We start from the raw sequence: 44,396 nt of genomic DNA, 5'->3' as shown, positions 1-44,396 counted from the left end.
TCTTTGCGTCGAGGCTTTTCAAACCCGCCGCCACCAACGCCCACCGAACCGTCATTCCGGCAGGAAACGGATCTCTCCGTACCAGGCCCGGGCCTCGGAGCGGGTGTCGTCGCAGTCGGTCATGATGGCGACGGCGTCGATGCGCGTGATGTCCCGGTCGTGCAGATCACGAAAGTCCTCGACCACGTTGCGACGCTGAGTCACCCAGCGGCCCGCGTCCTCGTCGCCCGAGCGCACCGCGAGCATGCGGTTCTGCGCGGCATACGCATTGCGCCAGTCAGCCCCTTCGGGTTTCGCGCTGGCCCACACGTAATTCAGGGCACGGGTACGCCAGCGTGTCAGGCCACCGTCCGAGATCACATAGACCCGGGCGGGATAATCGTCCCCGGCGCGGGTGGTCTCGTCGATGTCCCCGTAGGTCGTCTCGATGCGCCAGGACCACTCCATGACCGGCGTGGCCGACAGATCGATCGGTTCCTCGAAGAACAGGCCGGAAGCGCTGCTGCGGCATTCCGCCTGCACGGCGGATCGACCATCCTTCTCCACCAGCGTGTACCGCGTCTCGCGGACGAAGGCGCGGTTCTCCCAGTCGGCGATGTCTTCGGGCGCAAACACCGGCCCCTCGCCGGCCTGTGCACCGGCCGTCATCAGCAGCAGGGCCGAAACGGCAATCCGGGGTCCGGTCATGTGCCACACACCCACGCCCATCGTCATACCGCCCAACGCAACGAACTGCGATTTTGACATGCGACCGCCAAAGCGGGCACAGGGTTCACCGTCGTCACGAAAGCCGGAACGCTTGTATGGAAAGGCGGCCCCTGCCTAAGCTGACTGGTACACATCTCGGGTCGATCCTCCGCCGGCGCGAGGGCGTCGAGATGCCGCTGTGACGGGGCACGCGGACCGGAAGACGGCGCAGGCGTAGCCGACACTACGCTGCTCAGGACCGGACGTAGGAGGCCCGACCCCGGGCCGAAGGCGGCGGCCGTTCGGGCTGGGCGGTTCGCGGCGGGGTCGCCGCTCCTACGCTGTGGACGCCCCGTCACAGCGCGCGGATCGGCGGCCGCAGTAGAAGGGTGGTGAGATACCCGGGCCAGGGTTCGCCGCGGCAACGAACCACTGACCACTGACCACTGACCAACACCAATGATCCCCGATCCCTTCGAACAGCCGCTTCCGGATCCGGAGCCGGAGACCGAGGCAGGCGGCACCTTCACCCTGGCGCTGACCCTGCGCTGGTCCAGTCCCGGCGTGGAACACAGCGACTGCCAGGTCCTGCAAGGAATCAACCTGCAGCGGGACAAGCTCCCCCCGGAACTGGAAGCCGGTCTGCGCGATCAACCCCACGGCACCCGGGTCACACACCGCTGGGAGCACGCCGAACCCCTGCCCCGGTACCGGGAGGACGACGTCCTGGACATCCCCGACAGCGCCTTCAATCGCCACCTGCGCCGCCGGATCATCGAGCCCCGTGCCGGGCGCTTCTACCCGCGGGGTTTCATCGCCGGGGTGCGCGGACTGCTGCGCGAAAACCGCACGCCGTTCAGGGTCGGCTCGGTCGGTGAGGACACGCTGACGGTCGATCTCAACCACCCCATGGCGGGCAGAGACATCGAACTCCAGGCCCGCGCGCTGGACATCAGGCACAGCCGCCGCAGCGGCACGGCAACCCACGACCTGGTGGAGCTGGCCGCCCACAACGGCCCGGGGATGCAGGCACGCTGGCGTGGGCAGCCCACGGACTTCTGGTCCGACGCCCCCTTTCGCCGGGAGGATCCCGCCCCGGACACCCGCTTTTATGAGAAGCCGCGCTTCGTCCAGCACCTTGACCGCGCCGCTCTCGCCGGGATCCGCCGGCTTTACGGGGCCCTGGTTCCGCCCGAGTCGACCGTACTGGACCTCATGTCCAGCTGGGTGTCGCACCTGGACGAGGTCGCCGCGCCGACCCGAGTGGCCGGCCTCGGCCTCAATGCCGAGGAACTGGACGCCAACCCGGTGCTCACCGAACGCCTGATCCACGATCTCAATGCGGAACCGCGCCTGCCCTGGGACGACGTGAGCTTCGATGCGGTGGTGTGCACCGTGTCCGTGGAGTACCTGGTGCATCCGGTGGAGGTGTTCTCCGAGGCACGCCGGGTGCTGCGTCCCGGCGGCCGGTTCGTCGTGACCTTCTCCGATCGGTGGTTTCCGCCCAAGGCCATCGCCCTGTGGGAGGAACTGCACCCCTTCGAACGGATGGGTCTGGTGGTGGAGTACTTCCTCGCCGCGGGCGGATTCGGAGGCATCACCACCTGGTCACTGCAGGGTCTGCCCCGCCCCCCGGACGACAAGTATGCCGACCGCCTGACCCTGTCCGATCCCGTCTTCGCCGTGTGGGGTCACAGGGAGAATTAAAGGCATCCGGTCGACGCAACACGCCTTCGCGGCTTCGCCTCGACCCGCAATTCACGTAAGCTGTAAGAAAACGCCGCGCAGTCATCGCCGAAACTGCCACGGACGACGTTTTGCACCGATGCCCGCCCGGGGTTTCAGTGGCAGACACTCCGAGTTCGGACAAAGCACCAGAGGGGAAAGTGCGCGATGACGACGAGGCATGATGGCGCCAACCGTACCGGCAACCGCCGGCTGCTCCAGTGGGTCGATGACATGGCCCGCCTGTGCAGGCCGGAACGCATCTACTGGTGCGACGGCAGCCAGGAGGAGTACGACCGGCTGTGCGAGGAGATGGTACAGAGTGGCACCTTCATCCGCCTGAACCCTGACAAACGCCCCAACAGCTACCTCGCCCGATCCCATCCCAGCGACGTCGCCCGGGTCGAGGACCGCACCTTCATCTGCTCCCGGCGCGAGGAGGACGCCGGCCCCACCAACAACTGGACGGACCCGGAAAAGATGCGCGCGCGGCTCACCGAGCTGTTCGACGGCTGCATGGCCGGGCGCACCATGTATGTGATCCCCTTCAGCATGGGCCCCATCGGCTCGCCCATCGCCCACATCGGAGTGGAGATCAGCGACTCGCCCTACGTGGCCGTCAACCAGCGCATCATGACCCGCATGGGTCAGGCGGCGCTGGACGCCCTGGGCGATGACGGGCACTTCGTGCCCTGCATGCACAGCGTCGGCGCGCCGCTCGCGCCGGGCGAACAGGACGTGCCCTGGCCCTGCGCCGCCGATATCGAGGACAAGTACATCTGCCACTTCCCGGAGACCCGGGAGATCTGGTCCTACGGCAGCGGCTACGGCGGCAACGCCCTGCTGGGCAAGAAATGCTTCGCTCTGCGCATCGCCTCGGTCATGGGCCGCGACGAGGGCTGGCTCGCCGAGCACATGCTGATCCTGGGCGCCGAGTCCCCGGAGGGCCGCAAGCACTACATCGCCGCCGCCTTCCCCAGTGCCTGCGGCAAGACCAACTTCGCCATGCTCATCCCGCCGCCCGCCTTCAAGGGCTGGAAGATCACCACCGTGGGCGACGACATCGCCTGGATCAAGCCCAACCCCGAGGACGGCCGGTTCTACGGCATCAACCCGGAGAACGGTTTCTTCGGCGTCGCGCCGGGCACCAACGCCCGCTCCAACCCCAACGCCATGGCCTCCCTGGATGCCAACGTCATCTTCACCAACACGGCGCTTACCGACGATGGCGACGTGTGGTGGGAGGGTCTCACCGAGGAGCCCCCGGAACATCTGATCGACTGGCAGGGCCGCGACTGGACACCGGGCTGCGGCCGCCCCGCCGCACACCCCAACTCACGTTTCACCGCCCCCATCAGCCAGTGCCCGTCCGTCGACCCACAGTGGGAGGACCCCAAGGGCGTGCCCATCGACGCCTTCCTGTTTGGTGGCCGCGTGAGCAAGAACTTCCCACTGGTGTTCCAGAGCTACAACTGGGAGCACGGGGTGTATCTGGCCGCCACCATGGGCTCCGAGGCCACCGCTGCCGCCATCGGGCAGGACGGCATGCGGCGCGACCCCATGGCCATGCTGCCCTTTTGCGGCTACAACATGGCCGATTACTGGCGGCACTGGCTGCGCATAGGCCGCGCCCACGTGGCCACCCCGCCCCTGATCTTCCGGGTCAACTGGTTTCGCAAGGACAAGCACGGGCGCTTCGTCTGGCCCGGCTTCGGCGAGAACATGCGCGTGCTGAAATGGATCGTGGAACGCTGCGAGGGCCAGGGCGCCGCGGTGGAAAGCCCGCTGGGCTGGCTGCCCAAATGGGAGGACATCTCCTGGGACGGCATCGATTTCGACCGCGACGACTTCTTCACCATCATGAACATCGACAAGGAGCGCGCCCGCCTGGAGACCGTCGACCAGGAGGAGCTGTTCACCCGCTTCGGCGATCACCTGCCCCGGGAGATGGAACTGGAGCGGGAGCTGCAGCTCTCGCGCCTGTATCACTCTCCGAGCGTCTGGGAACTTTCAAGGGCCGGCGCCCGTCCGGGCTGAGGGGCTGCCGCCTGCTGACGCCTCCCCGCATGCCCGCCCGGGCATGCGGGGATTCGCCCGGTCACGGCGCCGTCCCTGCCAAAGTTCATCCCGCATATCTCATCACCGTTCAGTCCCGGTTCATGACCCGCGCGTATGCTGAAACCATCGAGGCGCAAAGCGCGTATATGTATGCGAGGTCAAGGCCATGCGCACAGATGAAATCACCACCACGGCACCGGCCCGGACAGCTCTGCCCCTGCATCTCCCGTTCCGCCGCAATCCGTCCCTGGAGGTGCACCGGGTCGATGCGGGCCTGCTGCTGGTCGACCCCGCCACCGGGACCACCCGCCGCCTGGACCCCCTGGAAGCCGGCATCTGGTACCTGCTCAAGGACCCCACCACCGTGGAGGAGTCCGTCCTGACCCTGCAACGGACCTGCCCCGATCGCGACCCGGCCCGGATCCGCCACCAGGTGGAACAACTCTTCCGCGACCTGCTGTCGGTGCGCATGATCCTGGGTGAGTAGCGGCAGGCTGTTCACGTGCGTGCATCACGTTGGATCGGCTTGAAAAGCAAACCGCGAAGGGTCGCGAAGGTATGCGCGAAGGACGCGAAGTGACGTTGATCGGATAAGGCGCAGCCGACGATGCCCTGCTGACAAGTGAGAACGCGTACCATCGCGGTTAGCTTGTCCGCCAAACCTCCCTGTCACACACTCCCGCCACCTTACAGTCCCCTCCCGCGTAAGGAGGGGGCCGCCCATGTGTGATACCTTTCACAATCAGGGGAAATAACAATGCCCGGGCTAAGCATGGGACCACGACCAGAACAGGACGCACGCAGGGAGATCGACCGGTTGCTCACCGCCTCCGGTTGGGCGGTGCAGGGAGTGTCGAGATCCAGGCCGAGCGCTTCACGACAGACCTACCGCGCCTGGGCAACCCCCTGCCCTTCGCCGACCCGACCACCGGCGTGGAGACGCGCTTTACCAACGGCCCTCCCTGAGACATCTGAAGCTTCCTTCACCTCCGGAATTCTCCTTGCGCAGCCGGGACTGATTCCATGCTGATCTATACCGCCAACAAGGACCAGTTCGTTCGGGACGTTCTCCACAACGAAATTGATGATCGCATACTGGGGAAGATGCAGGCTTGCGGCTTAGGCGGCGTATCTCCAGCTGAACTCGCGTCATGGCGAAACTCTATGCAGTTTATGAAGAACATTCTCGATGTCCGGGACGTGCCGGACGATGCGGGAGTGGCCATCGAGTACGTCATCCCGCAAACAGGAAAGCGAATCGACTTCATACTGACCGGGCAGAACATCGAGGGTCAGGACACGGCTCTCATCGTGGAACTCAAGCAGTGGGAGACCGTTGAGGAAACCCACAAGGACGGAATCGTAAGGACCTTCCTCGGAGGCAGCCGGAGGGAGGTGCCGCACCCCTCCTATCAGGCCTGGAGCTACGCGGCACTCCTGAATGACTTCAACGAGGCGGTTGAAGTCCATCGTATCAACCTGAAAGCCTGCGCATACCTTCATAACTGCGTCTCGGATGCAGTGAATTCGCACTTCTACCGAGACCACCTCGAGCGCGCCCCGGCCTTCGTGAAGAAGGACACGGAGAGGTTGCGAAGCTTCATCTGTCAGCATGTTCGAAGAGGCGACCACAACCGCATCATCTACACCATCGAGAACGGGCGGATCCGTCCTTCGAAGTCCCTCGCAGATCATCTGGCCTCCCTGCTCAAGGGGAATCGAGAGTTCCTGATGATCGACGACCAAAAGCTGGTATATGAGAGCGCGCTGGAAGTCGCCGCACTCGGCCAGACGGGACGAAAGCAGGTTCTCATCGTCGAAGGGGGGCCGGGAACCGGGAAATCCGTCGTGGCAATCAATTTGCTCGTGGAACTGATCCAAAGGGGGCTAATTGCCCATTACGTCACCCGAAACGCCGCGCCGCGGGCTGTCTATGAGACCAAACTCACAGGACATTTTCGGCGTAGCCACATCGGCAATCTCTTCAAAGGCTCCGGTGCCTACCACGACGCACCAGCCAATTCCCTTGACGTACTGATCGTCGACGAGGCACACCGACTCAATGAGCGTTCCGGGATGTTTCAGAACCTGGGCATAAACCAGGTCATGGAGATTATCCGAGCCTCAAGGACAAGCATCTTCTTCCTCGACGAGGACCAGCGGGTTACCTGGAAAGACATCGGCTCACGACAGGAGATCGAGCACTGGGCCCGCTCCGAGGACACCACCGTACATCGGGCGGTGCTCCGTTCGCAGTTCCGCTGCAATGGCTCAGACGGTTATCTCGCATGGCTGGATCAGGCGCTGCAGATCCGTGACACGGCCAACCCGGATCTCGACGACCTGGACTACGCGGTGGAGGTCGCCGACTCTCCCACCGAGCTGCACAACCGAATTCGCTCTCTGAACGAATCAACCAATCGAGCGCGCCTTGTGGCCGGATACTGCTGGGACTGGATCAGCAAGAAAGATCCGAAGAAGCTGGATATCGAATTCCCCGAGCACGGTTTCGCGATGCGCTGGAATCTGGACAAGGATGGCCCTCTCTGGATCATGCAACCCGAGTCCGTCAATGAGATCGGTTGCATCCACACCTGCCAGGGACTGGAACTCGACCACGTGGGTGTCATCATCGGACCAGACCTGATCGCAAGGAACGGCCGCCTGATTGCGCAGCCAGAGGGGCGATCCCGCATGGATTCCTCCATCAAGGGATATAAGACCGATCGGAAGAAGAATGCCGTCGAGGCGGACGCTAAGGCAGCAGCGATCATCAAGAACACTTACCGCACACTCATGAGCCGGGGCACGAAGGGCTGTCTGATCTGGAGCTGCGACGCGGAGACGAACGAATACTTCAAGGCCCTGTTGAAACGACCTCACCAGCCGCCGATCAACTTGCCGCAGGAAGCGGCCGACATTCCCTTCCGGATCATTCCTGAGGATGAAGTACAGCCGTTCGTCAACGCTGTACCGCTTTTCGACTTCCATGCCGCCGCCGGTAACTTCAGCGAACACCAGAGCGTTTCAGGCTATCAGTGGGTTGAGTTGCCCAGCTATATCTCTCCGTCCCCAGGGATGTTCGTGCTGCAGGTAATAGGGGAATCCATGAACCGGCGCGTGCCGAACGGCTCCTGGTGCCTTTTCGAAGCGCCGCACGGAGGCACCCGACAGGGCAAGGTCGTCCTGGTACAGCATCACGATATCCAGGACCCCGACACCGGAGCGACCTTCACCATAAAGCGTTATGACAGCAGCAAGCGTTCTGATCCCGACACCGAATGGCAGCATGACCAGATCATCCTGCATCCCGACTCATACGACGCGGGCTATCAACCGATTGTGCTCGAAGACGATTCCATTAATGAGCTCCGGGTCGTTGGAGTTCTCAAGGCGGTATTGCAATAGGTACAGGCGTAACGGGGAAGTAGGTAGTTGAATGTGACCAGCCTGCTAGTTAAGTCCTCCGCCCCCCTTTTCTCCCTTTTTCTAAAGCGGGAGGATCTGGATGAGTTCGTGGCATGTTACAAACCAAGCAATCGCCACGACCGCACGGAGGAAAACCACCCTCACCCTCACCCTCTCCCTGAGGGAGAGGGGACTGGCGGCGAAGGGCGTTGGCGGGCCTACGATTACGACGAGCTGATCAAGCGCGACAAGGCCAGCTTGGACATCTTCTGGCTTCGGGACGAATCCCTTTCCGACTCCGACGACCTCCCCGCCCCGGAGGTCATCGCCCAGGAGATCGTGGAGGACCTTGAAGCGGCGCTGGAGCAGTTTCGGGAGATTGCGGGGGATCTGGGTGCGGACAGCGAAACAGCCAACGTGTAGGTCGGGCTTCAGCCCGATCGGGACATCCATCATCTTCTGCCCCAGGACGCAGACACTGTGACGAGCCAGCTCTTACCCCAAAGAACCAAACCTCCCAGAAATCCCAGTCCAGAATAATTCGCAATATGTGGCGATATAATGCACAATATAGGCATTATCTCGTCACAAATGGCGATCATGAGACTCGACGAAAAGCTCACAGACGACGCTGTGCTGGCGGAACTGGGCGATCGACTGGCCCGGCTGCGCATCGGGCGCGGGCTGACCCAGGCGCAACTGGCCAACGAGGCCGGGGTGGGCAAACGCACGGTGGAGCGGGCGGAGGCGGGGCACTCCGTGCAGTTGGTGACCCTGGTGCGGTTGTTCCGGGTGCTGGGCCTGATGAGCGCCCTGGATCAGCTCATGCCCGAGCCGGGGCCGACGCCCATGGAACGGCTCAAGGAAAAGACCACGGGCCGCGGCCGCCAGCGCGCATCCGGCCGCCGCACGCCCTCCGCCCCCAAGGCACGCACCGGCGGCAAGGCGTGGACATGGGGTGACGAATCGTGACGTCGGTGGCTGAAGTGAAACTCTGGGGCAGCACCATCGGCGCCGTCGCCCTGGACGACGGCGACGACGTCGCCAGCTTCGAGTACGACCCCGCCTTTGCCCGAAGCGGTATCGAGATTGCTCCGCTGACGATGCCACTCGGCCCCGGCGTTTACCGCTTTCCCGCCCTGGCGCGGGAAACCTTCCACGGTCTGCCCGGCCTGCTGGCGGATTCACTGCCCGACAAGTTCGGCAATGCCCTGATCGACGCCTGGCTGGCCACCCAGGGCAGAACCCCCGATTCCTTCAATTCCGTGGAGCGTCTCTGCTACACCGGCAGGCGCGGCATGGGCGCGCTGGAGTTCGAGCCGGTGACAGGCCCGAAGGCGCGGGCGGCGCAGAAGATCCAGGTGGATCAACTGGTGGCGCTGGCCTCGGACATCCTCACCCACCGCAGCGAACTGGCCACCCGTCTCAGCGACGAAATGCACAACGGCGACGCCCTGCAGCAGATCCTGCAGGTGGGCACCTCTGCCGGCGGAGCGCGCGCCAAGGCGGTGATCGCCTGGAACCCGGAAACCAACGAGGTGCGCTCCGGGCAGGTGGACGCGGGCGAGGGGTTCGGCTACTGGCTGCTCAAGTTCGACGGCGTGAGCGGTAACAAGGACAAGGAGCTTGAAGACCCCAAGGGCTACGGCGTGATCGAGTACGCCTACTCCCTCATGGCGCGCGATGCCGGGATCACCATGAACGAATGCCGCCTGCTGGAGGAGAACGGCCGCCGGCATTTCATGACGAAGCGCTTCGACCGGCTGGATGGGGGCGAGAAGCTGCATATGCAGTCCCTCGGGGCACTGGCGCATTTCGACTACAACATGGCCGGTGCCTACAGCTACGAACAGGCCTTCCAGGTCATCCGGCAATTGCGCCTGCCCATGCGCGACGTGGAGCAGCAGTTTCGCCGCATGGTGTTCAACATCGTGGCCCGCAATCAGGACGACCACGTGAAGAACATCGCCTTCCTGATGGACCGGACCGGGCGCTGGTCCCTCTCGCCGGCCTTTGACATGACCTACAGCTACCAGCCCGGCGGGCGCTGGACCTCCACCCACCAGATGACCCTGAACGGCAAGCGCGACGGTTTCGTGCCGGCGGACTTCGTCGCCTGCGCAGACGTGGCCGGCCTGAAACGGGGCCGCGCCGAAGCGATCCTCGACGAAGTACAACGCGTGGTGGCACGCTGGCCGGACTATGCTGACGAGGCGGGGCTCGATCCGGACCACCGCGACCGGATCCGCAGCGCACTGCGTCTGCCGGCGGACAGGTAGGCCACTGAATAGAAGGGAACCCACAACTGCGAGACCCACGCAGGGCCCGGCGGCCAGCGTTCCACCCCCCACCTGGCCCGCTTCTCCCACCACCCATCGATTGCGTCTGCTGCCCTTCTCATAACGAGTGCGTCGATGCGGCAAAGGCAGGAGCAATATGGTATATGCAATCGATGATCGGGTTATCTGTCCAGCAGAAACCCGGTTTCGGTTTCACGGGAGAACACGGTGGACGGTCCCTCACATTGGGGTTCCGGCACCGGAGGAAAAACAAGCAAGAACGAGGAGATGGATATGTTCGGAAAATGGTGTGTGGCAATAATGGTTTCAGGGCTGATGATGGCGGCCTTGGGCATGCAGGGGGTGACCGCCGGCGAAGTGGCACGGGCTCAGTTCACCACGGGTGTCACGGATCGCGAACCGGTCGACGCCGTCACAGGGGTGGACGCGGATACCCGGTCCGTCTTCTTCTTTACGGAACTGCGCGACCTCCAGGGGCGGCATGTGGTGCATCGCTGGGAGTATGACGGCGAACCCATGGCCGTGGTCGGCTTCGATGTGGGCGGCCCGCGCTGGCGGGTCTGGTCCAGCAAGCAGATGCAGCCGGACTGGCAGGGGCTCTGGCGCGTGCAGGTGGTCACGGACGACGGTGAAGTGCTGGCCGATGAGGTCCTGGCCTTTGGTGACGTGGACGCGCCGGCTGTTGACGATGCGGAGGAGATCATCGTGCCGGAGACCCATTTCATGCGGTCGGGGTCGTAGACGCACCGACCGGATGCGGCTGCGCCTTATCTGGCCTACGAGTTGTCGGCCTAAAGGCCGGCCTACATGCTGGTATTCAGATTGGGTTCGTGTGTCCGCTGTCGGCCTGAAGGCCGACCTACATTCCGGGGGACCCCGGAGCCTGTCCGAGTAATCTGCGCGTAGCACGGGACTTCTCAGCAGCAATCAAGACGCAATATGTCGTGACCCGCTTTGCCGCCATTGATTTCGAGACGGCCTGCCACGATGCCGACAGTGCGTGCGCTGTCGGCATCGTTGTGGTGGAGAACGGCGAGATCGTCTCCCGCCTCTACGAGATCATCCGCCCGCCGACACGCCGATTCGCCTTCACCCATATCCACGGCCTGACATGGCATGACGTAAAGGATGCCCGCCCGTTTGATGCCGTCTGGGACACCCTGTTACCAGCTCTGGAGGGCATCGATTTCCTGGCCGCCCATAACTCACCCTTCGACCGGAACGTGCTGCACGCCTGCTGCGGCACCTACGGACTCCCGCCGCCGGAGACGGGATTCGTGTGCACCGTGCAGCTTGCGCGTGCGCAATGGGACATCCGCCCTACGCGGCTGCCGGATGTATGCCGCTATCTGGGCATCACCCTGCGCCATCACGAGGCCGACTCGGATGCCGAGGCGTGTGCGCGAATCGTGATCGCGGCGCAGGAAGAAGGATGGCGGTTCCGTTGACCGATTGTTGAAGGCGGGTCACGGACCCTGATCGGGATCGACGGCGCCCGTGCACTCGGCGGCACGGCGCAGAAGCAATTGCCGTTCGCGATCATTGCCCGTGAGCGCCGCAGCGGCCTCGAACGCCTCGCGCGCCTCGTCGAACCGCCCGAGCCGTTGCAACAGGTCGCCGCGCACGCCGGGCAGGAGATGATAGCGCTGCAGGCGCGGCTCGCTGCACAGGGCGTCCACCATCTCCAGGCCCGCTGCCGGACCGAAGGCCATGCCGACGGCAACGGCCCGGTTGAGTTCCACCACGGGAGAGGGCGCCGCCTGTGCCAAGGCGTCGTAGAGCGCGGCGATGCGCTGCCAGTCCGTGTCCTCGGTGCTGGGCGCCTGGGCATGGCAGGCGGCGATGGCAGCCTGCAGCGTATACGGACCCAACGGTCCACCGAACGACAGGGCACGTTCCAGCGCAGCCAGGCCGCGACGGATCAGCAGGTAATCCCAGCGGCCGCGATCCTGCTCGCCTAGCAGCACCGGTTCTCCGGATTCCGTGGTGCGGGCCTTCAGGCGCGAAGCCTGCAGTTCCATGAGCGCCACAAGGCCGTGCACTTCCGCTTCCTCCGGCACCAGTTCCGCCAGAATGCGCCCGAGACGCAGCGCCTCGTCGCACAGGGAAGGACGCACCCAGTCGTCGCCCCGCGTCGCGGCATAGCCTTCGTTGAACACCAGGTAGATAACCTCCAGCACCGACGCCAACCGGTCTTCCAGGTCGGGGCCGCGCGGCACCTCGAAGGGCACCCGGGCCGCACCCAACGTGCGCTTGGCGCGCACGATGCGCTGCGCCACCGTGGGTTCCGCGGCGAGATAGGCTCGCGCGATCTCGTCGGTGGTCAGTCCGCAGAGCAGCCGGAGGGTCAGCGCCACGCGTGCGTCGGTGGACAACACGGGATGGCAGGCGGTGAAAATCAGCCGCAGGAGATCGTCGCCGATCGGGTCGTCCGGATCCGGCAAGCCCTGATCGCCGCCGTCAGATGCACGGGCCAGGTCGATCTCGTGACCCAGCTGCACGTGCTTCTCCGCCGCCTTGCGCCTGTGGCGCAGGTGGTCGATGGCGCGGTAACGTGCAGCCGCCGTCAGCCAGGCCCGCGGATTATCCGGGATGCCGGTCTTCGGCCAGGACTCCAGTGCCGCCACCATGGCGTCCTGGGCCAGCTCCTCGGCCACGCCCAGGTCTCCCGTCACGCGGGCCAGGTAGGCCACCAGGCGCGGGGATTCCATACGCCAGACCGCTTCGACCGTCTTCTGAACCTGCGTCCCCGTCATGACCGTGCCTGCAGCACCTGGATCAGGTGAAGCACGGGCCCAGTTCGCGCACCTCGACGGTGGCCCAACGCGCGGCCGGGCATTCGGCGGCAATGGCAATGGCCTGCGCCTTGTCGTCGCACTGCAGCAGGAAGTAGCCGCCGATCATCTCCTTGCTCTCGACGAACGGGCCGTCCACGACGCTCTTTTTCCCGTCGCGCACCCGCACGCGCACCGCGTCGGCATCGGTGCGCAGGGACTGGCTTACCTGCAGCAGACCACGCGACTTGAGCTGCCCGCTGTACTCGAGCATCTCCGCGTACAGGGCCCGCCCCTCTTCCTCGGTGCGCTCGCGGCGCTGGCCGACGGGTTCAACGATCAACAACATGTAGGGCATGCCTCGCCTCCCGGTTCAGTTTGAATGGTCGTCCTTCGCTGGCAGGTTGATCATCCAGCTCACCCCGTAACGATCGCTCACCATGCCGAAGCGCGGCGAGAAGAAGGTCTCGCCCAGGGGCATCAGCTCCTCGCCTCCGTCCAGCAGGGCGGCAAACATCCGGTCCGCTGTCTCGGCGTCGGGCACGGCCAGCGAGAGGGAAAACCCCCGGAAGCCCGGATCCGTTTCGGCGCAGCCGTCCGAGAGCATCAGCACCGCATCCCCGATGGCCAGTTCCGCGTGCATGATCTTATCCTCCCAGCCCGGGGGGATCGCGTCCGGCGGCATCGGATCGGGGCTCTCCCGGTAGCGCATCAGCATCGAGACCCTGGCGTCCAGCGCCTTGCGGTAGTAGCCCATGGCCTCCTCGCAACGGCCGTGGAAGAACAGGTAGGGCTGTATCTGCATGATCGTTTCCTCTGTCTGCTTGCGCGCGGCCGGCCCGGCGCACGATTCAGGTTCGGGTGCGCCCTGGCGGGGATTTCCCCCTTTCGGCCAGCCGTTCCTCCCGTTCGCGCAGTTCCGGCGTCAACGCCTCGCCGAAATCCTCCGCCTCGAAGACCGGTCGTATCTCCAACTCGCCTTCGGCGCCCGTGGGGTTCGGACAGCGCTTCGCCCACTCGATGGCCTCCTCCAGCGAACGCACCTGCCAGAGCCAGTAGCCCGCCACAAGTTCCCGCGTCTCGGTGAAGGGCCCGTCGATCACCCTGCGTCCCCTGCCGTTGAATCGCACCCGGGCACCGCGCGAGGTGGGGTGCAGGCCCTCGCCGGCCAGCAGCACCCCGGCCTTTGCCAGCGCCTCGTTGAAGCGGGTCATCTCTTCCAGCAGAGCTTCGTCGGGCATCACACCCGCCTCGGCATCCGGGCCGGCCTTCACCAGAATCATGCATCGCATGGTCAAGCCTCCTCTCGGGCCTGAACGGGGTCAGCGATGTCCCCATCCTGTAGCGTAGACGTTTGGGCACACTCAAGATCGACAGGCATCGCTCACCGGCCGGGGATTCGTTTCGCTCGGGCGCAACCCGCGCAGGGGGCCTCCGGCCCCCGTCAACGCGGTCGCATGCGACATTGACCCAGGTCATGGCACAGCTTCGGCGGCTGTAGTGCATTAGGACTGTGGGACCCGCGTGGTCCCTTCTGGGTCTGCTTTCCGTCCGGGCATTCGCCCCGACCCCCGGCGGACCGGAGGTGATGCAAGATGGATATCCTGCTCCTGGTGCTTCTGGCGGGTGCGTTCATTGCCACAGCCGCCTCGCTCGTCACCGGTCTGGGTGCGATGGCGTATGGCCGACGTCTCGATGAGAGACACAGCCATCACCTGATGGCTGCGCGGGTGACGATGCAGGGCGTAGCGGTCCTGCTGGTCTTGCTGATCGTACTCACCCGATTGGGTTAATGTCGTTCACCTGCCGCGCTGCCCAACCAGGGCAAGCCGCGCATGGCCGCCCGGTGGTTTGAACACCTGATCCGGGGTGATGCGGTGTCTTGCAATTCTGCAGGACAGCGCGGTGAGCCCCAATGCGCTTTCGTGCGCGCAGAATTCCTAGTGTCGTGTCCCGTAAATATCTTGCCATTCAGAGCCCCGCAAAAGCGCCAAGGCAAGGCGCACACCGCAGGCAATGGCAGGCCCTTGGCAAGGTGTGCACCCATCTGCCGGGAGCAGATGGGGACGGCCGCAGGCCGGCCCGAAGGGCGGACTCCAGGGATGGAGTCCGCAACGCGGCATTGGCGCTTTTGCGGGGCTCCCTTCGGGCGCGGCTGTGCGGGCGTGTGGCGGTGTTACGCTTGCTTGAAAGGGGGTGGGCCATTCCTGCGCAAGCTTGCCTTGCCACACGCCCGCACAGCCACGCTGAATGGCAAGATATTTGCGGGACACGACACTAGAGTAACTACCTCTCCCCGTCGTAATTGGCCTGGGCGCGAAAGCGCTGATCCAGGCGCCCCACCTCGGCATCGATGTCGTCGTCCGCCTCCGCGCCTGAACCGTCGAGGCGGAGCCGGGCCGTGGGGAGGCGGATCTCGAACTCGACGCCGCTCACGTCCAGGGCACGGAACGTCAGCTGGTTGGTGTTGCGCCGGGGCTGGTAGTCAATCTGCCAGCACGGCCGACCGGCATGGGCAGGGTCAAACCGGGTCTGCCTGCCCTTCTTGTCGAAATCTTCGAGACGGCGTGTCTCCCGGCTGCCGGTGAGCGTCACCTCCACGCTGCGCACGGGGGACTTGAACGTCCACTCCCGGACCTCCGGCGATCCGCCGTCGCCGCTCCGGCAACGCGGCTGCCCATCATGGACCTCAATATCGATCAGTTCGGTGTTGACGTCGCCGTCTTCCAGTTCCACCCGCACGGTGTAGCGCGTTTCCGGCGTGAGGATATTGCGTACCTCGATCCGCCCTTCGTAACCCTTGACGATCTCATTGACGAAATACAGGCCCAGACCCCGCCCGTGGTGTTCACGTGTGCGGCGCGTGGAGAAGCCCAGCTGAAAGAGATTCTGGAAGTCCTCTTCCCGAATGTGCGGGCCCCGGTTGTAGACGCGGATATAGACCTCCCCCTGCTCCTCGCGAAGCGTCAGGGCGACGGGTGCGAAAGGCGACTTGTAACCGCGCCTTGAAGAAAAGAACTGGGCGTTTTTCAGCAGGTTTTCCAGCAGCAGGACCAGGTGATTCTCTTTTCCCAGGAGCTCCCCTGCCGGGGCCAGCCACACGTACCAGCGGCTCTCGTCGAGCAGGTAGTCCGTTCCCGGCTCGGGCGGCTGCAACGCCTCCTGTCGAACCAGGGCCAGTGCGCGCCAGGCGGCATGTTGCGGCGAATACGCCGGTTCGTAGGGCAGCGGCGCCGCGTCCTCCATCTGAAGCAGACGCTGGCAGTAATGCTCTTCACACTCACACAGGAGGTTGCCGATGTGCAGCGCGAGATTGTCGGCCGTGGAAAGGTCCAGCAGATCCCAAAGGTAGCGCATGGCATCCAGCGCCTCGCGGTACTCCCTGGAGTCCGGGGTTTCCGCCAGTGCGCGCTGCAGGGCCGTCTGAACCTTGTCGAAGCTGATCACGCCGTTGTGGCGCACCTCGGCCGCGATGCTCTTGAAGTGCAGGAACTTCTCGTCGTACTCGATGTATTCCAGAAGCTTGTCGCTGATGAACAGCTTGAGCTTGTCCGCATGCCCGGAGTACGTATGTGCCTTGAGCTGCAGGCGTTTCTTGTCCTGCCAGAGCGTATCCACCTGGCCGCGCAGGTTGGTCAGATCGGTCTTCTGGCGGACATGCTGCCGGCTGTAACGGCGCAGGTCGAAGATCAACAGCGCCACGAACAGGCCGAGCACCGCGTATTTCACCTCCGCGCGCCACCAGTCCTCCGGCACCCCGTAGAACGCACCCAGCTCGGGTTCGATCAAGAACAGCAGATAGGCGATCACCAGCAGAGCGCCCACCGTGCTGAGCCACGGGAAACTGACCGGTCGCACGCGGCCGTTGGGTGCCTTGTCGATGTCGTCCTTCATGCGTCTCCTCCCGTGACGGGCCTCCAGCAGTAGGCTCCCTCGTCTCCGAAGGTCACGATGCCCTCGCCTGCCCTGCAAAGGGCGGCAAAACGTCCGTCGCCCCCCATGGCCTGATCGAAGGACAGGCGCAGGGTGCGGATGTGCTGGCGGTAGTTGGCATAGGAGAACCGCTCGGGATCAGCATCCAGCTTCTCGGCGATCTGCCAGGTGGTCAGAGGGCGCGGTGACGCCTCCACCAGGAAACGCAGGATCTTGCGGGGTGTCGGTGCGAGCGGGCGCTTCGCATTGGACGGATTCATGAGCTTGACGCCCTGCCAGTAGACCTCCCAGGTGGCGGTATCCAGCGTCAGGTCGCCGCTGCGCAGTACCTCTGTCGACTGCTCCGCCCCGGGGCGACCGAGGCTTCGGCTGCGCAGGGCGGCCCGGATGCGCCAGCACAACACGGACTCGATGTTGTGCTGGTGTTTGGCAATGAAGTCCTGAGCACCCGTCGCCTCGAAGGCCTCCTGCTCGATGCCGGTCCCGCTGTGTTCGGAGAGGTAGATGACGGGGAGATCCGGCCACTTGCGCTGCAACGCCCGGGAGACGGAAAAGCCGGCGGCATGATTGCCGTTCATGTTGGCATCCAGCAGCGCGAGATCGGGGCGCTGCCCGGCGTCGGCGAGGCGAATGTGCTGACAGGCGGCCTCCGCGAACTTGAAGACCTGCACCACGGTCTGCCGGCCGTCAAAGTCCGTGGCCTCCAGCACGGGCCTGAACTTGTCGATCCAGTGCGACTGGTCCTCCACCCAGAAGATCGTGGCCATGGCGCTTCCCTTTTCCACTCACAGATTTTTCACCAGCCCCGGCGATGCTCTTTACCGACACGGCACGGGGCCTGAACCCCATCATGCCGAATCCAACAGAAGAACGGGGGGGACCCTCATGTCCACTGAAATTCTCCATATCTGGTCGGCTTCACCGGCCCTGTCACTGGCCATCTGGCTGGTGATCGCCATCATCCTACTTTACCTGGGCCGACCCCATGCCCATCAACTGCTGCGCGGCACCGGGCGCGCGATATACGGCAGCGCCCGCTTGGCCGCGGCGAGCATCCGCCAGCTGGAGAAGCGCGTCATGGCCCGAAACCGTGACGTGCTGCTCGCCATGGGGCGGGAAGCAAGCGAAAAGGCCATCGAGCGCGATTTCACGCGCGTCAACACCATCATCGAGCGCGACCTCGGGCATTATCCCGCCCTGCACCGCAAGCTGGCCGACACCGTACAGAAGGTGGAGGCGGATTACCGCGCCGCCACCGAGGACGCGCCTCTGCCCCCCGCATGGGCCGAGGTGATCGAGACCCTGTCCGCGCTGCCGGGGCGCAGCGATCCCGCGGTTGCGAAAATCCTCGATGACATCCGCGAAGCCGTTGATCAATCCCACGATGAGACGCTGGCGGCTTACCGCAAGAGTGCTCATGAGCGGCACCGGATCCTCAACGGCATGCAGCCCCACTGGCGCAGCCTGAACGGCACGATGGAGAAGGTGCATCGCACCATCACCGGGCTGGAGGATCGCGCCAGGGCCATCGACGCCCACATGGCCAACTATGAAAGCATGCGCAAGGCCGAGGACCGGGCCGTGCACGCCCTGACCGCCTCCTCGCTCACGCAGTTTTTCATCGCCACGGTGGTGCTGATCATTGCGGCCTTTGGCGGCCTGATCAACTTTCACCTGATCGCCCTGCCCATGTCTGAAATGGTGGGCGGCGCCAGCTACATCGGTTCCGTGCGCGCCTCTGACGTGGCGGCACTGGTGATCGTCCTGCTGGAGATCACCATGGGGCTGTTCCTGCTGGAGTCGCTGCAGATCACGCGGCTCTTCCCCATGATCGGCAGCATGGATGACCGCATGCGCAAGCGCATGGCCATTGCCGCATTCACCATCCTGTTCATCCTGGCAAGCATCGAGTCCTCGCTGGCCTACATGCGCGACCTGCTGGCGCTGGACCGCGAGGCCCTCTCCCAGTCGCTGGCCGGTGCCTCCGTGGCCGAGGCGCAGTTCCGCTGGATCCCCTCGGTGGCGCAGATGGTCCTGGGCTTCGTCCTGCCGTTCGCGCTGGCCTTCGTGGCCATCCCGCTGGAGGCGTTCGTGCATTCGCTGCGTACGGTGCTTGGACTGTTGGCGCTGGCCGCACTGCGTGCCCTGCGCCTGACGGTGCGCATCGTCGGCGGCACGGCCAACCACCTGAGCAAGATGCTGGTGAGCCTGTATGACCTGTTCATCATGCTGCCGCTGGGCATCGAGCGCATCGTGCGGGAGAACCGCACCGGCCTGGCTCACCGCGAGGCCGACGGGACCGATGCCGGGCAGGGAGAAACGCCTACCGATGGCAGGGGTGCCCCGCGCGGCCGCCGCCGCAAGGGTCCTGCCGGAGAAATCGACGACGACGCGGTGCTTGCCGCGAGGGAGGTTTGAGTCATGAAACACATAAGCAATCGCATCGGGCATGAGGCAAACCGCCGGATTCGTCTGACTGTACTGGGGGCGGCCATGATGCTTGCCGTCATGCTCGCGGGCTGCGGGCAGCCGGCCAACAACACGCGCGCCGCATTCGTCCTGATCGACATCTCCCGCGATTACGCCGGAGAACTGGAGAAGGCGCGCACGCTCACCAACTTCCTGCTGGGCAGCCTGAACAGCGGTGACTCCATCGCCATCGCGTTCATCGACAACAGCAGCTTCACCGCACGCAACATGATCGCCAGGACCACCTTCGATCATCGTCCCAGTGTCACGACCCGGCAGAAGCGCGAGGTCCGGGCGCTGCTCGATGCGTTCATCGAGCGGTTCCGGGTACCCAGCCATCACAGCGACATCACCGGCGGCCTCCTGCTGGCCGCGGACCACCTGGAAGAGCTGGGTGCGGGCGAAAGCTACCTGTTCATCCTCTCGGATCTCCACGAGGACCTGCCGCCGTGGCTCAGGCGGGATATGCCGGTGGCGTTGCGCGACGTGCAGGTGATCGCCGTGAACGTCAAGCGTCAGCGCCGCGACAACAACGACCCGCAGGCCTATCGGGAACGGCTGGCCAGCTGGCAGGAACGCATTGAGGGCGGCGGCGGACAATTCCGCGTGGTCAACGACCTGGCCCGCCTGGACAACGTGGTGGCGCGGCGCTGATGCCTCGCCATCCGCACAGATTCACCACAAACAGGAGCACGCCAACATGAACTACAAGATCGTGATCGAGGAAACGACCCTGGGTTATTCAGCCCATTCGCCCGACGTGGACGGCTGCGTCGCCACCGGTTCGACCCGGGAAGGAGTCATCGAGGCCATCCGCGAGCTGATCGACGACCACCTGGAATGGCTCGGCGAGCACACCCCCCGCGGCGGTCGCGTACGCGGCGGTGTTCTGGAGATGCGGACGTGACAAGGCGGTCTAACCACGAAGCACACGAAGGGCACGAAGAAAGGCTTTATGGGCTGCGGGGTCCGGTTCATCCCGACCTCCAGCTGCCTATATCGGCATCCGGTTGCTTCGTTGGCTCTAAAGACAATGTCTCTCGCAAAGACGCGAAGCACGCCAAGAAACCGCAAGGACGATGAAATAATTCTCTCTTTGCGCACTTGGCGTGCTTCGCGAGAGACCATTCCTTCTCTCAACGAAGCAACCGAAACGACGGACCGGTCGGCAAGATCAGGTAAAACCCCGGCCCACACAGCCCATAAAGCCTTTCTTCGTGCCCTTCGTGTGCTTCGTGGTTCAAAACAAGACGGGCGGGGAATCCCCGCCCGTTTCCGCCCTCGCAGGCGAGGTGGCAATCAGTGCACCACCTCGATGCGGCGCGGCTGGGTCTCGGCCCGCTTGCCGATGGTCACCTCCAGGATGCCGTCGTGGACACGGGCGGTGACGTCGTCCGGATTGGCGCTGTCGGGCAGCAGGAACTGACGATAGAAGCTGCCCGTCGGACGCTCCTGCCGGCCGTAGCGGCCGTCCTCGGCCTGGAATGCCTCCATCTTGCGCTCGCCCTTGATCCGCAGGACGCCGCCTTCCAGGGTCACCTCGACGTCGTCGGCCTTGACGCCGGGCAGGTCGGCGAGGATCAGGAAGCGGTTGGGCTCCTCACGGATGTCCATCAGGGGCACCCAGTCAGCAACGCTGGACTCCCGCCCCTGGTCGGTCCACCTGCGGTGGGGCGACCCCATGGCGCGGGCCAGTTCATCGTGCAGCTGGTTGAGCATGGCAAACGGATCGTTGTGCAGGATCATGGACATGACTCATCACCTCCATTGCACTGTCGGTCGTTAATACCTCTGCCTTGGCAAGTGATTAAATGGGTACAGTGGCGGAATTTTCAAGGGGAGGGAGTCGGTCGGAGACCGGGTGCACACGGCATACTGTACTGGCAACATAGGTGGCATCAATAGCTTTTCCAGAGTCTGATCAAACGAGTCTAACGACATGTTCGGTGAAAGCTTCAGACTGTTCCGGATCCTGGGATTCGAGATCCGCGCCAATGTGACCTGGCTGTTCCTTGCGCTGCTGGTCACCTGGTCGCTGGCCGCCGGGTTGTTCCCGTTCGCCTTCCCGGATCTCTCCCCGAGGACCTATTGGCTGATGGCCATCGTCGGGATGTTCGGGTTGTTCTTCTCCCTGCTGTTTCACGAGCTGAGCCATTCCGTTGTGGCCCGGGCCTTCGGGCTGCCCGTGGGGGGCATCACCCTGTTCCTGTTCGGCGGCATGGCGGAGATCCAGGCCGAGGCGAAGCGCCCGCGGGAGGAATTCTGGATGGCCATCGCGGGGCCCATCGCCAGCGTCGTGCTGGGCGCCGCCTTCTACCTGGTGTCGGTGCTCATGCTGCTGCTGGGCGTACCGGATTACATTGCCGGCGTGCCCCTTTACCTGGGCTTCCTGAACATCCTGCTGGCCGTGTTCAACATGGTCCCCGGCTTTCCCATGGACGGCGGGCGGGTGCTGAGGGCCGCGCTCTGGCATCTGAAGGGAGATCTGCGCTGGGCGACCCTGTGGGCCTCGCGGTTCGGCCAGGGTTTCGGGCTGCTGCTCGTGGCGCTCGGCATCTACAGCTTCCTGCTCGGCAACTTCGTGGGGGGCATGTGGTGGTTCCTGATCGGGTTGTTCATTCGCGGCGCCGCGATCGCCAGCTACCGGCAGGTGGACACCCAGCTTGCCCTCAAGGGTCAGACGGTACGGCGATTCATGACCACCGACCCGGTCACCGTGCCCGCCGAGGCGACCATCCGGGAGTTCGTGGACGATTATCTCTACCACCATGCCCACGACGTCTTTCCCGTGATCCGGGATGGAAAGCTGCTGGGCCGCATCTCGCTGCGCCACGCGAAGACAGTCCCCCGGGCGGACTGGGACCGGACCCGGGTCGACGACGTGTGCCGCCAGCTTCCCGAGGAGTTCACCGTGGACGCCGATTCGGATGCCGCGCAGGCCCTCGACCGGATGCAGCAGAATCAGAGCGGCCGCCTGGTCGTGACCGAAAATGGTCGCATCGTGGGCATTCTGGTGCTAAAGGATCTGTTGAGGTACCTGCAGATCCGCTCCGAACTGGAACGGGCCTGAGCAACGCCCACAGCCTGGAGGCGCATCACCGGCAAGGCCGGTCGCGAGGATGTACCTGATGCACAGGAAGCTGTCTGGCCACCGGAGTGGCACGCCGCGCGCTCCGAACAGACCCGGCGACACGCCCTATCGCACGCCCGGGGTGTACGTGGAATCGCGGCCGGATCGTTTCCCGGAGATCGAACCGGCGGACCTGTCTGCGGCCGCGTTCGTGGGGATCACCCCCCGGGGCCCCGTGGGGACTGCCGTAGCCATCGAGGACATGCAGGCGTTCACGAACACCTTCGGTGACGTCGGCTCGGGACACCTGGGCATCGCTGCAGGGCATTTCTTCGCCAACGGCGGACGAAGACTGTACGTGGTTCGTATATGTGCACCGCCGGAAACCGGTGACCACACCCTGGCCCTGCTGACCGCGTTGGACGGACTGGATGACCTGGGCCTGCTGGCCCTGCCCGGAGTAACCGCAACGCCGGTGCTCTCGGCCGCAATCCGATACTGCGAAGCCCGCCGGCACATGATCACGGTGGCGGACTGCCCGCCGGCGAGGACATCGGTCGCACACGTGCGGGCCTTTGCCGACGGACTTCGCGGCCCGGTGGCCCTGTATCATCCCTGGCTCAGAGGCATACACGCACCGGTCCCGGTGCCGCCGTCGGGTGCGGTATCAGGGGTGCTGGCTCGTTACCAGATCGAGGGCTGCATCTGGCGCTCGCCGGCCGGGCCGAGGGCGGCACTGGCCGATGTCACAGGCGTGGTGCACGGGTACAGTCGGCACGAACTCGGGGAGCTGGTACGGCACAACATCAACCCGATCCGCAACCTCTCCGGCGTCGTCACGCCCTGGGGTGCCCGCACCCTCAGCGACAACCCGGAGCACCGGTACCTCGGCGTGCTGCGCTTTTTGGGTTTCGTGGAGGCCTCCATTCGGCGCTCCACCGGGTGGGCGCTGTTCGAGCCCAACGACCACACGACGTGGACGAGGCTGCGCGCAAGTGTCGAGGCGTTCCTCGACGACCAGTGGCGCGCCGGCGCACTGCAGGGCAGCTGGCCCGAAGATGCCTTCTTCGTGCGCTGCGACGAGACCACCATGACACCGGCGGATCTGGACGAGGGGCGCCTCGTGATACTCGTCGGGCTGGCGGCGCTCAGAGCGTCGGAGTTCCTGGGATTGCGGATCGAGTTGAAACGCGACGCCGGGCCGTAGGCGGGGCCGGCGCTTGTCGGCAAAACCGGGGAACTCATCGCAGACTGCGCTGACTCACCTGGGAACGGCGTTACCATCGAGCTTCGGACGGTCGCGCGACCCGCCGACGTACGCTCGCACTGCACGCCACAGGCAACTCATGTACACACGACTCCTGACCACGCTCCTGATCGCCCTGCCATGGATCTGTGCCCCGGCCCTGGCCGGCGAGTTCAGCACGGAGGTACGGATGGACGACCGGGGCGGCGCCGCCTTCTACGTACCCGGCAATATCGAGGGCTTCGGTTCCGTTGATCTGATGGTCGACACCGGCTCCGGCTACATGACCATCAACGAGGACATGCTGCGCACCCTGAAGGACGGTGGTCAGGCCCGCTTCGTGAGGGATCTGCGCGGCCGCCTGGCCGACGGCAGCGAACTGACCGTGCCCGTCTATGCCCTCGACGCCGTCAGCATCGGGGAGGCCTGCCGGATGCGCGACGTGGAGGCTGCGGTCTTCCCGGGCAGTACCCGGCCCATCCTGGGACTCAATGTCCTGCAACGTGCCGCGCCGTTCATCTTCTCTTTCGATCCGCCGCGCCTGGTGCTGAGCCATTGCGACGCGGACTCGAATCCGGGTGCGGAAGACCGCGCCGAGATCTAGCCGTGATCTCTCAATACGTTGTTTATCCAGGGTGAGGTGCTGGCAGGCAGGGCCGGTNNCCGCAAGCATCGCGATAGGCTGGTGGCGCGGTTCAAACTGCCACCGCAGTTTTACCACCCAATGCGCCCACTCCTGTCACTGACTCAGAAGCATACACAGAGCCGCCAGCCGCCTTGGTGCAATGTCCGGGTTAGAGCGGTGGCTCGGGTACGATAGTCGAACCGGGTTCTTCATCCGGCATCGGCTCGAAGGCGGAGAACTCGCTGATGGGCAGATCCGGCTCCAGTTCAACGTACTCCTCCGGCACATACTCACCACGTTCCTGAAGCTCCTCCCTGGTGGCGATCACCTGGACCTTGTCGTCGGCAAGCTTCAGTTCATCGAAGGACACGACGATCTCGCGCGCGCCGAAGCCCAGTATCCCGCCTGAGGCGATCACCGCATGTACGCGTTCAGTCCGGGGGTCGCCCACCACGGTCTTGATGTTGCCCACCTTTTCGCCGTCGGCGTCGAACACCTCGCCGCGACGCAGCTCATTGGGTGTCAGTAAATAGAGCGGGTTCCCGTTGGTCGCGGGATCCGGGGCCAGAAGGTTGCGCTCACCGCCTGCGGCCGGCGGCGCATCCATGGGCTGTCCGGTCTCTGCGCCCGGCACATCGCCGGAAGGTTCGGTGACATCGGTCTGGCCCCATACGGGCGCAGCGAGCAGGGCCGCAACCGCGCCCGCCAGAAGTGACTTGCGGAATGTCGTGTTCATAAACAGGCTCTCCTGCCTCACGGCTCTGGTTGGTCGTCGATCAATCATCAGGCGCGGATCACCGACGCCCTTTGAGGTCAACGATAGGCAAAGCAAACCCCGTGCCAGACCTACAGTGCGGTCAGGTCATTCACATGCCTGCCCGGTGCAGATGCCTGAAATTACGGGGCCAGAGCCCACTTCCAGGGTGATGCGCGGGTGTTGAGAGCGCCTTGCCCAAGGCACCTTTGGGAGTCCTCTGCATCGCGGTTTGTCGCACGGTGGCAACACCTGCGGGAGGCTCACAGTGATCAGACCTTCATGGATCCATGAAGGACTTGTCGCCCATTTGAGACACTAGACGGAGACCCGCGCGTACGAGGGCCCGATCAGATGTGCAGAGAATGGCCCGGATACAAGCGCCGGGCCTCGGCCGGCGCCCGGCCGGGCTCCTGGCGGTGCTGTCGTCAATTTGCGACACGCGTATTCAGGCGGCGGAGGTTACCGGGACACCCCCTGCGTCTGGCCGGATGTCCGGGCTATCATGGTGCCCATTCCGCAATCCCATGAGGCGCGATCACTATGCCCAATGAGCTCGACGACCTGACCCGCCGCCTGCGCCAGTTCGCCCGGGACCGGGATTGGGAGCAGTTTCATTCCCCCAAGAACATGGCCATGGCACTTATCGGCGAGGCCGGTGAGCTGATTGAGCACTTTCAATGGCTGACCGAGGAACAGAGCTACCGGTTGCCACCCGACAAGCTGGAAGCCGTGCGCCTGGAGATGGCGGATATCCTCATTTACCTGATCCGGCTGTCCGACCGGCTGGACATCGATCTCATGGCCGCGGTGGAGGACAAGATCGTGCTGAATGAGCGCAAGTACCCGGTGGAGCGGGTGCGGGGCAGTGCAAAGAAGTACAACGAATACTGAACTCAGCTTCCGACAACGCTGATACGTGCCGTCCCGTCGGGCCGATCGATCTCCAGATCCATTTCGCAGTATTCGGGATATTCATTCTCCGGGCTCGGGTCATCGGCACAGGCGCACCCGGCCAGCACGCTGGAGTAAAAGGCACCCACGCGGACCATCACCCGTTCGGGTGTTTCACGCAGGTCCAGAATGGTGATGCTCAGGTCCTTGTCCAGACTGACGCTGCCGTTGCGCAGCCCCTGCTGCAGGGGCAGGACGTCCACCCCCAGACGCGTCAACGCCTCCTTGAGCATTGTGTTGAAGCGCGGGGTTCCCAGTGCTTCGAGACAGATCGGCATGGGTGGCAATGGCGTCGGATCGTTCATCTTCCAAATACTCACTCGGCTACATCGCCACGACAGGAACACCAATCAGCCATGCGTGCAACCAGAGAATGAAGGCCACGTAGACGGCCAGCCCACCCACCACGGCAATGGCGTCGTTCAAGGCGCCGGGAGGCAGACCCGGAGGAGACGGCGGATTGCGCCGTTTGAGAGAGATCCGATCAACCACCGCCCAGGCGAGAAAGCCGCCGAACAGGAGAACGTCGGCCAGCATGCCGTTTGCCAGCAGATGGGCAACGGCCCAGAGCTTCACAGCTGCGAGCATGGGATGACGCACGCGCGCCTGTATGCGACCCGGCAGATAGGTGGCCAGCAGGAGCGGAAACACCGGGATCATCAGCAACAGCGCGATATGGCGCAGCCAGACAGGCGGCCAGTAGAGCACCACCGGCGCCTGCCGGGCCATTGCGTAGCCCTGGATGATGAGCACCAGTCCGACGACCGCAATGACCGAGTAAACGGCCATCCAGGGCAACAGACCCATGCGCGCCACCATGCGTTCGCGCCAGCCCGGTGCAACGATGGCCACGGAGTGCACGCCCAGGAAGATCACCAGTCCTGCGATCAGGGTCAGCATGACAGTGCTCCGTCAACGTGAGAGTTTGAGACCCACCCGCGAGATGCGCGCGCCGTCCATCTCGCGGATCACCAGTTCGACGCCGGCCAGGGACACCCGGTCGCCCACCACCGGCGTGGTGTGCAACTTGTCGCGGATGTACTCCTCCAGCGTCAACTCCGAAACACCCTCCGGCAGCACCAGCCCGTAGGCAAGCGACAGGTCGCCCAGCCTTGCGTCGCCGTTGAGCACGAACTCGCCGAAGAAGGTCTGTTCGGACAGCCGCTTGGGGGCGGCGCGCGGGACGAACAGGCGGTCCAGATCCGGGAGATCATCGGGGGCAGCCATCAGGTACAGGTAATCCCCGGAACGCAGGTCCATGAGCTCCAGGGAATCCAGCAGCTTCTTGTCGCGCAGGTGGGCCACCACCCGCACGCTCTTCGGCAGTACGAAGTTGGTCCACTTCTCCTGCACCACCGGCGTGTCCTCCACCAGGCGGTAGCCCACCAGTTCCATTTCCTGCTGCCCCGGGATATCCAGTTCCACGCGCTGCACCACGTGGGTGGTGGGCGGCACCTCGAGCCGGAGCAGCCGCGCCACGGGCGCCACGGTCCAGCCCTGCACCACCAGGGAGATCAGCACAACGAAGAACACGATGTTGAAGAAGTTCCCCGCCTGCTCCAGCCCGGCGAGCAGCGGGAACAGGGCCAGGATGATGGGCACCGCGCCGCGCAGGCCCACCCAGGCGATGAAGCCCTGTTCGCGCCAGGGGAAGTGGAACGGCAGCAGGGACAACCACACCGCCACGGGCCGGGCCAACAGGATCAGTACGCCTGCAATGAGCAGGGCGTCCACGGCCACCGGCATCAGCTGCGACGGCGTCACCAGCATGCCAAGCATCAGGAACATGCCGATCTGCGCGAGCCGTGCGATGCCGTCGTGAAAGCGGTTGATGTTCTGGCTGGCCTGCAGGGGCCGATTACCCAGCACCAGCCCCGCGAGGTAGATGGCCAGGAAGCCGGAGCCGTTGACCTGGCTGGCCACACCGAACACGGTGAGACCGGCGGCCAGGGCGGCCAGCGGATACAGTCCGGGCGCCAGGTCGAGACGATTGATCACCCAGACGAACGCGAATCCGCCGGCGATGCCGATTAGCGCACCGAGGCCCATCTGCTGCACGAACTCCCAGAGCACCACCAGGCCCATGTTCTGCGGCCCGGTGATGAGCAGCTCGATGAACACGATGGTGAGAAAGATGGCCATCGGGTCGTTGCTGCCGGACTCGATCTCCAGCGTGGCCCCCACGCGCTGCTTGAGTTCCAGCCCGCGGCTGTGCAGCAGGGAGAACACCGCCGCCGCGTCTGTGGAACCGACGATGGCGCCGAGCAGCAATCCCTCCATCCAGTGCAGGCCCAGCCACCAGGCGGCGAACGCGCCCGTGATGGCGGCGGTAATGATCACCCCGACGGTGGCCAGCACGACCGCCGGCTTGAGGCCGACACGGAAGTTCTTGACCGGAGTGCGCAGGCCGCCGTCGAACAGGATGATGGCCAGCGCGAGGCTGCCGAACAGGTGCGCCAGCTGGATGTCGTGAAAGACCACACCGCCGGGCCCCTCTTCCCCCAGCAGCATGCCGATGATGAGGAACACCAGCAGGATCGGCGCACCCAGACGCGTGGTGATCACGCTGGAGAGCACGCTCAGGAGCAGCACCAGGCTGCCCAGAAGGATGATCTGGTTTGTCAGTTCCATCCCGCGTGTGTCCCGTCCGGCAGTGCCATCCTGTTCGGTAATGGCGGTGTGTGTGCCGGCAGCGTCTGCGTCCGGCAGTGGATCATCAGTACATGCGAAACCTATTGTGCCAGACTAGAACACGGCGTCCTCTACCTCCTCGTACATGTGCGCCACGGAGCGGTTGACCTTGTCTTCGAAGCCGGGGTAGTCCGCGACGATCTTCGCCATGTGCTCACGCACGACAGGCACGGTCTCGTGCGCCGGCAGTCCCTGCCGCACGCCTTCCTCGACACCCGCCCACAAGGCCGTGAGATAGCCCTTGAGCCGGGGCAGCGTCTCCGGGCCCTCTATGCGCCCGTGACCGGGGATCACGACTTCGGATTCAAGGGCGATGAGCGTGTCCATGAACTCGATCCATTGGGCCACCCGTCCGTCCCAAACCGACGGGGCCCGGTCCGTGTAAACCACGTCTCCGGGAATGAGCACACGGGTTTCCGGCAACCAGACAACGAGGTCTCCGGGGGAATGGCTGTCGCCGGATGGCAGCAGTACGACTCGCGTGCCGCCCAATACGCGCTCGGTCGGTTCATCTACGGCCGTATCGGGAAACAGGGTGCGGGACTCTCCGGTGGCACCCTCGGTCATTTCGTTGAAGCTGTCGATCCACCCCTGGGCCTGCTGCTCCATGCGGGCGATCGCCGCGCTGCCCGCCATGATCTCCGGCGCGTCATCCTTGAAACCGTAGTTGCCCAGCCAGTGATCGCCGTGGCTGTGCGTGTTGACGATCCAGCGCACCGGCCGATCGGTGACCGAACGAATGGCATTCCGCAAGGCAACACCCATGTTCTCCGAGGAACCCGTGTCGACGACCAGTACGCCGTCATCGGTGACCACGAAGGCCATGTTGGCATTCCACCCCAGGTTCTCCGGGTTGGGAAAATCCCGTGCCGGAGTGATCACGGCATACACGCCGGGCGCGACCTCCTCGGGCGTCATGGGATACTGCTCGGGACTCGCCGCAGCCAAGGCCTGCACGGGCCACAGCGCGGCAACCGCAAGACATGCAATCACTCGGATCATGGTCGTTTCTCCGTACTGGAAGATCGCCGCACCGCAGGCGGGAGCTGCGCGGTGCCACTTTCCCATGCCGGCGGCCGGGTCATGGACAGCCGCACGCACTCACGGGCTAGAATGGAACGCCCTCTACTGAAGGATCGCACATGTCGTACCGTTGCGCTGCGCTTGCCGGACTGCTGCTCGTCGCCTGGCAGGCAGCGCACGCGGACACTCCGCCACCGCAACCCGACATGGGAATACTCGTCCTCGAATTCGAGAACGATCTCTTCGCCGGGGAGGATCGCTACTACACCAACGGCGTCCGGGCGAGTTGGATCACGCCCGAGGAAGGCGTGCCCGGCCTGTTGCGCGATCTGGGCCGACTGATTCCCTTCTTCCCCGGGGAGGGGGAACTGAAGAATTCATGGTCCATCGGCCAGAGCATGTACACGCCCAAGGATCTGGAGGCCGACCCTCCCGATCCCGACGACCGCCCCTACGCGGGCTGGCTGTACGTCAGCGGCGGCTTGGCCGAGGAGACCGGACAGCGGCTTGACCGCTTGTCGCTCACGCTGGGAGTCATCGGACCGGCATCGCTGGCCGACGTGTCCCAGAAGGAGATTCATCGCATGGTCGGGGCACCTGTCCCCCAGGGGTGGGATCACCAGCTGGAGAACGAACTCACCGTGATGGTCAGTTACGAGCGCCAGATCCGCGCCCTCGTGCAGACCGGTGCCGGCGGCTGGCAGATGGATCTGACCCCGCACTGGGGCGGCACACTGGGCACCCCGTTCACCCTGGTCAATGCGGGCCTGATGCTGCGCGCAGGCCGCGACCTGCCGCACGATTACGGTCCGCCCCGCATACAGCCCTCCCTGCCCGGATCGGGCCTGTTCGTGCCGAAGGCACGCTGGGGATGGTACGTCTTTGCAGGCGTGGACGGCCGCGCCGTGGCGTGGAACACGTTTCTGGACGGCAGCACGTTTCGCGACAGCCCCAGCGTGGACAGGAGACTCTTCGTGGGCGACGCCCAGGTGGGCGGCGTCGTGAGCCTGGGACGCGCTCGCCTGGCCTACACCCACGTGTTCCGCACCAAGGAATTCGACAACCAGGTGGATCGGGAGGATTTCGGGGCTGTGAGCCTGTCGTGGATTTTCTAGCCCGGATTGCACCGATGATCGCGAATGATTGTGGGCACTGGGGCTGTCTCGTTTGCCTGTAGGTCGGCCTTCAGGCCGACGGCATTGGCATGTTCAGGCACCGCTTGTCGGGCTGAAGCCCGACCTACGACCGGTCTCGCAGGGCGGATAAGCGAAACAGGCCGGGAGGCCGCAAGCACCGCGATGGTCCCGGGCCAACCCGGCTCAGTCGCTCGCCAGCTCCGGCCGATCACGAAACTGTTCCAGCGCGTCGGGGTTGGCCAGCGCCTCCAGGTTCCCGACACTGCGGCCGTGGATCACGTCGCGAACGGCAAGCTCCACGATCTTGCCGCTGCGCGTGCGAGGCAGCTCTCCCACCTGGAGGATCTTTGCCGGCACATGCCGCGGTGTGGTGTTCTCGCGGATCACCGCCCGGATGCGAGTGCGCAGATCCTCGTCCAGCGTCAGGCCTTCGCGCAGCACCACGAACAGCACCACGCGCTCGCTGCCGCGCCACGACTGACCCACGGCCACACTCTCCAGCACCTCCGCCAGCGCGTCCACCTGCCGGTAGATTTCCGCGGTGCCGATGCGCACGCCGCCCGGGTTGAGCACGGCGTCCGACCGCCCGTGGATGATCAGTCCGTCCTGTGCGGTGATCTCGGCATAATCCCCATGGGCCCATACGCCGGGATAACGCTCGAAATAGGCCGCCCGGTAGCGCGAGCCGTCGGGATCGTTCCAGAAGCCGACCGGCATGGAGGGAAAGGGCGCGGTACACACGAGTTCCCCCTTGCGTTCCCGGACCGGCCGGCCGGCCTCGTCGAAGACCTCGACGGCCATGCCGAGGCCGCGGCACTGGAGCTGCCCCCGGTACACGGGCAGGACGGGGTTGCCCAGCGCGAAGCAGGAGATGATGTCCGTGCCTCCGGAGATGGACGCCAGATGCACGTCAGCCTTGACGTCCCGATACACGTAGTCGAAGGACTCCGGAGCCAGCGGCGAGCCCGTGGACAGGATGGTGCGCAACGGTTCCAGGCGATGGCTGGCGCGCGGGCGCACCCCTGCCTTCTCGAGCGCGGCGATGTAACTGGCGCTGGTCCCGAACACGGTGATCCCCTCGCGCTCTGCGAGATCCATGAGTGCGGTTGGGGCCGGATGAAACGGCGAGCCGTCATACAGCACCAGCGTCGCGCCGGTGGCCAGTGCGCTCACCAGCCAGTTCCACATCATCCAGCCGCAGGTGGTGAAGTAGAACACCCGGTCACCGGGGCCGATGTCCGTGTGCAGCAAGTGCTCCTTGAGATGCTGCAGCAGCGTGCCCCCGGCCCCGTGCACGATGCACTTGGGCTTTCCGGTGGTGCCCGAGGAGTACATGATGTAGACGGGGTGGTCGAACGGCAGCTGGGCCGGCTGCGGCATGCCTGCCTGGGAGGTCTGCATGTACGTGTCCCACTCCACGGCGCCCGGCACTTCCGCGACGTCGACGCTGTCCTGGACATAGGGAAACACCACCACGCGGCGCAACCCCGGCAGCTGCGCGGCCACGCGGGCGAGGCGCGCTCGCGAGTCGAAGGTTCTGCCCTTGAAAAAGTAACCGTCGGCCGAGAACAGCACCTTCGGGTTGATCTGCGCAAAGCGGTCGAGAACGCCCTGCTCGCCGAAATCCGGCGAGCACGAGCTCCAGACCGCACCCAGGCGTGTGGCCGCCAGCATGGCGATGACCGCCTCCGGCCGATTCGGCACGAAGCCCGCCACGCGATCCCCCGGTTCCACGCCATCGCGGTGCAGCGCCGCCGCCAGCCGTTCCACCTGCGCGTGCAGTTGGGCATGACTCAGCTCCCGGCGCGAACCGTCCTCGGCACAGGCGATCAGGGCAGGACGGTCATCACGGCGACGCAGCAGATTTTCGGCAAAGTTGAGCCTGGCGCCGGCAAACCAGCGGGCCCCGGGCATGCGGTCCGGTGCCCCGAGCACCGACGACCAGGGCTGCGAAGCGCGCACCTCCCCATAACGCCACACGGCGGACCAGAACCCCTCCGGATCGGCCACCGACCAGGCGTGCAACGCCGCGTAGTCTGTCGCATCCGCCGACGCCTCGCGCACCTGCCGCATGAAGGACATCATGTGTGTGCGCTCGATGCGTTCCTGTGGGGGCGTCCACACCGGTCTGCTCATCCTCTCTCCTCCCGCGAGGGGTGGTCACCCACCCGCGACTTGGCGTTAGCCCGGATATTGCATCAGGGATCACGATGCGAGATGCAATATCCGGGTTAAGCTTAAACTGTATGAGCCCGGGAGACCGCCCGGGTTTCACTTTTGACGGTGCAGCCAAGGGTCCGCATGCCATGACTCCCGACGACAGCTACTCTCCCCGCGTACAGCTCAATCTCAACGCCCGAGGGCTGCCGCAATCGGCCACGCTGGCGATTAACGAGCGCTGTGCGGCCATGCGCCGCGAGGGCCGCTCGGTGTTTCGCATGGGCCTCGGACAGTCCCCGTTTCCGGTGCCGGAGCCCGTGGTCGAGGCCCTGCGCGCCAACTCGCACCAGAAGGATTACCTGCCGGTGAAGGGCCTGCCGGAACTGCGCCAGGCGATCGTGGACTATCTCCACCGCCATGAGGGCCTGAGCTTCTCGGCCGACCATGTGCTGGTGGGCCCGGGCACCAAGGAGCTGATGTTCATCGTGCAGCTGGTGTATTACGGGGACCTGGTCATCCCGACGCCCAGTTGGGTCTCCTACGCACCTCAGGCGCATATCATCGGCCGTCACCTGCGATGGCTGCCCACCCACCCCGAGACGGGCCTCGGCGTCACGCCCGAGGCGCTGGATGCCCTGTGTCGCGTGGATCCCGATCGGCCGCGGCTGCTGATTCTCAACTCTCCAGGGAATCCCACCGGGAGCGCCTACGCAGTCGAGCAGTTGCAGGCCATCGCCGAAGTGGCGCGTCGTTACCGGGTGCTGGTGCTCTCGGACGAGATCTACAGCGGCCTGCATTTCGAGGGCAAGCACGTCTCCATCGCCCGCTTCTACCCCGAGGGCACCATCATCAGCAACGGTCTTTCCAAATGGTGCGGGGCGGGGGGCTGGCGTCTCGGCGCGCTGGCCTTCCCGCGTTCCCTGACATGGCTGCTGGAACCCATGGCCAGCGTGGCCAGCGAGACGTTCACGTCCACCAGTGCGCCGATCCAGTACGCCGCGGTGCGCGCCTTTGAAGGCGGCCCGGAGATCGAGCATTACCTCACACAGTGCCGACGCATTCTCCGGGCCATCGCCCACTACACCTGGGAAAGCGTCCGCGCGGTCGGCGCGGTGGCCACCGAACCCAAGGGTGGCTTCTACCTGTTCCCCAACTTCGACCCCTTGCGAGAGCGCCTGGCAAGCCGCGGCATCACCACCAGCGAGCAGCTCTGCCTGCATCTGCTGGAAGACACCGGCGTCGCCTGCCTGCCTGGTGAAGCGTTCGGCCGCCCGCTGGACGAACTCTCCGTGCGCCTCGCGCTGGTGGACTTCGACGGACAGAAAGCCCTCGAGGCAGCCGAGTCCCTGCCCGAGGGCACAGATCCCGACAACGAATTCCTGCGGCGCCACTGCGGCGACGTCGTCGAGGCCGTCGACCGGCTCTGCGCCTGGGTCAGCTGACCAGCCGGCAAAGGCTCGCCACCGTTCGTAGCGAGGCGTCGAGATGCCGCTGTGGCGGGCCACATGCGGGTGCCCCCACCTATTCAGTCCAGTGCCATACTCCAGGGTAAATGCGGCTGCCCGTGAGCAGGTCGACGCATGCCCATACGCCCGGCAAGCACTGTATTGATCGCCCTGCTGGTGGTCATGCAGATAATGGCGCACGCCATGGCCTCACATCCCCCGGAGGAGCAGCTTGTGTTCGTGGTGGACGTGGAAAACGACGCGTTCGCCCGCACCGACCGCTACTACACCAGCGGACTTCGCCTCACCTGGGTGCGGCCAGCCGACCATGAACCCGAATGGGTGCACCGGCTGGCCCGGGGCACGCCCTTGCTGTCCGACGAGGCCCGGCTGGGCCTCACCACGGCCATTGGCCAGAGTATCTACACGCCCGCGGACAAGGACGCGACCCCGCCCGACCCGGATGACCGTCCCTACGCCGGCTGGCTGTACGTCACGATCGGTGTGGACGCACTCACGCAAGCACGTCTGGACCGTCTTCAACTGACGCTCGGCGTGGTCGGCCCCGCTTCCCTCGGGGAACGCAGCCAGCGCCTCATTCACGACATCAAGGGAGAAGATGCGCCCCAGGGCTGGAGCGATCAGCTGCGCAACGAGCCCACGCTGATGCTCAGCTATGAGCGCCAGTGGCACGCTCTGGCGAGCCGCCCGGACCGGGGCTGGGAAGCGGACCTGACGCCGCACGCCGGGGCAAGCCTGGGTACGCCATTCACGTTTGCCAACGGGGGCTTCATGATCCGTGCCGGGCGGGACCTGCCCATGGACTACGGCCCGCCGCGTATCCAGCCCGGGCTTCCGGGTTCGGGGCTCTTCGAGTCACGCCCTGGACGGTGGGGCTACGGGTTTGCCGGGGTGGATGTTCGACTGGTGGGCTACGATCTGCTTCTGGACGGCAACACCTGGCGCGACAGCCCAAGCGTGGACAAGGAGAGAATGGTGGGCGACCTGTATCTTGGCCTGGCGCTGGGATTCGAACACCTCAGGGTGTCCTACACACACGTGTGGCGCACGCGGGAGTTTCGCACCCAGGATCAGCGACAGACCTTCGGTTCGCTGTCGGTTTCGTGGATTCATTGATTGGGCGTGGGGTGAAAGGCGTTTTGCCACAGAGGTCACAGAGGTCACAGAGAAAAAATCACTGAAGACCAATCGGCATTCAGCGCGGAGGTACCGGGCATCGCCCTGCCAGGATCAATGATCACGCTGAACTCATCGCAGCTTCGTATTTGGCGAGCGACGCCTTGGTCTTGTTGTTCTCTGTGACCTCTGTGCCCTCTGTGGCAAAAGCCTTTCGACTTACGCCTCACCCAAAGGCCCACCTACCGCTTCACATCCACCTGCGAGATATCGCGCACCGCGCCGCGGGCCGCAGATGTGGTCATCAGTGCATAGGCCCTGAGTGCCTGGCTCACCGCCCGCTGCCGATTCACCGGCTTCCAGGCGGCTTCCCCTTTGGCCTCCATGGCCTCGCGCCGGCGCGCCAGTTCCGCGTCGTCCACGGCGATGCGGATGCTGCGGTGGGGGATGTCGATCTCGATGGTGTCGCCCTCCTCCACCAGGCCGATGTTGCCGCCCTCGGCGGCCTCCGGCGAGACGTGGCCGATGGACAGGCCCGACGTGCCCCCGGAAAAGCGGCCGTCGGTGACCAGCGCGCAGGCCTTGCCCAGCCCCTTGGACTTCAGGTAACTGGTGGGATAGAGCATCTCCTGCATGCCGGGCCCGCCCCGTGGGCCTTCATAGCGGATGATCACCACGTCGCCTTCGCGGATGCGATCCCCGAGGATGGCCTCCACGGCCGCATCCTGACTTTCGAAGATGCGGGCCGGGCCGGAAAAGGTGAGGATCTCGGCGTCCACGCCCGCGGTCTTGACGATGCAGCCCTCCGGGGCCAGGTTGCCGTAGAGCACGGCAAGGCCGCCGTCCTTCGAATAGGCGTGTTCGATGTCGCGAATGCAGCCGCCGGCCCGGTCCAGGTCGAGATCGTCCCAGCGCCGATCCTGGCTGAAGGCCGTCTGGGTGGGCACGCCGCCGGGCGCCGCCAGGTAACGCATGCGCGCGTCGCCGGCCTCGGCGCGGATCACGTCCCAGTGGTCCAGGGCCTCGCCCATGGTGGCGCTGTGCACGGTCCTTGCCTCGCGATGGATCAGGCCGCCCCGGTCCAGCTCACCCAGAATCCCGATCACGCCCCCCGCCCGGTGCACGTCCTCCATGTGGTATTCCTGGGTCGCCGGGGCCACCTTGCAGAGATTGGGGATCCTGCGCGACATGCGGTCGATGTCCGCCATGGTGAAGTCGACTCCGGCCTCGTGGGCGGCGGCCAGCAGGTGCAGCACCGTGTTGGTGGAGCCGCCCATGGCGATGTCCAGGGCCATGGCGTTCTCGAAGGCCTCGAAGGTGGCGATGGACCGGGGCAGGACCGTGTCGTCATCCTGCTCGTAATAGCGTTTTGCCAGCGCCACCACCAGGCGGCCCGCCTCGAGGAACAGTTCCTTGCGGTCAGCGTGGGTGGCCAGCAATGAGCCGTTGCCCGGCAGCGACAGGCCCAGGGCCTCGGTCAGGCAGTTCATGGAGTTGGCAGTGAACATCCCCGAGCATGAGCCGCAGGTGGGGCAGGCGGAGCGTTCGTACTCGGCCACGTCCTCGTCCGTGGCGTTCGGGTCGGCCGCAGTGACCATGGCATCCACCAGGTCCAGGTGGATGACCTTGTCCTTCACGATCACCTTGCCGGCCTCCATGGGGCCGCCGGAGACGAACACCGTGGGGATGTTGAGCCGCAGGGCAGCCATGAGCATGCCGGGGGTGATCTTGTCGCAGTTGGAGATGCACACAAGGGCGTCGGCGCAGTGCGCATTGACCATGTATTCCACGGAATCGGCGATCAAATCCCGGGAAGGCAGGGAATAAAGCATCCCGCCATGACCCATGGCAATGCCGTCGTCCACGGCTATGGTATTGAATTCCTTGGCCACACCCCCGGCCCTCTCGATCTCCCGGGCCACCATCTGGCCCAGGTCCTTGAGGTGCACATGCCCCGGCACGAACTGGGTGAAGGAGTTGGCGATGGCGATGATGGGCTTGTCGAAATCGCCGTCCTTCATGCCCGTCGCGCGCCACAGGGCCCGGGCGCCGGCCATGTTGCGGCCATGGGTGGTGGTGCGGGAACGGTACTGGGGCATGACGGACTCCGAAGAAGGTATCCTTGGACGAACCCGTGATTTTACACCGGCGGAGGGCCAGTCACAGCATGCCCTCGAAACCGGCGGGGGATCGCCCTAGGAGCCTGTCGGANNAGTCCGACAGGCTCCTAGGATGGGGCATTCGCCCCGCGCCCACGGGGCCGGCAGGTACCGCCTTCAAATCGACACTTGAACCGGAGCAAGACCATGACCCTGACCTTCGACGTGCAGAATATCCAGTGCGGCGGGTGCGCCGCCAGCATCCGCAAGGGCCTTTCCGAGGATTCCCGGGTTCAGGACGTATCCGTCGACATCGAACAGGGTCGGGTGAGCGTCGAGGCCAGCGAGGACATCCGTGCCGAACTGGCCGCACGCCTGACCCAGCTGGGCTTCCCGGAAAAGCCGGCGGCCTGAAAAACCCGATCAACCACGAAGCGCACGAAGGTCACGAAGATTTCTTAAAAGACAAAGAATTTTTCTCGCCAAGACGCGAAGCCCGCAAAGAAGACCGTATTTTTTCTGAGAATTTCTTGGCGTTCTTTGCGCCTTTGCGAGAGAAATGCTCTTTTCTTCGTGCCCTTCGTGTGCTTCGTGGTAAGAAAACGCCAATGCACGCAACACCACCAAAGCAGGGGACGACAGCACCATGAGCCAGACCAAGATCCTGTTGGACGAGAACGAGATCCCGACCCACTGGTACAACGTGATGGCGGATATGCCGAACCCTCCGGCACCGCCCCTGGGTCCGGATGGCAAACCGGTGAGCCCCGAGATGCTGGGCGCCATCTTCCCGCCGGGCATCCTGGAACAGGAGATGAGCACCGAGCGCTGGATTCCGATCCCCGACGAGGTGCGCGAGATCCTGCGCCTGTGGCGCCCCTCACCGCTGTACCGGGCGCACCGGCTGGAGGCCGCCCTCGGCACCCCGGCGAAGATCTATTACAAGTATGAGGGCGTCAGCCCCGCCGGCTCACACAAGCCCAACAGCGCGGTGGCCCAGGCTTACTACAACCGCGAGGCGGGCATCCGCCGCCTGACCACCGAGACCGGCGCAGGTCAGTGGGGTTCCTCGATCGCCCTCGCCGGCCAGATGTTCGGCCTGGAAGTCCGGGTCTACATGGTGAAGGTGAGCTACGACCAGAAACCCTTCCGTCGCTCCATGATGGAGACCTGGGGCGCCGAGGTGCTGGCGAGCCCCACCGACATGACCGAGTCGGGGCGCAAGATCCTGGCCCAGGACCCGAACTCCCCCGGCTCGCTGGGCATCGCCATCTCAGAGGCGGTGGAGGAGGCGGCGTCGCGCCCCGACACCAACTATGCCCTGGGCTCGGTGCTCAACCACGTGGTACTGCACCAGACCATCATCGGCCAGGAAGTGAAGAAGCAATTCGAGAAGGTGGGCGATTACCCGGATGCCATCTTCGCCCCCTGCGGCGGCGGCTCGAACTTTGGGGGCGCCGCGTTCCCGTTCCTGGCCGACAAGGCGGCGGGCCGCGAGGTGCGCCTGGTGGCCGTGGAGCCCACCTCCTGCCCCACCCTCACGCGCGGGCACTACGCGTATGACTTCGGCGACAGCGTGGGCCTCACGCCGCTCATGCTCATGTACACCCTGGGCCATGATTTCGTGCCCCCGGGCATCCACGCCGGCGGCCTGCGCTACCACGGCGACAGCCCGCTGGTCTCGCAGCTCTACAAGGAAGGGCTGATCGAGGCGGTGGCGGTACCGCAGATCGCCACCTTCGACGCAGGCGTGCAGTTCGCCCGCACCGAAGGCATCATCCCGGCACCCGAATCCTGTCATGCCATCCGGGCCTGCATCGACGAGGCCCTGCGCTGCAAGGAGGCCGGCGAGGCCAGGACCCTGTTCTTCAACCTCTCCGGGCACGGCCACTTCGACATGGCCTCCTTCGACAAGTATTTCCGCGGCGAGCTGGAGGACTACGCGTATCCCGAGGAGGCCATCCATGCGGCGCTGGAGCGGCTTCCCAAAGTGGAGACGGCGTGAGGTGAAAAGGCAAGGCAATGGACAGGATTGACAGGATGAAATGCGGATGAACAGGATGAGGACGTGTGAACCCGGTCATCTCGTTGCGTTGATGCACGACCGCCGGATGCTCTTCCTCATCGCCTGTATCTTTCCAATCCTGTTCATCCTGTCCATTCCCGGCGCACCGGCACTTGGCGATGCCCCGGTCATCGAACTGCGTATCGATGCGCACCGCATCACCGCCGAGGTCGCGGACACGGAGCCGTTGCGCCGGCACGGGCTCATGTTCCGTGAGCACCTGCCCGAGAACCACGGGATGCTGTTCGTCTGGAACGAACCGGCCCGTTATGCCATGTGGATGCTCAACACCCCCCTGCCCCTGTCGGTGGCCTTCATCGACGCGGACGGGCGCATCGTGAACATCGAGGACATGCAACCCGACACCACCCGAACCCACCAGGCCGCCGCCCCGGTCATCTACGCACTGGAAATGGAACAGGGCTGGTTCGCGGCCCGCGGTATCCGTGCCGGGGATCGGGTTGGGGGGTTGCCCGAATAAAGGCCATCTACCACGAAGCCCTCGAATATCCGAAGCAAGAAAACCCCTTCCTCTCGCGAAGACGCGAAGCCCGCAAAGAAGTTCTCTTTATCAAAGAAATGATCTCTTTGGGGTTCTTGGCGCGCTTTGCGTCTTTGCGAGAGAAATATCTTTTTGACTTTCTTCGTGTCCTTCGTGCGCTTCGTGGTAAATAGCTTCCTTCAGCGCTTGCGCTTGCGGTCGAGGCGGCGCAGGAAGTCTTCCATGATGCGCCGGTATAGATCGTCCTTGATGACGGCGTCCTCGATGCCGGCGTCCAGGTTCGGGTTGTCGTTGACTTCGATGACCATCACGCCCTTGCGGGTCTCCTTGAGATCCACGCCGTAGAGGCCGTCGCCAATGAGGTTCGAGGCGCGAAGTGCCGTCTTGACCACCCTGGGCGGTGCGTCCTCAACGGCCAGGGTACGAAAGCCCCCCTGGCGCGGACTGCCCTTTGCCTTGTGGTTGACGATCTGCCAGTGCTTGCGGGACATGAAGTACTGGCATACGTACATGGGCTGCTTGTTGAGGATGCCCACGCGCCAGTCGAACTCCGTGTAGGCGAATTCCTGGGCCAGGATCAGGTCCGAGTCCCTGAACAGCCCCTTGGCCGTCTCCTCCAGCTCCTGGCGGTTGTCGGCCTTGAACACGCCGCGGGAAAATGAACCGTCCGGGATCTTGAGCACCACGGGGTAACCGATGGCCTCCTCGGCGGCCAGCAGGTTGTCGCGGTTCAGGATCAGGGTGCGCGGTGTAGGCACCTTGTGAGACGCCAGCAGTTCCGCGAGATAGACCTTGTTGGTGCACTTGAGGATGGAATCGGGGTCATCGATGACCACCATGCCCTCGCCGTCCGCCTTGCGGGCGAAGCGGTAGGTGTAGTGGTCGATCCGGGTGGTCTCGCGAATGAAGAGCGCATCGTACTCAGCGAGCCTGGAAAAATCCTTGCGGTCGATCAGATCCACTTCCAGGCCGACCGAACGCCCGATGCGCATGAAGTTGTTCAGGGCCGTGCGGTTTGACGGCGGCAGGTCCTCGTCGGGGTTCTGAAGGATGGCCAGATCGTACTTGTAACCGCGCGCTCCCCGCGGCTTGCGCCATGGACGCTTGAGGTAGTTGTCCAGGGCGGCGAAGAAATCGGCCTCCTGGTCCTGCGTGAGCGCGTGCAGCGACAGGGGCTTGATGGCATCGATGCGCCACTGGCCGGCCAGCCTGAACTCCACCTTGAACAGAGGTGCCCGAAAGAAGGAAAAGAGTTGTTGCGCAATCTCCTGCATCTCCTTGGGCGCGCACTGGCCGAAGAACACCGTCATCTCGAACGCAGTGGGCTGCAACCCCGCGCGCTTGCGACCCAGCACCTTCGCCACCTTGCGGTCGATATCCTCGGTGTCCAGGCTGTAGATGGACTTGCGCGAGAGATCCTGCAGCGTACGCACCGTGGGGATGACCTTGTGGTTGCGGGCCTCGGCCAGCAGCGAGCAGTAGTAGCCGACACTCAGGTAGCGGCTGCTGCGGCAGAGGTTGATCACGCGCAGCTGCCCCGAGCCGTTTTCCGGGGCCCTGGTGAGATAGTCCCGGGCGAGCATCACGGGATACTCGGGAAAGTGGGGTTTCCAGTCCCCGGGCTGTTCGATCAGTAACACGTGGTCCGACATACGGGCTCGCAGCTCCCTCAGGGCAACGTATCGGTTTTCGGATAGATCACCAGCACGGCCTTGAGGCCCGCCTTGCCGTAGCGGGCCATGCGCTCAAAGTCGCGCCGGGGGATCGGCATGTTGATGGAATCCAGCGCCGTCTCGCCGGCCTCATAGTCCACGAACGGGTCATGCACGTATATGAAGTGGTCGTCAAACCCGGTCACGACGACCCAATGCGGGAACTTCTCACCGTAGATCCGGTAGGAGCTGATCAGCACCACCGGCACGCCGCCGGCGTCGAAACGGGCCTTGAGATCGTCCACGCTCAGGGAACCGTACGTGAGCGGAATGCCCAGCGACTGGATCTCGTCCAGCATGTCCTGCTGTACCAGGCGCATGACTTCCTTCTTCTCCTCGCTGCGCACGGAGTCCAGCAGCGGCATGCGCTCGTCGTTGATGACCAGCTCCACGCCGAACTCCCGGTGGGCCGCCGACAGGGCCAGCCCATAGGGGCCGCAGCCGCCGTGCCCGGAGGTCATGAAGATGGTGGTGGCCTCCCGCCAGATGCGCAGCTCCAGCCTACGGTCCAGCTCCACGTTCGGCTCCAGGGCCTTCATGGCCATCATCACCGCCGACGGGCCACAGGTGAAGTCCAGGGTCTGCTCGTAGAACGGCACGCGGACCAGGTCGGGGCTCAGGTGAGACGCCAGGGATTTCTCGTAACGCCACGCATCCATGTGGTCTTCGTAGTAATCTCCATACTCTCCGAACGGCTTGTAACCCAGGCGCTCGAACAAGGCGATGGAAGCCGCGTTGTCCTTGCGGACCTCCAGCCTCAGGTAGGCGCAGTCGCGCTCCCTGGCGGCCGCCTCGGCCGCCTCCACCAGGGCCTGACCGATACCGCGACCTCGGGCACGTTCATCTACCGCAATGGAATAAAGGCGCGCCATGGACGTGCCGCGGCTGAACAGCAGCAGCACATAGCCGTTCAGGTCGCCGTCCGCCTCACTGACCAGCACATGGGCGTTGGCCTTGGTAAGCATGTAGCGGAACTGGCGGCGGGAAAGCCGGTCGGTGGTGAAGCAACGTTCCTCCAGGGCCACCAGGGCGGGGATGTCGGAGACGTCGGCTGGGCGGATGGTCACGAGGCAGGTACAAGGGCAAAAGTACAAGGGGAAAGGGGGGGAACAACCAGGCCGATCATGGGCCTCGACAAAGGCCCGGTCAATGGGGAGAGGGAAAAGGATGGCTCACCTTCGCACCCCCTTGTACCTCGTATCTTGTACCTTGTACCTTCACCCCATGAAACAGCTCCCCAAACTCGACCACATGCTGCGCCGCCTGATCGGGATCCCCTCGGTCAGCAGCGTGTCGCCCGAATTCGACATGGGCAACCGGGGGGTGATCGACGAACTGGCCGGCTGGTGCGAATCCGCCGGGTTCGCGGTGGAGGTCACGCCCATTGACGGCAACCCGGACAAGGCAAACCTCGTGGCAACCCTAGGCAAGGGGCCCGGGGGACTGGTGTTGTCCGGCCATACCGACACCGTGCCCTGTGATCCGGAACTCTGGAGCCAGGATCCGTTTCGCCTCACCGAACGCGACGGACGCCTCTACGGTCTTGGCACGACGGACATGAAGAGCTTCCTTGCACTTGCCCTGGAGGCAGCGCGCTCCTTCGACCCCGCGGACTTTCAGCAACCGCTGGTCCTGCTCGCCACCGCGGACGAGGAAAGCTCCATGTCGGGGGCCCGGGCCATTCGCGCAGCCGGCCGGCCGCTGGGTCGCCAGGCGGTGATCGGCGAACCCACGGGCCTTCGCCCGGTGCGCATGCACAAGGGCATCATCATGGAAGGGATCCGCATCACGGGGCGTTCCGGCCATTCCAGCGATCCGCGGCTCGGCAACAACGCGCTCGAAGGTATGCACCGAGCCATCGGCGAGATCCTCGCCTGGCGCGATGAACTGCAGGCCCGTTACAACAATCCCCTGTTCAAGGTGGCCGTGCCCACCCTCAACCTGGGCCACATCCACGGCGGGGACAATCCCAACCGCATCTGCGGTCACTGTGAAATGCACATCGACCTGCGCCCCCTGCCGGGCATGGATCTGGACGAGTTGCGCGAGGCCCTGAATGCACGCCTGCAACGGGCACTGGGTGATACCGGGCTCGGTTTGGAGGTGTTCCGTCTGTTTCCGGGTACGCCGGCCATGGAAACCCCGGCGGACGCGCCCCTCGTGCGCGCCGCAGAATCGCTCACCGGCCATGCGGCGGAAGCCGTGGCCTTCGGCACCGAGGGCCCCTACCTGCGCGAACTGGACATGGACGTGGTGGTGCTCGGACCCGGCGACATCGACCAGGCCCACCAGCCGGACGAGTACCTTTCCATGGATCGCATCGAGCCAACCCTGAACCTGCTGCGTTCGCTGATCAGGGGGTTCTGCCTCTAGGAGAGGCTGGCGAACTCCAAGTCAAGAGCATTTCGAACCCCGCTGCGCGG

Annotated in this window: 42 protein-coding genes; 24 read left to right on the top strand and 18 right to left on the bottom strand. The window is 64.8% G+C overall.

Annotated features, from left to right (window positions below; translation table 11 throughout):
* Window positions 1-51: 51 nt before the first annotated feature.
* Window positions 52-687 carry a DUF3047 domain-containing protein gene (locus B1C78_RS14005; protein WP_245795434.1) on the bottom strand — a complete coding sequence of 212 codons (636 nt, stop codon included), beginning with the start codon at window positions 685-687 and terminating at the stop codon, window positions 52-54.
* A gap of 462 nt (window positions 688-1,149) precedes the next feature.
* Here B1C78_RS14005 and B1C78_RS14000 point away from each other — a divergent pair, with 462 nt between their 5' ends.
* From B1C78_RS14000 to B1C78_RS13955, 9 genes are all read left to right on the top strand, one after another.
* Window positions 1,150-2,394, top strand: coding sequence for a methyltransferase domain-containing protein (locus tag B1C78_RS14000; protein ID WP_425443981.1), 1,245 nt, complete (start codon window positions 1,150-1,152; stop codon window positions 2,392-2,394).
* Between the two features lie 186 nt (window positions 2,395-2,580).
* On the top strand, window positions 2,581-4,449 hold the full coding sequence (locus B1C78_RS13995; RefSeq protein ID WP_077279788.1) for a phosphoenolpyruvate carboxykinase (GTP): 1,869 nt from the start codon (window positions 2,581-2,583) through the stop codon (window positions 4,447-4,449).
* Window positions 4,450-4,636: 187 nt separating this feature from the next.
* The gene (locus B1C78_RS13990; RefSeq protein ID WP_077279787.1) at window positions 4,637-4,957 is read left to right on the top strand and encodes a PqqD family protein; all 321 of its coding nucleotides are present in this window, start codon (window positions 4,637-4,639) and stop codon (window positions 4,955-4,957) included.
* A gap of 536 nt (window positions 4,958-5,493) precedes the next feature.
* On the top strand, window positions 5,494-7,878 hold the full coding sequence (locus B1C78_RS13980) for a DNA/RNA helicase domain-containing protein (protein WP_077279786.1): 2,385 nt from the start codon (window positions 5,494-5,496) through the stop codon (window positions 7,876-7,878).
* A gap of 27 nt (window positions 7,879-7,905) precedes the next feature.
* On the top strand, window positions 7,906-8,301 hold the full coding sequence (locus tag B1C78_RS13975) for a hypothetical protein (protein ID WP_217698041.1): 396 nt from the start codon (window positions 7,906-7,908) through the stop codon (window positions 8,299-8,301).
* A 177-nt stretch (window positions 8,302-8,478) separates the two neighbouring features.
* Window positions 8,479-8,850 carry a helix-turn-helix transcriptional regulator gene (locus B1C78_RS13970; RefSeq protein ID WP_077279795.1) on the top strand — a complete coding sequence of 124 codons (372 nt, stop codon included), beginning with the start codon at window positions 8,479-8,481 and terminating at the stop codon, window positions 8,848-8,850.
* Window positions 8,847-10,157, top strand: a complete 1,311-nt coding sequence (locus B1C78_RS13965) for a type II toxin-antitoxin system HipA family toxin (RefSeq protein ID WP_077279785.1) — start codon at window positions 8,847-8,849, stop codon at window positions 10,155-10,157. The genes B1C78_RS13970 and B1C78_RS13965 overlap by 4 nt, the downstream gene beginning before the upstream one ends.
* A gap of 321 nt (window positions 10,158-10,478) precedes the next feature.
* Window positions 10,479-10,919 carry a DUF2914 domain-containing protein gene (locus tag B1C78_RS13960; RefSeq protein ID WP_245795435.1) on the top strand — a complete coding sequence of 147 codons (441 nt, stop codon included), beginning with the start codon at window positions 10,479-10,481 and terminating at the stop codon, window positions 10,917-10,919.
* A gap of 203 nt (window positions 10,920-11,122) precedes the next feature.
* A complete protein-coding gene (locus B1C78_RS13955) occupies window positions 11,123-11,626 on the top strand; it encodes a 3'-5' exonuclease (protein ID WP_077279784.1) in 504 nt (167 codons plus the stop codon).
* A gap of 18 nt (window positions 11,627-11,644) precedes the next feature.
* Here B1C78_RS13955 and B1C78_RS13950 read toward each other — a convergent pair whose 3' ends face one another.
* The 4 genes from B1C78_RS13950 to B1C78_RS13935 are packed head-to-tail and all read right to left on the bottom strand — an operon-like array spanning window position 11,645 to window position 14,244.
* Window positions 11,645-12,934 (bottom strand): RNA polymerase sigma factor, encoded by a 1,290-nt coding sequence (locus B1C78_RS13950; protein WP_077279783.1) that lies wholly within the window; start codon window positions 12,932-12,934, stop codon window positions 11,645-11,647.
* Between the two features lie 22 nt (window positions 12,935-12,956).
* Window positions 12,957-13,310: a YciI family protein gene (locus tag B1C78_RS13945; RefSeq protein WP_077279782.1), complete on the bottom strand. Its 354-nt coding sequence runs from the start codon at window positions 13,308-13,310 to the stop codon at window positions 12,957-12,959.
* Window positions 13,311-13,325: 15 nt separating this feature from the next.
* The gene (locus B1C78_RS13940) at window positions 13,326-13,757 is read right to left on the bottom strand and encodes a VOC family protein (protein ID WP_077279781.1); all 432 of its coding nucleotides are present in this window, start codon (window positions 13,755-13,757) and stop codon (window positions 13,326-13,328) included.
* A gap of 46 nt (window positions 13,758-13,803) precedes the next feature.
* A complete protein-coding gene (locus B1C78_RS13935; protein WP_077279780.1) occupies window positions 13,804-14,244 on the bottom strand; it encodes a YciI family protein in 441 nt (146 codons plus the stop codon).
* Between the two features lie 303 nt (window positions 14,245-14,547).
* Between B1C78_RS13935 and B1C78_RS13930 the strand changes: the two genes are divergently transcribed.
* Window positions 14,548-14,745, top strand: coding sequence for an HIG1 domain-containing protein (locus B1C78_RS13930; protein WP_077279779.1), 198 nt, complete (start codon window positions 14,548-14,550; stop codon window positions 14,743-14,745).
* Between the two features lie 493 nt (window positions 14,746-15,238).
* Here B1C78_RS13930 and B1C78_RS13925 read toward each other — a convergent pair whose 3' ends face one another.
* Both B1C78_RS13925 and B1C78_RS13920 read right to left on the bottom strand, forming a co-directional pair.
* Window positions 15,239-16,846 (bottom strand): ATP-binding protein, encoded by a 1,608-nt coding sequence (locus B1C78_RS13925; protein WP_077279778.1) that lies wholly within the window; start codon window positions 16,844-16,846, stop codon window positions 15,239-15,241.
* The gene (locus tag B1C78_RS13920) at window positions 16,843-17,652 is read right to left on the bottom strand and encodes a response regulator transcription factor (protein WP_077279777.1); all 810 of its coding nucleotides are present in this window, start codon (window positions 17,650-17,652) and stop codon (window positions 16,843-16,845) included. The genes B1C78_RS13925 and B1C78_RS13920 overlap by 4 nt, the downstream gene beginning before the upstream one ends.
* 118 nt (window positions 17,653-17,770) lie before the next feature.
* Here B1C78_RS13920 and B1C78_RS13915 point away from each other — a divergent pair, with 118 nt between their 5' ends.
* From B1C78_RS13915 to B1C78_RS13905, 3 genes are read left to right on the top strand one after another with little or no spacing between them, the layout of a single operon-like run.
* A complete protein-coding gene (locus B1C78_RS13915; RefSeq protein WP_077279776.1) occupies window positions 17,771-19,303 on the top strand; it encodes a hypothetical protein in 1,533 nt (510 codons plus the stop codon).
* Between the two features lie 3 nt (window positions 19,304-19,306).
* Window positions 19,307-20,008: a hypothetical protein gene (locus tag B1C78_RS13910; protein ID WP_077279775.1), complete on the top strand. Its 702-nt coding sequence runs from the start codon at window positions 19,307-19,309 to the stop codon at window positions 20,006-20,008.
* A gap of 46 nt (window positions 20,009-20,054) precedes the next feature.
* The gene (locus B1C78_RS13905; RefSeq protein WP_077279774.1) at window positions 20,055-20,261 is read left to right on the top strand and encodes a type II toxin-antitoxin system HicB family antitoxin; all 207 of its coding nucleotides are present in this window, start codon (window positions 20,055-20,057) and stop codon (window positions 20,259-20,261) included.
* 392 nt (window positions 20,262-20,653) lie between these two features.
* Here the strand turns inward: B1C78_RS13905 and B1C78_RS13900 are convergent, their stop codons facing one another.
* Window positions 20,654-21,106: an Hsp20/alpha crystallin family protein gene (locus B1C78_RS13900; RefSeq protein ID WP_077279773.1), complete on the bottom strand. Its 453-nt coding sequence runs from the start codon at window positions 21,104-21,106 to the stop codon at window positions 20,654-20,656.
* Window positions 21,107-21,293: 187 nt separating this feature from the next.
* Here B1C78_RS13900 and B1C78_RS13895 point away from each other — a divergent pair, with 187 nt between their 5' ends.
* The 3 genes from B1C78_RS13895 to B1C78_RS13885 all read left to right on the top strand — a co-directional run bounded on the left by B1C78_RS13895 (window position 21,294) and on the right by B1C78_RS13885 (window position 24,274).
* Window positions 21,294-22,424 carry a site-2 protease family protein gene (locus B1C78_RS13895; protein WP_077279772.1) on the top strand — a complete coding sequence of 377 codons (1,131 nt, stop codon included), beginning with the start codon at window positions 21,294-21,296 and terminating at the stop codon, window positions 22,422-22,424.
* A gap of 58 nt (window positions 22,425-22,482) precedes the next feature.
* Entirely contained in the window at window positions 22,483-23,631 is a 1,149-nt protein-coding gene (locus tag B1C78_RS13890) for a phage tail sheath family protein (RefSeq protein ID WP_175628318.1), read from the top strand.
* A 139-nt stretch (window positions 23,632-23,770) separates the two neighbouring features.
* The gene (locus tag B1C78_RS13885; protein WP_077279770.1) at window positions 23,771-24,274 is read left to right on the top strand and encodes a retropepsin-like aspartic protease; all 504 of its coding nucleotides are present in this window, start codon (window positions 23,771-23,773) and stop codon (window positions 24,272-24,274) included.
* A gap of 190 nt (window positions 24,275-24,464) precedes the next feature.
* On the opposite strand, the gene B1C78_RS13880 is transcribed toward B1C78_RS13885, so the two are convergent.
* The gene (locus B1C78_RS13880) at window positions 24,465-25,031 is read right to left on the bottom strand and encodes a PRC-barrel domain-containing protein (RefSeq protein ID WP_175628317.1); all 567 of its coding nucleotides are present in this window, start codon (window positions 25,029-25,031) and stop codon (window positions 24,465-24,467) included.
* Window positions 25,032-25,592: 561 nt separating this feature from the next.
* Between B1C78_RS13880 and B1C78_RS13875 the strand changes: the two genes are divergently transcribed.
* Entirely contained in the window at window positions 25,593-25,943 is a 351-nt protein-coding gene (locus tag B1C78_RS13875; protein WP_077279768.1) for a nucleotide pyrophosphohydrolase, read from the top strand.
* Window positions 25,944-25,945: 2 nt separating this feature from the next.
* On the opposite strand, the gene B1C78_RS13870 is transcribed toward B1C78_RS13875, so the two are convergent.
* The 4 genes from B1C78_RS13870 to B1C78_RS13855 all read right to left on the bottom strand — a co-directional run bounded on the left by B1C78_RS13870 (window position 25,946) and on the right by B1C78_RS13855 (window position 29,696).
* The gene (locus tag B1C78_RS13870; RefSeq protein WP_077279767.1) at window positions 25,946-26,308 is read right to left on the bottom strand and encodes a hypothetical protein; all 363 of its coding nucleotides are present in this window, start codon (window positions 26,306-26,308) and stop codon (window positions 25,946-25,948) included.
* A 19-nt stretch (window positions 26,309-26,327) separates the two neighbouring features.
* Entirely contained in the window at window positions 26,328-26,903 is a 576-nt protein-coding gene (locus B1C78_RS13865) for an NnrU family protein (RefSeq protein ID WP_077279766.1), read from the bottom strand.
* Window positions 26,904-26,915: 12 nt separating this feature from the next.
* Complete coding sequence (locus tag B1C78_RS13860; RefSeq protein WP_077279765.1) at window positions 26,916-28,634, bottom strand: potassium/proton antiporter; 1,719 nt, start codon at window positions 28,632-28,634, stop codon at window positions 26,916-26,918.
* Window positions 28,635-28,748: 114 nt separating this feature from the next.
* Entirely contained in the window at window positions 28,749-29,696 is a 948-nt protein-coding gene (locus tag B1C78_RS13855) for an MBL fold metallo-hydrolase (RefSeq protein WP_077279764.1), read from the bottom strand.
* A 140-nt stretch (window positions 29,697-29,836) separates the two neighbouring features.
* Here B1C78_RS13855 and B1C78_RS13850 point away from each other — a divergent pair, with 140 nt between their 5' ends.
* Window positions 29,837-30,832 carry a lipid A deacylase LpxR family protein gene (locus B1C78_RS13850; protein ID WP_077279763.1) on the top strand — a complete coding sequence of 332 codons (996 nt, stop codon included), beginning with the start codon at window positions 29,837-29,839 and terminating at the stop codon, window positions 30,830-30,832.
* Window positions 30,833-31,036: 204 nt separating this feature from the next.
* Here B1C78_RS13850 and B1C78_RS13845 read toward each other — a convergent pair whose 3' ends face one another.
* Window positions 31,037-32,989, bottom strand: a complete 1,953-nt coding sequence (locus B1C78_RS13845; RefSeq protein ID WP_077279762.1) for an acetoacetate--CoA ligase — start codon at window positions 32,987-32,989, stop codon at window positions 31,037-31,039.
* Between the two features lie 170 nt (window positions 32,990-33,159).
* Here B1C78_RS13845 and B1C78_RS13840 point away from each other — a divergent pair, with 170 nt between their 5' ends.
* Both B1C78_RS13840 and B1C78_RS13835 read left to right on the top strand, forming a co-directional pair.
* The gene (locus B1C78_RS13840) at window positions 33,160-34,455 is read left to right on the top strand and encodes a pyridoxal phosphate-dependent aminotransferase (RefSeq protein WP_077279793.1); all 1,296 of its coding nucleotides are present in this window, start codon (window positions 33,160-33,162) and stop codon (window positions 34,453-34,455) included.
* A 195-nt stretch (window positions 34,456-34,650) separates the two neighbouring features.
* On the top strand, window positions 34,651-35,595 hold the full coding sequence (locus B1C78_RS13835; protein WP_425443980.1) for a lipid A deacylase LpxR family protein: 945 nt from the start codon (window positions 34,651-34,653) through the stop codon (window positions 35,593-35,595).
* 242 nt (window positions 35,596-35,837) lie between these two features.
* On the opposite strand, the gene ilvD is transcribed toward B1C78_RS13835, so the two are convergent.
* On the bottom strand, window positions 35,838-37,694 hold the full coding sequence (gene ilvD / locus B1C78_RS13830) for a dihydroxy-acid dehydratase (protein WP_077279761.1): 1,857 nt from the start codon (window positions 37,692-37,694) through the stop codon (window positions 35,838-35,840).
* Between the two features lie 207 nt (window positions 37,695-37,901).
* On the opposite strand from ilvD, the gene B1C78_RS13825 reads away from it, so the two are divergent.
* Window positions 37,902-38,108 carry a heavy-metal-associated domain-containing protein gene (locus B1C78_RS13825; RefSeq protein WP_077279760.1) on the top strand — a complete coding sequence of 69 codons (207 nt, stop codon included), beginning with the start codon at window positions 37,902-37,904 and terminating at the stop codon, window positions 38,106-38,108.
* A 9-nt stretch (window positions 38,109-38,117) separates the two neighbouring features.
* Here B1C78_RS13825 and B1C78_RS17760 read toward each other — a convergent pair whose 3' ends face one another.
* The gene (locus B1C78_RS17760) at window positions 38,118-38,342 is read right to left on the bottom strand and encodes a hypothetical protein (protein ID WP_217698040.1); all 225 of its coding nucleotides are present in this window, start codon (window positions 38,340-38,342) and stop codon (window positions 38,118-38,120) included.
* On the opposite strand from B1C78_RS17760, the gene B1C78_RS13820 reads away from it, so the two are divergent.
* Together B1C78_RS13820 and B1C78_RS13815 are read left to right on the top strand one after the other, a co-directional pair.
* Entirely contained in the window at window positions 38,341-39,699 is a 1,359-nt protein-coding gene (locus tag B1C78_RS13820; protein ID WP_077279759.1) for a TrpB-like pyridoxal phosphate-dependent enzyme, read from the top strand. The genes B1C78_RS17760 and B1C78_RS13820 overlap by 2 nt on opposite strands.
* Window positions 39,700-39,805: 106 nt before the next feature.
* Window positions 39,806-40,240: a DUF192 domain-containing protein gene (locus B1C78_RS13815; protein ID WP_245795433.1), complete on the top strand. Its 435-nt coding sequence runs from the start codon at window positions 39,806-39,808 to the stop codon at window positions 40,238-40,240.
* Window positions 40,241-40,440: 200 nt separating this feature from the next.
* On the opposite strand, the gene B1C78_RS13810 is transcribed toward B1C78_RS13815, so the two are convergent.
* Both B1C78_RS13810 and B1C78_RS13805 read right to left on the bottom strand, forming a co-directional pair.
* A complete protein-coding gene (locus B1C78_RS13810) occupies window positions 40,441-41,913 on the bottom strand; it encodes a RimK family protein (RefSeq protein WP_077279757.1) in 1,473 nt (490 codons plus the stop codon).
* Between the two features lie 17 nt (window positions 41,914-41,930).
* Window positions 41,931-43,040, bottom strand: coding sequence for a GNAT family N-acetyltransferase/peptidase C39 family protein (locus B1C78_RS13805; protein WP_175628316.1), 1,110 nt, complete (start codon window positions 43,038-43,040; stop codon window positions 41,931-41,933).
* A 157-nt stretch (window positions 43,041-43,197) separates the two neighbouring features.
* Between B1C78_RS13805 and argE the strand changes: the two genes are divergently transcribed.
* A complete protein-coding gene (gene argE, locus B1C78_RS13800) occupies window positions 43,198-44,346 on the top strand; it encodes an acetylornithine deacetylase (protein WP_077279756.1) in 1,149 nt (382 codons plus the stop codon).
* Window positions 44,347-44,396: the final 50 nt, after the last annotated feature.

The organism is Thioalkalivibrio denitrificans, assembly GCF_002000365.1.
Taxonomy (GTDB): domain Bacteria; phylum Pseudomonadota; class Gammaproteobacteria; order Ectothiorhodospirales; family Ectothiorhodospiraceae; genus Thioalkalivibrio_A; species Thioalkalivibrio_A denitrificans.
The sequence above is the reverse complement of the archived record's forward strand: the minus strand, read 5'-3'. Positions and strand labels throughout refer to the sequence as shown.

What these genes read in the sequence shown, in the direction of transcription:
- B1C78_RS13920 (WP_077279777.1), bottom strand. Translation starts at nt 17,652, where the DNA reads ATGGCCACGATCTTCTGGGTGGAGGACCAGTCGCACTGGATCGACAAG.
- B1C78_RS14005 (WP_245795434.1), bottom strand. Translation starts at nt 687, where the DNA reads ATGACCGGACCCCGGATTGCCGTTTCGGCCCTGCTGCTGATGACGGCC.
- B1C78_RS13900 (WP_077279773.1), bottom strand. Translation starts at nt 21,106, where the DNA reads ATGTCCATGATCCTGCACAACGATCCGTTTGCCATGCTCAACCAGCTG.
- B1C78_RS13865 (WP_077279766.1), bottom strand. Translation starts at nt 26,903, where the DNA reads ATGCTGACCCTGATCGCAGGACTGGTGATCTTCCTGGGCGTGCACTCC.
- B1C78_RS13915 (WP_077279776.1), top strand. Translation starts at nt 17,771, where the DNA reads ATGTCCACTGAAATTCTCCATATCTGGTCGGCTTCACCGGCCCTGTCA.
- B1C78_RS13940 (WP_077279781.1), bottom strand. Translation starts at nt 13,757, where the DNA reads ATGCAGATACAGCCCTACCTGTTCTTCCACGGCCGTTGCGAGGAGGCC.
- B1C78_RS13905 (WP_077279774.1), top strand. Translation starts at nt 20,055, where the DNA reads ATGAACTACAAGATCGTGATCGAGGAAACGACCCTGGGTTATTCAGCC.
- B1C78_RS13880 (WP_175628317.1), bottom strand. Translation starts at nt 25,031, where the DNA reads ATGAACACGACATTCCGCAAGTCACTTCTGGCGGGCGCGGTTGCGGCC.
- B1C78_RS13895 (WP_077279772.1), top strand. Translation starts at nt 21,294, where the DNA reads ATGTTCGGTGAAAGCTTCAGACTGTTCCGGATCCTGGGATTCGAGATC.
- ilvD (WP_077279761.1), bottom strand. Translation starts at nt 37,694, where the DNA reads ATGCCCCAGTACCGTTCCCGCACCACCACCCATGGCCGCAACATGGCC.
- B1C78_RS13910 (WP_077279775.1), top strand. Translation starts at nt 19,307, where the DNA reads ATGAAACACATAAGCAATCGCATCGGGCATGAGGCAAACCGCCGGATT.
- B1C78_RS13925 (WP_077279778.1), bottom strand. Translation starts at nt 16,846, where the DNA reads ATGAAGGACGACATCGACAAGGCACCCAACGGCCGCGTGCGACCGGTC.
- B1C78_RS13825 (WP_077279760.1), top strand. Translation starts at nt 37,902, where the DNA reads ATGACCCTGACCTTCGACGTGCAGAATATCCAGTGCGGCGGGTGCGCC.
- B1C78_RS13875 (WP_077279768.1), top strand. Translation starts at nt 25,593, where the DNA reads ATGCCCAATGAGCTCGACGACCTGACCCGCCGCCTGCGCCAGTTCGCC.
- B1C78_RS13835 (WP_425443980.1), top strand. Translation starts at nt 34,651, where the DNA reads ATGGCGCACGCCATGGCCTCACATCCCCCGGAGGAGCAGCTTGTGTTC.
- B1C78_RS13820 (WP_077279759.1), top strand. Translation starts at nt 38,341, where the DNA reads ATGAGCCAGACCAAGATCCTGTTGGACGAGAACGAGATCCCGACCCAC.
- B1C78_RS13845 (WP_077279762.1), bottom strand. Translation starts at nt 32,989, where the DNA reads ATGAGCAGACCGGTGTGGACGCCCCCACAGGAACGCATCGAGCGCACA.
- B1C78_RS17760 (WP_217698040.1), bottom strand. Translation starts at nt 38,342, where the DNA reads ATGGTGCTGTCGTCCCCTGCTTTGGTGGTGTTGCGTGCATTGGCGTTT.
- B1C78_RS13810 (WP_077279757.1), bottom strand. Translation starts at nt 41,913, where the DNA reads ATGTCGGACCACGTGTTACTGATCGAACAGCCCGGGGACTGGAAACCC.
- B1C78_RS13960 (WP_245795435.1), top strand. Translation starts at nt 10,479, where the DNA reads ATGGTTTCAGGGCTGATGATGGCGGCCTTGGGCATGCAGGGGGTGACC.
- B1C78_RS13950 (WP_077279783.1), bottom strand. Translation starts at nt 12,934, where the DNA reads ATGACGGGGACGCAGGTTCAGAAGACGGTCGAAGCGGTCTGGCGTATG.
- B1C78_RS13855 (WP_077279764.1), bottom strand. Translation starts at nt 29,696, where the DNA reads ATGATCCGAGTGATTGCATGTCTTGCGGTTGCCGCGCTGTGGCCCGTG.
- argE (WP_077279756.1), top strand. Translation starts at nt 43,198, where the DNA reads ATGAAACAGCTCCCCAAACTCGACCACATGCTGCGCCGCCTGATCGGG.
- B1C78_RS13815 (WP_245795433.1), top strand. Translation starts at nt 39,806, where the DNA reads ATGCTCTTCCTCATCGCCTGTATCTTTCCAATCCTGTTCATCCTGTCC.
- B1C78_RS13890 (WP_175628318.1), top strand. Translation starts at nt 22,483, where the DNA reads ATGCACAGGAAGCTGTCTGGCCACCGGAGTGGCACGCCGCGCGCTCCG.
- B1C78_RS13990 (WP_077279787.1), top strand. Translation starts at nt 4,637, where the DNA reads ATGCGCACAGATGAAATCACCACCACGGCACCGGCCCGGACAGCTCTG.
- B1C78_RS13945 (WP_077279782.1), bottom strand. Translation starts at nt 13,310, where the DNA reads ATGCCCTACATGTTGTTGATCGTTGAACCCGTCGGCCAGCGCCGCGAG.
- B1C78_RS13995 (WP_077279788.1), top strand. Translation starts at nt 2,581, where the DNA reads ATGACGACGAGGCATGATGGCGCCAACCGTACCGGCAACCGCCGGCTG.
- B1C78_RS13930 (WP_077279779.1), top strand. Translation starts at nt 14,548, where the DNA reads ATGGATATCCTGCTCCTGGTGCTTCTGGCGGGTGCGTTCATTGCCACA.
- B1C78_RS13935 (WP_077279780.1), bottom strand. Translation starts at nt 14,244, where the DNA reads ATGCGATGCATGATTCTGGTGAAGGCCGGCCCGGATGCCGAGGCGGGT.
- B1C78_RS13850 (WP_077279763.1), top strand. Translation starts at nt 29,837, where the DNA reads ATGTCGTACCGTTGCGCTGCGCTTGCCGGACTGCTGCTCGTCGCCTGG.
- B1C78_RS13840 (WP_077279793.1), top strand. Translation starts at nt 33,160, where the DNA reads ATGACTCCCGACGACAGCTACTCTCCCCGCGTACAGCTCAATCTCAAC.
- B1C78_RS13870 (WP_077279767.1), bottom strand. Translation starts at nt 26,308, where the DNA reads ATGAACGATCCGACGCCATTGCCACCCATGCCGATCTGTCTCGAAGCA.
- B1C78_RS13970 (WP_077279795.1), top strand. Translation starts at nt 8,479, where the DNA reads ATGAGACTCGACGAAAAGCTCACAGACGACGCTGTGCTGGCGGAACTG.
- B1C78_RS13980 (WP_077279786.1), top strand. Translation starts at nt 5,494, where the DNA reads ATGCTGATCTATACCGCCAACAAGGACCAGTTCGTTCGGGACGTTCTC.
- B1C78_RS13860 (WP_077279765.1), bottom strand. Translation starts at nt 28,634, where the DNA reads ATGGAACTGACAAACCAGATCATCCTTCTGGGCAGCCTGGTGCTGCTC.
- B1C78_RS13885 (WP_077279770.1), top strand. Translation starts at nt 23,771, where the DNA reads ATGTACACACGACTCCTGACCACGCTCCTGATCGCCCTGCCATGGATC.